Below are 48,652 nucleotides of genomic sequence, written 5' to 3'. Positions count from 1 at the left end.
GTCCGGGGGCCATGTTTGAGCGAAGCGAGTTTGGCCCCCGGCCCGCCGATCCTTCACGGACGCAGGCCGAGTCCCCGTTCAGGGGACGAGTCAGCCGACCNGGCCTGNCCGCCCCTCCTGCCCGACTGTGGCAAACGTCTCAAGAACTCCGTACGTTCCCTCTAGCNCCCCCCAACCCATGCACCAATTCAGGGACACAGCCCCCTCTAAGTTTATAAATATAAGTAATATAAACAACCTTCTATATAACCTATAATGCCCCAATCTATCCGGGGCCATTATGAACCTGCAACAATTCCGTTTCGTCCGCGAGACCATTCGCCGCGACTTCAACCTGACCGAAGCCGCCCGGATGCTATACACCTCCCAGCCGGGGGTATCAAAGGCCATCATCGAGTTCGAAGACGAACTCGGCATCAAGATCTTCGAACGCCACGGCAAGCGCATCAAAGGCCTGACCAAGCCGGGCTTGGCAGTGTCCCAGGTGATCGACCGCATCATGCGCGAAGTCGACAACCTGAAAAAAGTCAGCGACGAGTTTGCCCGCCGCGACGAAGGCGGCCTGGTCATTGCATGCACTCATACCCAGGCACGCTATCTGTTGCCGCGCGTCATCCCGGACTTTCGCAAGCAATTCCCCAAAGTGCACCTGTCCTTGGCCGAGGGCAGCCCCGCCCAATTGGCCGAAATGGTGTTGCACGAACAAGCCGACCTGGCACTGGCGACCGAATCGCTCGCGCTGACCCCAGGCTTGGCGACCTTGCCCGTCTACGCCTGGGAGCACACTGTCGTAGTCCGGCCGGATCATCCCCTGGCCGAACTGACCTCCAGCGCTGCAAAGAACCTGACCCTGGCGCAATTGGCCGAATATCCCATCGTGACCTACGATCGCGCCTTTACCGGCCGCAGCACGATCGACGAAGTGTTCGCCAGCCAAAGCATCCATCCCGATATCGTGCTCGAGGCCATCGATGCCGACGTGATCAAGACCTACGTCGACGTCGGCCTGGGCATAGGTATCATTGCCGGAGTGGCCTACGATCCCCGCCGCGACGGCAATCTGGTCGGCCTGCCGGTAGGGCATCTGTTTGGCACACACACCACGCGCGTGGGAGTCAAGGCGGGCGTGTTCCTGCGTGATTACGTCTACACGTTCCTGGAAATGATGGCGCCTGCGCTGACTCGTCAGGTCGTCACCGATGCAGTGCAGGGCAGGCGTGAATAATCGCGGATTTCCTGCTATTGCCGATATACCGGCCCGGCTTCATGCCGGGTTTTTTTATCGCATTTCCTGTCATTTCCGGCTTAGCTTATTACCGATTTATGTGACTTCTTATCGCGTTTGAGAGCCTTGCTATGCCAGATCAAAACCCGATAAATATATTAAATAAGAACCGATCTCATTTGTGTTGACTAAAAAATAGGAATCATTATCATTAACTCCACTTCCTCAACGATCTGGAGTACACATCATGACATCAGCGCTTAGCGCAGTGGTAGTAGGCGCCGACAGGCTGGGCAATATTCCAGACCTGCTGAAAGGGCACAACATATCGATCACGCATCACATCAGTGGGCGTGATCCGTCTCATCAGAAAAAAACCCTGCAATTGCCCTCGGGCACTCAGCTGGTCATTTTGCTGACGGATTTTTTGGGCCACAACGTGATGAAGACCTTCCGGAATGCGGCCCAGCGCGGTGGTATCCGGGTCGTGGCATGCCGCCGTTCGGTATGCAGCATGCAGCAGGCTTTGCAGCAATGCGGCCTGTGCGGCCTGCATTGATGGCGCGCCTGCTCGGGCCCGATGTCAGCTGTTGCTGATCGGGCCTGTTTTCGTTTAACGCCGCGTGTTGCTGGCCGATGCCAACAGATTGCCATCGAGACGCCGGGCGCCGTTATAGCGTTTGGCCCAGTACTTCATGGTGATTTTTTCGATACGAACCACACCGCCCGCACTGGGCGAATGCACGAAGCGATCGTCGCCCAGATAGATTCCGACGTGCGAATAACGCCGTCCCAGAGTATTGAAAAACACCAGATCACCAGGACGCAACTCGGGCTTGTCGATCGACGTGCCTACCAATGCGATGGCCGATGCATTGCGAGGTAGTTTCAGTCCCAAACCTTGTTCGGCACTGTAGGCCACCAGGCCACTGCAATCAAAGCCCGTGTCAGGCGACGATCCACCATAGCGATAGCGTATGCCGAGTTGATCGAGCGCTGCGTCGATTAATGGATTGGTAATGGCCTGCCGCCGTTCGGCGCTGATCGTACGGCGAGTGGCGGTGGTAGTGGCCAGTGCCCCGATGGGATCGCTGGACAATGAGGCGAGTTCGATGTCCTGTTCGTCCAGGACGCCTGCGTCGGCACTATGGCGATTGGTGCCTGCGCAGCCCGCCAGTACCACGCAGAGGGCGGCAATCAGTAAACCCGGAATACGATAAGTAAAGCGGTCGCTTTGCGTATGGTGCGCGCGCGTCATGAGTGCCGGTGGAGGCTGCCCCGCAGAGGGACGCCGTAAAAATGTGGGATGCGGGGATTCTAGCAAATGCTTGGTTGCAAATTGGGTAAATGCTTACACCAATCGCTTATTTATTTTTTATTTTCGCCCCATCTGCGCAAAACCAGCTCGATAACTACGGGAATACCCCAGGTTCAGCGGCAAGTCTGATGCAAGCTTTGCCCGCGACAATAGCGCAAACGAGACCACAGCGTCCGCATATCACCGGAGACAGGTATGCAAAGAACCCGCGATTTTCACCGCCGTTCGATTGACGACCGCGATGCTTTTTGGCGCGCCGAGGCTGAGCGTATCCATTGGGAAACGCCCTTCGAACAAGTGCTGGATTTTTCCCGTCCGCCTTTTGCCCGCTGGTTTGTCGGGGGGCAGACCAATCTTTGCTACAACGCCGTTGACCGCTGGGTGCCGCAGCAGGCCGACCAGCCTGCATTGATCTGGGTATCTACCGAAGTCGATCAAGAGATCACGTACACGCGCCGGCAACTGTATGACGAGGTCAATGCCGTGGCTGCCATGCTGCGCGAGCAGGGTGTGGGCCGCGGCGACCGCGTGCTGCTTTATATGCCGATGGTGCCCGAGGCCGTGTTTACGATGCTCGCCTGTGCGCGTCTGGGGGCGGTGCATTCGGTGGTGTTTGGCGGATTCGCTTCGGTGAATCTGGCGCAGCGCATCGATGATGCGACACCCAAGGTCATCGTCTCGACCGATGCCGGCTCGCGTGCAGGCAAGGTCGTGCCGTACAAGCCCTTGCTCGACAAGGCGCTCAGCCTCTGCACGCGTCCGCCGGGCGCTGTGATCGTGCTGGATCGCGGCCTGGCGCCGTGCGATCGCCAACCGGGTCGGGACCTGGACTATGCCGAGCTGCGCCAGCGTCACGACGGCAGTCAGGTACCTGTGCAGTGGCTGGAGTCTTCCGAACCCAGCTATATCCTGTACACCTCCGGCACGACCGGCAAGCCTAAAGGCGTGCAACGCGATGTGGGCGGTTATGCCGTGGCGCTGGCGTCGTCCATGGAGTATCTGTTCGACGGCAAGCCGGGCGACACCTATTTTTGCACCAGTGACATAGGCTGGGTCGTCGGCCATTCTTATATTGTCTATGGTCCCTTGATCGGTGGACAGGCGACGATCCTGTACGAAGGCACACCGGTACGCCCCGATGGGGCAATATTGTGGAAGCTGGTCGAACGCTTTGGCGTCAATACCTTGTTTTCGGCACCGACCGCCGTGCGCGTGCTCAAACGCCAGGCGCCGGAGCTGCTCTCGCGGCATGATCTGTCATCGCTGCGTGCAGTCTATCTGGCCGGCGAGCCGCTTGATGAACCCACGGCACAATGGATTTCGCAAGGGCTGGGCAAGCCTATCATCGACAATTATTGGCAGACGGAATCGGGGTGGCCGATTCTCTCGGCCCAGCCTGGGGTCGAGCGGGTACCGACGCGTTTTGGCAGCCCTTCATTCCCCGTGTACGGCTTTGATGCCCGCATTGTCAGCGAGCACACCGGCGAGGATCTCGGGCCTGGCGAAAAGGGCGTGGTCGCGATAGCGCCGCCTCTGCCGCCCGGCGCGATGTCGACGATCTGGGGCGACGACGAACGGTTCGTACAGACCTATTTCACGTCGATTCCTGGCCGGCAGTTGTATTCGACCTTCGATTGGGGGAGGGTCGATGAGGACGGCTATTGGTTCATCCTGGGCCGTACCGACGATGTGATCAACGTGGCGGGTCATCGCCTGGGGACGCGCGAAATCGAAGAGTCCGTCAACAGCCACGCGGGGATTGCCGAATGCGCAGTCGTAGGCGTGGCCGATTCCTTGAAAGGCCAGGTGGCGATGGCCTTTGCCGTGCTGAAAAATCCCGCGGCGGCGGAACGGCCCGACGATGCGCGCGCGCTGGAAGGCGATATCATGCGCGTAGTGGAGGATCAGTTGGGCGCGGTGGCGCGCCCAGCCCGTATTCGGTTCGTGTCCGCCTTGCCGAAAACGCGCTCAGGCAAAGTCCTGCGCCGCGCGATCGTCGCCGTGTGCGAGGGCAGGGACCCGGGGGATCTCACTACGATCGAAGACCCTACCTCACTTGAACAAATAAAGGATTCGTTGCAATGAAAAGCAAACCCGTATTGACCGCCGAAGACGTCAAGAAAATCCTGGCGGCCGCCGAAGCACACGCCGTCAAGAACGGCTGGGCCGTGACCATCTCTGTGGTGGACGACGGTGGGCATACATTGGGTCTGCTGCGTCTGGACGGGGCCGCACCGATTTCCAGCTACATCTCGCCGGCCAAGGGCAAAACCGCCGCATTGGGCCGCCGTGAGTCCGCCGGCTACGAGGACATCATCAACAATGGCCGTTATGCCTTTCTGTCGGTTCCGCAGCTCGAAGGCCTGTTGGAGGGCGGTGTGCCCGTGATCGTCGACGGCGAAGTCGTGGGGGCGGTAGGCGTGTCCGGGGTGAAATCCTCCGAAGACGTCGAAATTGCTCGTGCAGGCATCGCCGCGCTAGGGCTGTGACACAGCCTTTGCCGCCACCGGCTGGCGCAACCGAGAGCACGCCGGGCAACGTCTCGAGCGCGCTGAATCCTGGCGTGGCTCGGCGCGAGGTCTGGGCCTGGGCGATGTATGACTTCGCCAATTCGGGCTATACCACCGTGATATTGACCACGGTGTTCAGTACGTATTTCGTCAGCGTGGTGGGCCAGCGCGCCCATTGGGCCACGCTGGCGTGGACGGCCGCGTTGTCGCTGTCATATCTGTTGATCATGTTGACCATGCCGCGGCTGGGCGCACGTGCCGATGCACGGGCCGCCAAGCGGCGATTGCTCTATACCAGCACCATAGGCTGCGTCGTCGCCACACTGGTGCTGACACAGGCCGGGCCGGGCGATGTGTGGCTGGCACTCGCTGCGCTGGCCGTGTCCAACTACTGCTATTGCATCGGCGAGTCGGTCGTGGCGGCCTTCTTGCCCGAGCTGGCGCGACCCGATGCGCTGGGCCGCGTATCGGGCTGGGGCTGGAGCTTTGGCTATTGCGGCGGCATGCTTACGCTGGGCTTGTCTCTGGCTGCAGTCACCGTAGGCGAATCGCGCGGATTGACTGCGTCCGAGTATGTGCCGTGGGTCATCGTCATCACTGCTGCCGTCTTTGCCCTGGCTGCCTTGCCCTCGTTTTTCCTGTTGCGCGAGCGGGCCAGGCCGCAAGGCATGGCGCTCAATGCGTCGGGGATGCTGAGCCAACTGGCTGCCGTGTGGCGCGATACCGGCACCCACTATCCCGAATTTCGTCGATTGCTGATGTGTGGCGCCTGCTATCAGGCCGGCATTGCCGTCGTCGTCACCCTGGCTGCCGTGTATGCAGATCAGGTCATGGGCTTTACCATGCCGCAGATCATGCTGCTGGTGTTCACCGTCAACATCGGTGCGGCCGTTGGCGCATTCAGTTTTGGCTACGTACAAGACCGTATTGGCCATAAACGAGCCTTGGCCATCACCCTCGTTGGCTGGATCATCATGGTGTTGGTGGCCTATGCTGCCGTGACCGTGGCGGTATTCTGGGTCGCTGCCATCCTGGCAGGCCTGTGCATGGGCACAAGCCAGAGCGCCGGCCGCGCGATGGTGGGTGCGCTCGCGCCCGGCAAACGCCTGGCCGAATTCTTCGCCCTCTGGACCTTCGCCGTACAACTGGCCGCCGTCGTCGGGCCATTGACCTATGGCCTGGTCACCTGGTTGACGATGGGCAATCATCGCCTGGCCATCCTGGTCACGGGCATCTTCTTTGTCGGCGGCCTGTTGCTACTGACCCGCGTCGACGTACGCCGCGGCCTGGCACGCCGCGCCCAAGAGCCCGCGTAGATCGTCACGACCAAGTATCCGCGAACAACAGAAATCGCGAGCCAGCGGCCGCCGAGTAAAAGCTCCGTCGGCCCGTAGAGCGGCGATTCAGCCTCGCGCAGCGAGGCCGAGGCCCCTGCTCACGGGCCGAGTCGCCGCGATAGGNCCGGCGGGGCTTTTACACGNCGGCCGCTGGCGCCAAAAGAACTCTACAGGCCGCAGTCATGCAATGCCCAAACCGCCCCTGAGTCCAACCCACGCATCCTCGTCCCATGCTGCACCGCCATAAAACACCCCTTCCCAGACTGTTATCCTTACACCAACAGCCGTGACCCACGCCTCGCGCAGGCCCGAAAGCCCCAAGCGATCTGCACCATCGTAAGGTGCCCGTAAGAGCACGGCGATACGGTTAGGTATAGCCAGCATTGCCATACCTAAAACACCACGCATTCGGAGACAGAACCATGTCCAACACTATCGAGTCCGTCCTGGTCGAAACGCGCGTATTCCCGCCGCCTGAGCGGGCAACAAAAGGCGCCCGCATCGACAGCCTCGATGCCTATCGCGCCCTGTGCCAGGAGGTCGAACAGGATTTCGACGGTTTCTGGACCCGCCATGCGCGCGAGCATCTGACCTGGACCAAACCTTTTACCGAGGTCCTGGACGAGTCCAACGCACCGTTTTACCGCTGGTTCGGCGACGGCGAACTCAACGTGTCCGCCAACTGCCTCGACGTGCATCTGACCAATGGCAACGCTGACAAAACCGCCATCATTTTCGAGGCCGACGACGGCAAAGTCGCCAAAGTCACCTATCGCGAATTGCTGGCGCGAGTCAGCCGTTTTGCCAATGGCCTGAAATCCCTGGGATACAAAACAGGCGACCGCGCCATCATCTACATGCCCATGTCGATCGAGGCCGTCGTCGCCATGCAGGCCTGCGCACGCCTGGGCGTCACCCATTCCGTCGTGTTCGGTGGTTTCTCCGCCAAGAGCCTGCAAGAACGCATCGGCGATGTGGGCGCATCGGTCGTGATCACCGCCGACGAACAAGTGCGCGGCGGCAAGACTATCCCGCTCAAGCCTGCCGTCGATGATGCCATTGCCATGGGCGGCTGCGATGCCGTGACCAAGATCGTCGTCTATCGCCGCACCGGTGGCAACATTCCCTGGACCGAAGGGCGCGACCTGTGGATGCATGATGTCGAATCCGGCCAGTCCGATACCTGCGAGCCCGTGCCGGTCAACGCCGAGCACCCGCTCTTCATCCTGTATACCTCCGGTTCTACTGGCAAACCCAAGGGCGTGCAGCACTCGTCGGCCGGTTATCTGTTGTGGGCCTTGCTGACGGTCAAATGGACTTTCGACGCGCGTAAAGACGACGTCTATTGGTGCACCGCCGATGTGGGCTGGGTCACGGGCCACACCTACATTACCTATGGGCCGTTGGCCGCAGGCCTGACGCAAATCGTCTTCGAGGGCGTGCCTACCTATCCGGATGCGGGCCGTTTCTGGGACATGATTGCACGGCACAAGGTCACGACGTTCTACACGGCGCCGACGGCCATCCGTTCGCTGATCAAGGCCTCCGAGGCCACGCCGTCCACGCATCCGGGCAACTACGATTTGAACAGCCTGCGCATCATCGGAACAGTCGGCGAGCCCATCAATCCCGAGGCCTGGATGTGGTACCACAAGAACGTGGGCCAGGAACGTTGCCCCATCGTGGACACCTGGTGGCAGACCGAGACTGGCGGCCACATGATCAATCCCTTGCCGGGCGCCACGCCGACCAAGCCGGGCTCGTGCACCTTGCCTTTGCCGGGGATTGCGGCGGCGATCGTGGACGAAACGGGCAAGGACGTCGAGCCGGGCAATGGCGGGTTCCTGGCGATCAAACGCCCGTGGCCGTCGATGATCCGCACGATCTGGGGCGACCCGGAGCGCTTCAAGAAAAGCTATTTCCCGCCGGAACTCAACGGCTGCTATCTGGCCGGTGATGGCGCACAGCGCGATGCCGATGGCTATTTCTGGATCATGGGCCGTATCGATGACGTGCTCAACGTGTCCGGCCATCGTTTGGGAACGATGGAGGTCGAGTCCGCCCTGGTCGCGCATGAGTTGGTGGCCGAGGCCGCTGTCGTGGGCCGTCCCGACGACACGACCGGCGAGGCCGTGGTGGCCTTTGTGGTGCTCAAGGGGGCTCGCCCCGAGGGTGATCAGGCACAAGCGATTGCCAAGCAATTGCGCGACTGGGTCGGCAAGGAAATCGGCCCCATCGCCAAACCGAAAGACATCCGTTTCGGCGACAACCTGCCCAAGACCCGCTCGGGCAAGATCATGCGCCGTTTGTTGCGTGTCGTCGCCAAGGGCGAGGAAATCACGCAGGACGTGTCCACATTGGAGAACCCCGCCATTCTGGATCAACTGGCGAAATCGGTGTGACGCCGGCTCTGAACCAGGTGCTGTTCTATTCGATCCGTCAGGGGAATCCCCGGCTGACGAACGCGATGTGCCGGTCATGATCACCAGCGATGTCATATCGATGACGTCAGCATGATCTACCGTTCCGATTCCCGAACAGGGGCGGAGCGGGTCGGTCGGCGACAGGAGTATCATCGAGTGCGCTCGATCCGACTGATGTCGGATCGAGCGCTTTTTCTTTTCTTTGACGAGTTTTTCAGTGAGTAGCAGCAATTTCGATAGGACCGGCCTGATTTTGATGTTCACCACGATTGTGGTGTGGGCAGGAAGTTGGATATCGATGAAGCTGCTGGTCGCGTACATGGGGCCATTTCAAGTCGTGGCCGCACGATATTTGATTGGCGCAGCAGTGTTGTTCGCATTGCTGATCGTGTTGCGGCGGCCGCTGGCGATGACGCCTTGGAAATTGACCTTGCTCACGGGTTTGACGCAAACGGCTGGGTTTCAGACACTGGTTCAACTGGCCTTGCTCAGCGGCGGTGTAGGCAAGGTTTCGGTATTGGCGTACACCATGCCGTTCTGGGTAATCCCGTTTGCCTGGCTTATTCTGAAGGAGCGGCCGACGGCGCGTCATGGCGTTGCAATCGCTGTGGCCGCGGCGGGCTTGGTCTGTTTTCTGCAACCGTGGAGCGGGATGGGGGATTGGGCTTCGGCTGTTCTCGCGCTCGCCGGAGGCCTGAGCTGGGGATTGGGAACGGTGCTGTCCAAACGCATGTTCGATCTGCACGCGCCGGATTTGATGACCTTCACCACCTGGCAGATGTTGCTGGGCGGATTGTTGACGGTACCTGCCGCGATCTGGGTGCCCCATGCGCCCGTGGTGTGGGGATGGGAGGTCACTTTGGGGCTGCTTTATTCCGGCCTGATTGCCACGGCGGCGGGATGGCTGCTGTGGTTGTCAGTGGTGCGCCGTGTGCCTGCATCGATCGCGGGGTTGTCCAGTTTGGGTGTGCCCATCATGGCAACACTGCTGGCGTGGCNGCTGCNGGGCGAGCAGCCGGCGACTGTGGAAATAATGGGAATGGCGCTGGTCATGGTGGGATTGGTCGTAGTGAGCCGAGCGCCTCGTAGTAAAACCAAGTAAACGATCGGCGGCCTGATGGCCGCGCCTCTTTTTTCCCGGTGTCGATGATGCTGGGGTATATCGGGAGCTTTTGATGATTGATCTGCGTAGCGATACCGTCACTCGGCCGACTGCCGCCATGTTGCAGGCGATGGCCAATGCACCTGTGGGCGATGATGTGATGGGGGCGGATCCTACCGTTCAGCGGCTGCAGCAAACGCTGGCCGAGCGCGTAGGTAAAGAAGCGGGATTGTTTTTCCCATCCGGCACGCAAAGCAATCTGGCGGCGCTGATGGCGCATTGCGGGCGAGGCGACGAATATTTGGTGGGCCAGTTGGCGCACACCTATAAATACGAGGGCGGTGGGGCGGCGGTGCTGGGCAGTATCCAGCCGCAGCCGGTCGAACACGCCGACGATGGCAGCCTGCCGTTGGAAAAGTTGGCAGCAGCCGTCAAACCCAAAGGTGACCCGCACTACGCGCGTACGCGTCTGTTGGCGCTGGAAAACACCTTTCAAGGCAAAGTGATTCCAGCGGCCTATATCGATCAGGCCGCCCAGTTTGCGCGAGAGCATGGGCTGGGCTTGCACCTGGATGGCGCTCGTGTGTTCAATGCGGCGGTCGCGTCAGGCCGTACGGCACATGAGGTGTGTGCGCCTTTCGATAGCGTCTCAATCTGCTTTTCCAAGGGGCTGGGCGCGCCAGTGGGGTCTGTGCTGGTTGGCAGCAAAGCCCTGATTGACGAGGCACGCCGTTGGCGCAAAGTGTTGGGCGGCGGCATGCGGCAATCAGGTTTTCTGGCGGCGGCGTGTTTGCATGCCCTGGACCATCATGTCGAGCGTCTGGCACAAGACCACGAGAATGCCGCGTTGCTGGCAGAGGGGCTGCGTGGCATTGACGGTGTGCAGGTGCTGGCCCAGAACACCAACATGGTGTTTGCCGAATTCGCGCCTGAGCATACTGAAAAGCTGTCCCAAGCCTTGCAGGCACAGGACATCATCCTCCGTGCGGTCTATCGTGGCCCGACGCGTATGGTGACGCACTTGGATGTGTCGCAAGACGACATCCGCAAAGTGGTCGACGCTGTTCGGGCGTATTTCGGTTGACGCGATAGGTGTGTGCGTGTCGCAGAAAATGCCGCGCACCGCAACTAGCGCAATAGTGCGGCGTAGCCAGCGCGCGAATCAGGCCACGCTGGTGTCCAGCCGCTGGCTCGCAGCCGTGCATTGCTGAGTTTTTTACTGCCTACATTGGCGGGCGCGGGGCCTTCGCCAGGGGGCTGTGCGTGGATCAGCGCTGCCAGATATTCGTAAAGCGTGTGCAGTGGCAAAGGCGTATCGTCGCCGCCCAGATAGAGCGCATCCGGATGTGGCAATGCCAGCAGATGCACCGCCGCCGCCGCCGCATCGTCGATGTGAATTCGATTGGCCCAATGCGGCGGGTGCCGGGGAGCGCGCGCGGATCCGGCGCGGAGCCGTTCGATCAACTGCAGACGGCCAGGGCCATACAGCCCAGCCAGACGCAGGCTGATGGAGGATACGGACTGCGCGGCCAGCCAGCGTTCCGTGTCAAGCAAAATGCGGCCATTAAAGCCTGCTGGATCAGTAGGTGTCGACTCGTCGATCCACTCGCCATGGTGTTCTCCATACACGGCAGTCGATGATACGAACAAGACCCGTTGCAAGGCCGTGTGATCCAGCGCAGTCAACAGTGCGGGCAGCCCCTCTTGAAACACCGCGCGATAGACATCGGGATCGCGCGAATCCGGTGCGGGCAGATAGGCGACATGCGTGATGCCCGCCGGTAATGTGGCGAGTGTTTCCGGACGCGTCAAATCCCCTTGCAGCCAGCGTATGGCGGGCTCGCGCCCATCATCGCGCGGCGGCCGGCGGCGCAGCGCCCAGACTTCGGCGCCGCGTGCCGACAAGTGCTGTGCTACGCGCAAGCCCAGATCTCCGCAGCCTGCCAGCAACACGCGCTCTGTCATGGATTACATCCCGCTATAGACGGGGCCTTCGCCGCCCTGGGGCGCCACCCAGACGATGTTCTGCGTCGGATCTTTGATGTCGCAGGTCTTGCAATGCACGCAGTTTTGCGCATTGATCTGCAGACGATCGTCGCCATGGTCGTCTTTGACGAATTCGTACACCCCGGCCGGACAGTAGCGGGATTCCGGACCGCCGTATTTGGCCAGGTTGACCGACACCGGAATGGTCGGGTCTTTCAGCGTCAGGTGGACGGGTTCGTTTTCATCGTGATTGGTGTTCGAGATGAAAACCGAGCTGAGTTTGTCGAACGTCAGCTTGCCGTCCGGCTTCGGATAGTCGATGCGCGCACATTCCGAGGCAGGCTGCAGGCAGGCATGGTCGGGTTTGGTGCGGTGGATGGTCCAGGGAATATTGCCCTTGAGGACGAATTGCTCGATGCCCGTCATGATGGTGGCGATCGTGCGGCCCTTTTTGAACCATTGTTTGAAATTGCGCGCCTTGTTCAATTCGGTGTGCAGCCACGACGACTCGAACGCAGCCGGGTAGGCCGAGAGTTCGTCCTGTTTGCGGTCGGCGACGACGGCGTCAAAGGTGGCGTCGGCTGCCAGCATGCCGGTCTTGATCGCGGCGTGGCTTCCCTTGATGCGCGATGCGTTCAAGAAGCCCGCTTCGCAGCCGACCAGCACGCCGCCCGGGAACGTGAGTTTGGGCAAGGACAGCAACCCACCCGCCGTAATGGCCCGTGCGCCGTATGCGATGCGTTTGCCGCCTTCGAACGTCGGACGAATGGCGGGATGTGTCTTGTAGCGTTGGAACTCGTCAAAAGGCGAGAGCCAGGGGTTGGCGTAGTCCAGGCCCACGACCATGCCGACCGCGACCAGGTTGTTATCGAGGTGATAGAGGAACGAGCCGCCGTAGGTGTCGGCGTCCAGCGGCCAGCCAGCCGTGTGCACGACGAGGCCGGGCCGCGATTGCGCGGGGTCGATTTCCCACATTTCTTTCAACCCGATCCCGTAAGCCTGCGGGTCGCGGCCCTCGTCGAGCTTGTAGCGCTCGATCAACTGGCGTCCCAACTGGCCTCGCGCGCCTTCGGCAAAGATGGTGTAGCGCGCCAGGAGCTCCATGCCGGGCTGGTAGTGTTCGGTGTGCGAACCGTCGCGCGCCACGCCCATGTCGCCCGTGGCCACGCCACGCACCGCGCCGTTTTCGTCGTACAGGACTTCAGCAGCGGCAAAGCCGGGGAAAATATCGACGCCGGCGGCTTCCGCCTGCTCGCCCATCCATTTCACGACGTCGCCCAAACGGACGATGTAATTGCCGTGATTCTGAAAACAGGCTGGCAAGAGCCAATTAGGCGTGCTGCGCGCGCCCGTCTGGCTCAGGAACAGGAACCGGTCCTCGGTGACGGGCACATTCAGCGGTGCGCCCTTGTCTTTCCAGTCTGGAATCAACTCCGTCAGTGCCTGCGGGTCCATCACCGCGCCAGAGAGGATGTGAGCACCGAGCTCGGCGCCTTTCTCCAATACGCACACGCTCAGTTCGTGATTTTTCTGGGTGGCCAGCTGCTTTAGACGTAGCGCAGCAGCCAAGCCAGCCGGCCCGCCACCCACAATGACCACGTCATATTCCATCGACTCGCGTTCGGACATTACTCCAATCCCCTCTAATGGTGCCTTCTGATGTTGCAAGGAAGTATTATCATTGATTGTATTGCAATGCTGCGGTGCAGGAATTTTTGCCGCCGGGCCGCCCCAAGGCAAAAACGCCCCCTCGGGGGGCAGCAAGCCGTAGGCGCGGCGTGGGGGCGTTTTTAGGAGTTCTCCGTGAGTCAGGAGCTTTACGGCTCGCGCACCCTTCAGGTGGGCGATTGCCATCATGTCGATTTGCCCATGCGTTGGGGCGATGCCGACCCGCTCAATCATATGAACAACACCGTCTACTTTCGTATGATGGAAGAGGCGCGTATGCAGATGCTCTATGGCAGCGCCATGGTGCTGCCATCCGATCAAGGCTTTATCCTGGCGCACGCATCCTGTGATTTTGTCCGATCTTTCACGTACCCCTGCGATGTGCGTGTCACGCACAAAGTTACCCGCATCGGCCGCTCCAGCCTGGAAACAGACTTGATCCTGGGTAAGTCCGACGACGACACAGGACCCTATGCGCAGGGGCGCACGGTGATGGTCTGGATCGACTATGGCACCAATCGCTCTGCGCCGTTGCCGGATCAGGTGCTGCGGGCATTGGCTGCAGCGTGCGTGCCCGCGGCGCAAGCCTAGGACGATTCACGTCGCCAAGCCGCTACAATCAACGCAAACATCAAAAGCAGTCAATATTCGACCGGGCGTGCCACCCCTTGCAGCCGCGCCTATCCAATTTGGAATGTCATTAGGAGTTGGAGAGATGGACAAAGTGTATGCAAGCGCCGCCGAGGCGCTGGCAGGTGTCGTCAAAGACGACCAGATGATTGCCGTGGGCGGTTTCGGCCTGTGCGGCATTCCCGAGGCGTTGATCGCTGCGCTGCGTGATTCGGGTGTGAAAAACCTGACCTGCATCAGCAACAACGCCGGGGTGGATGGGTTTGGTTTGGGCCAGTTGCTCAACACCCGCCAGGTGCGCAAAATGATCGCCTCATATGTGGGCGAAAACAAGGAATTCGAACGCCAGTACCTGGCAGGCGAACTCGAGCTGGAATTCACGCCGCAGGGCACGCTGGCAGAAAAACTGCGTGCCGGCGGTGCCGGTATTCCGGCGTTTTTCACTCGCACGGGCGTGGGCACGATCGTGGCCGATGGCAAAGAGTTGCGCGAGTTTGACGGCCAGCAATACGTCATGGAGCGTTCCTTGGTGCCCGATGTGTCGCTGGTCAAGGCGCACATCGCCGACCGCAGCGGCAACCTGGTGTTCCGCAAGACCGCGCGCAATTTCAATCCCAACGTGGCGATGGCGGGCAAGATCACCGTGGTCGAAGTCGAGAAAATCGTCGACACCGGATCGCTCGACCCCGATCAGATCCATCTTCCGGGCATTTACGTGCATCGCATCGTGGTAAATGCGAATCCGGAAAAGCGCATCGAACAACGCACCACTCGCCCGGCCTAAGGAGAAGACGACATGGCATGGTCCCGCGATGAAATGGCGGCACGCGCCGCGCGCGAGCTGCAAGACGGCTTTTATGTGAACCTGGGCATTGGTCTGCCTACCCTGGTCGCCAACCACGTGCCCGCGGGCATCGAGGTATGGCTGCAATCCGAGAACGGTCTGTTGGGCATCGGCCCATTTCCGACTGACGATCAGGTCGATCCTGATCTGATCAATGCTGGCAAGCAAACGGTCACGACCTTGCCCGGCTCGTCGATTTTTTCCTCGGCTGATTCCTTTGCGATGATCCGCGGCGGCAAGATCAACCTGGCGATTCTGGGCGCGATGCAGGTCTCGGAAAAGGGCGATCTGGCCAACTGGATGATCCCCGGCAAAATGGTCAAGGGCATGGGCGGCGCCATGGATCTGGTTGCTGGCGTCGGCAAGGTTGTGGTCCTGATGGAGCACGTGGCCAAGAAAAAAGACGGCACCGAGGACATCAAGCTGTTGCCTGAGTGCAATTTGCCGTTGACCGGCGTCGGCGTGGTCAACCTGATCATCACCGATCTGGGCGTGATGGAAGTCACGGACAACGGTTTGAAACTGCTGGAGCTGGCTCCTGGCGTGACGGTGGATGAAATCCAGAGCAAGACCCAGGCCAAACTGGACGTCTCCGGCGTGTAAACCTAGTTATTGGTGACGGCAAAAAACCCTGCCTCGGCGGGGTTTTTTATTTCACCATGACTCCAGCTCATCATATGCCGGTGCTTTCTGAAACCTGACCCGGCATCCGCTGCTGGCCTATAAACGTATTCCTCTGGACCAACTGCTGCGGTTCCGCTGATGCCTTGCGACCCTCAGCTGTGCGAAGGCCACGCCCGTAGCGCAGTCGCAGGTAGAGATGCTGCGTGCACGTAGTGAACCCCCTACATCGTCTTGGCTGCAGATGCTATGGCTGATTCAGCCTCGGCACGAGCCTGTCGAATACTGCGTGCGGGCGGTTGGCCGAACAGACGGGCGTACTCGCGTGTAAATTGCGGAACGCTTTCATAGCCGACCGCATCTGAGGCATGTGTTATCGATACGCCTTCGTGCAGCATTCGGCGACGGGCTTCAATCAGGCGCAGTTGCTTTTGGAACTGCAAAGGGGTGAGCGAGGTGATGCTACGAAAGTGAGTGTGAAATGCCGATATGCTCATACTTGCCGCATGGGCTAACGTTTCGATCCGTATCGGCTGGGCATACTTTTCGCGCAGGATCGCCACGGCACGTGCAATTCGTTGGGCGTGACTGTCAGCGACGCCCAGCGCACGCATGGCGCCGCCATGGCGTCCTGAGAGTAGCCAAAAATGCAGCTCACGTACCAAGGAACGTTCCAGCACAGCCAAATGGTGCGGTTGGTCTAGCAGTCGCAGTAGTCGCAAGACTGTGTCGGCGAATTCGACCTCGGTCGGTGCCACCCGCAGTGGTTCTTGTACCGCTAATGGCATGGCACCAATCTCGCTGATCAGATCAGCAATCACTGTGGTATCCAACTCCATCACCAGCGAGTAATACGGCACTGCTTGACTGGCCTGAATAATCTGGCTGACGGTGGGCACATGGTTGCTGATGAGCAATGATTCCCCCGCCCCGAAATCCAGGCTGTGCTCGCCCATGCTGACCCGTTTGCTCCCTTGGAGCACCATTGCCACCAGCGGCTTTGAAATAGCGTATTGCAGTGGGCCCGGCGCTGTTTCGCGCAAAATCACGATGCCGGACACGGGCGTGGCCGCGACGCCATAGGCATTATCAACGTGCAGATCCGCATATCGTCGAACATGCTCAAGCAGGGTTTTAGGAGGCGTCATGTTCAATTGGAAAAGCAGGGGGCTATCACCTACGCGACAAAAATAATCAGGCAATTCTATGTTGATGTATTTCACTATACATCTCTGCGCTAATTCAATACTTCGTGATGAGTATTAAATTTTTAGGCAAAAATTTCACAGGATTGCGCAACCCATAGGGATACTGCCAACCTACCATGACGACTCCTTCAATCTATGCGGAGTTCCTTCGTCATGAGCACTATTTCTCTTGTCACTGGCGCCAGCCGTGGCCTTGGCCGTAATACGGCCCTCAGCATCGCCCGTCACGGCGGCGACGTGATCGTCACCTACCGTAGTGGCAAGGATGCTGCCGAGGCGGTCGTCGCGGAAATCCAGGCGTTGGGTCGCAAGGCCGTGGCCCTGCAACTGGATGCTGCCGAGATTGCCAGTTTCTCTACTTTCGTGAACGCAGTGCGCACCACACTACGCCAGAACTGGCAGCGCGACACGCTTGACCATCTGATCAACAACGCTGGTCACGGCGAAATGGCAGACTTTGCCGCTACCACTGAAGCGCAGTTCGACGCACTATTCAACGTGCACGTTAAAGGCGTTTTCTTTCTGACCCAGGCGCTGTTGCCGGTACTGGCAGATGGTGGGCGCATCGTCAATTTTTCCTCGGGCCTGACCCGTGCGTCCTTTCCTGGCTTCTCGGCCTACTCAGCCGCCAAGGGCGCCGTCGAAACATTGACCATCTACATGGCCAAAGAGCTAGGCAGCCGTGGCATCACCGTGAATGCGGTAGCCCCCGGTGCGATCGAAACTGACTTTCTTGGTGGCGCGGTGCGTGACATTCCCGATTACAACAAGGCGTTTGCCGACATGACTGCTCTTGGGCGAGTAGGTGTACCCGACGACATCGGTCCGATGATCGCCAGCCTGTTGGGCCCAGACAACCGCTGGATCAATGGTCAGCGCATCGAAGTTTCCGGTGGTCAGTCACTTTGAGTCAGATTGTGGGATTGTTTTGACCGTGCGGGCGGTGCAGGCAGCGGTCGGTCCGACAAGGTAGCTCACAGCAGCATTGGCGTGTTCGGGTTTGAGGGCCGCAGTACGTGCCTGAGCTGGTGCAATGGCCGCAGTGTTTCGCTACTATTTCTCAAGGTCTGTTGGCGTTTGATTGTTTGTCCCAGTATGTTCGATTGGGCAGTTTTTCTGGATAATCCATCCAGCTGCGACGGATTTATCGACGTTGCCTTCGTGTATATGCTGAAACTCCTTTCCATCCGATCAGGAGTTTTTCCATGGCAGACCATTCCATCAAAGGTAAAGTCGCGTTGATCGCGGGCGGCGCAAAGAACCTGGGCGGCTTGATCGCGCGTGATCTGGCTGAACAGGGCGCCAAGGCCGTGGCCATTCACTACAACAGCGCAGCGAGCAAAGCCGATGCCGACGCCACGGTGGCCGCAATTCAGGCCGCGGGGGCCAAGGCGGTCGCGATCCAGGCAGATTTGACAACGGCCGGTGCTGTCGAAAAGCTCTTTGCCGATGCGATCGCTGCGGTGGGCAAGCCCGATATCGCGATCAATACGGTGGGCAAGGTTCTGAAAAAGCCATTCACCGAGATCACTGAGGCCGAATACGACGACATGACGGCGGTGAATGCCAAGTCCGCCTTCTTCTTTTTGAAAGAAGCGGGAAAACACGTCAACGACAATGGCAAGGTCGTGACGCTGGTGACGTCGCTCTTGGGTGCGTTCACGCCGTTCTATGCTGCGTATGCCGGTACCAAGGCGCCGGTTGAACACTTTACGCGAGCCGCGGCAAAGGAATTCGGTGCCCGAGGCATCTCTGTCACGGCCGTCGGGCCGGGCCCGATGGACACGCCATTCTTTTATCCTGCCGAAGGCGCTGATGCCGTGGCTTACCACAAGACAGCCGCCGCGCTGTCGCCGTTGTCGAAAACGGGCTTGACGGATATCGAGGATGTCGTACCCTTTATCCGTCATTTGGTCAGTGACGGCTGGTGGATCACAGGGCAGACGATCTTGATCAACGGTGGCTATACCACCAAGTGAGGACACTATGCGTACGGTGATTTTTATCGTGGTGGGGCTGGTCGTGGCGGCAGCGCTGCTGCGTTGGGTCCCCGTACCATATCGGACCTGGGCTGCGGGCGTGTTTACCGCGGGCTGGTTTGGTGTGTCGGCCTGGAATTTGCGCACAGGCTTGTCACACGGATACACCTTGGCCGAAGAATTGCCCATTCACGTGGCGCTCTTTGGTATTCCTGTTGCAATGGCCTGGGGGGTATGGTGGTGGTTACGACGTTAAATACAGGACGGGCCGATGCGCACGATCTGCCTGACGAGGCGGTGGCGGTAGTGCGATTTTGGCGCGACGCCGGTGCTGATCGCTGGTTCAACAAATCAGCGGCGTTTGACGATGAGTTCCGCGGGCGCTTTCTGTCTCTGCATGAGGCGGCCGCACGTGGCGAGCTTGATGGCTGGGCACAGACGGCCGAGGGGGCATTGGCGCTGCTGATATTGCTGGATCAGTTCCCGCGCAATGCCTTCAGGGGGACGGCTCGCATGTACGAGACCGACGCGCGAGCCAGAATGATCGCGCACCAGGCCGTCGACAATGGTCTGGATGACCAGGTAGAAAAGGCGCTACGCGTTTTCTTTTATCTGCCATTTTCCCATTCCGAAAATATCCAGGATCAACGTCGCGGGGTCGAGCGGAATCAGCGCTTGGGACAGCCGTGGTTAACACATGCGTTGGGACATGCCGACATCATTGAACGCTTTGGCCGTTTTCCTCATCGCAATCCTCTGCTGGGGCGCAGTACGACAGCGCAGGAACAGGCTTTTCTCGATGCGGGCGGCTTCACTGGCTGACCTCCTTGATTTTTTACCGCTGGGTCGTACCAAGGTAAAAAGCCCCCTCGGGGGGCAGCAAGCCGAAGGCGCGGCGTGGGGGGATTTTCTAACGCCCATAGGCGAGCTACGTGGATAAATTCGATCAATATCGTGTGTTTGTCCAGGTCGCGGAAATGGGCAGCTTTATCAAGGCGGCCCACGCGCTTGATTTACCGAGAGCCTCCGTCTCTGCGGCCGTTCAACAGCTGGAGACGCGAATGGGGGCCCGCCTGCTGCACCGGACGACGCGGCATGTGCGGTTGACGGCCGACGGCGAGCAGTTGCTCGAACGCGTGCGGCCCTTGCTGAGTGAAATCGAAAGCATCGATCAGTTGTTCGAGCTCAGCGAACGTCAGGTGTCGGGCCGCCTGAATATCGACGTGCCGAGCCGCATCGCCAGGCGGTTGATAGCCCCGGCGCTACCCACCTTGTTGCGCCGCCACCCTCGCTTGCAATTGGCGCTGGGGTCTTCGGACCGTGTAATTGACTTGATTCAGGAAGGGGTCGATTGTGCCGTACGTATCGGCACGCTGCACGATAGCAGCCTCGTGGTGCGGCCTTTGGGGCGCATCGCATTGATTAATTGCGCCAGCCCCGCGTATCTGCGAGAGCAGGGTGAGCCTGCCCATCCGGATGATCTGGCTGCTGGCCATTGGGCGGTAGGCTATGCGTCCGCGACCACGGGGCGCGAAATGCCATGGGAGTATGTCGGCCCGGACGGGGAGGAGCATGCGCTGGTATTGCCCAGCCGGGTGATCGTAAACAATGCCGAGAGCTACATCGCCTGCTGCCTGGCAGGGATGGGATTGATACAAATTCCCCGTTTCGACGTGCAGCACTTGCTGGACACGGGCGCGTTGTGCGAGGTTCTGCCCGGCTATCGCGCCGCAGCCATGCCCGTGGCCTTGCTTTATCCCCATCGCCGCCAGCGCTCCCGGCGGCTGGCTGTGTTTCTGGAGTGGTTCGAGCACCTGATGCGGCCGTATTTGGGGTAATCCCTCGGTATGAAAATTAATTTTCTTGAATACAATTACAATGTAAATTAATTTACACACGCCGGCTCGTCGCCGTATTCCCTACGTAGCACCTCCCGATTCATGACTCAGGCGCCTTTGTCTGTTGCCGCGCGGATAGCCCGTGCGCAGCCCTCGTTCAGCCGCATCCAGCATCAGATGGCGGAATACGTGCTCGCGCATCAGTTTCGTGTGGCGACCATGACGATCGACGAGTTTGCGGCAGCGGCCGGGGTGTCGGTGGCTTCGGCCAACCGTTTCGCCCGCGCTCTGGATTTACCGGGCTATCCGCAATTCCGCGCTGAGTTGGCGCGCGGGTTCGAGTCCGCTCTCGAGCCGGTAGAGAAAATGCGCGTTGAGCTGGCTCATTCCGCCACGGCGGCGCAAGTCATGGCCTCCGCGCTGGAAGAAGACATTCGCAATGCGCAGCGCACCCTGCAGGAATTGGATCCGCAGGCCTGTGAGCGCGCGGTGGATATGGTGTTGGCTGCCGAGCGCGTGTTCATTATTGGTTTTGGGTCCAGCGGCTTTTTGGCGGGGCTTCTGCAACGCGGCCTGTATATGCATTTGCATGCCTGTGAGTCGCTGGCCGGTCCTGGCGGCGTGTCGCATGCCGCCCGCCAGATGGTTCGTATGACATCGCGTGACCTGGTCATCGCGATTGGCTTTCCGCGTTATCTGGCCGATACCGTGACCCTGAGCCAGGCGGCGCAGCAGGCCGGTGTGCCGGTGCTGGTGTTGACGGACAAGGCAACCTCGCCGTTGGCGCCGTTGGCAACCGTGGCGTTATACGCCCATACCGCGCGCCAGTTGTCGTCCAATTCGGAGACGGCTGCATTGGGGCTGATAGAGGGTCTGTCCGCCGCGGTAGCCCATCGTTCCAAGAATTCAATTCAGGCCGCTGCAGGCGTGACGCAGTCCGTCATGCCGTGGCTATTTCATGGTGCAGGAGCAGGAAAAAGATGATTCAGCCGGTGATCGCCATTCACGGCGGGGCAGGGGCCATGTCGCGGGCCGCTATGTCGCCCGAGAAAGAGCAAGAGTATCTGCAGGCGTTGCGCAGCATCGTTCAGGCTGGCCAGGCTGTGTTGGCACAGGGCGGCAGCGCGTTGGATGCCGTGACTGAGGCAGTGCGTTTGCTCGAGGACTGTCCCTTGTTCAATGCGGGCCACGGCGCGGTGTTCACCAGTACCGGTACGCACGAGCTGGACGCCTCGATCATGGATGGCGCGACGTTGCGCTCCGGCGCGATCGCCAATGTCAATTGTGTGCGCAACCCTGTGTTGGCCGCACGCAAGGTCATGGAAAACAGCAAGCACGTATTTTTTGTCGGTGACGGCGCCGTCGATTTCGCTCGCAGCGAAGGCCTGGAAATCGTCGATCCGTCGTATTTCTCGACCGAAGCGCGTCGCGAACAATTGTTGCGCGTGCAGCGCGAGAACCCCGAGGCTGCCGTGTTGGATCACGATGGTCAGGCGCTGGTGGCGCGTGGCCAGCCGGCCCCGGCAGACCCGCTGGATGCCGACAAGAAATTCGGTACGGTGGGCGCCGTCGCCGTCGATGCGCAGGGCAATGTCGCTGCCGCAACGTCGACCGGCGGTATCACCAACAAGCAGGTTGGCCGCGTAGGCGATGCACCGATGATTGGAGCAGGCTGCTACGCGAATAACCGCACCTGCGCAGTGTCCACGACCGGCACGGGCGAGATGTTCATCCGCATGGTCGCGGCCTATGACGTGTCGGCGTTGATGGAATATCAGGGCGCTTCGCTCGAGGCAGCGGCCAGTCGCGTGGTGCATGAAAAATTGCCCACCATCGAGGGCAAGGGCGGTTTGATTGCCGTGGACGGGCAGGGCAATGTGACCCTGCCGTTCAATACCGAAGGTATGTATCGAGGCTACGGCCGAGTGGGCGAAGACGCTGTCGTCGCCATTTATCGATGACACTGGCGTCATCAAGCATTTAGTTAGGAACGGAATTCAATATGGTTGATCGCGCTCAGACGCTGGCGATGCCGGAAAACCGCGTGGTCCAGGTCGATGACCTGACGGTGCGTTTTGTGACCTCTGAACGAACGGTGGAGGCGGTGCGCAATCTGTCGTTCCATGTCGATCGTGGCGAGACCTTGGCTATCGTCGGCGAGTCGGGCTCGGGTAAATCCGTGACGTCGCTGTCGTTGATGCGCCTGGTCGAGCATGGCGGTGGGCGCATCGCTCAGGGCCGCATGGCGCTGCGCCGTCGCAATAACGAGATCGTGAATCTGGCCGGCGCCTCGCAGCGCATGATGCGCAGTGTGCGCGGCGCCGACATGGCGATGATTTTCCAAGAGCCGATGACGTCGTTGAATCCGGTGTTCACGGCGGGCGATCAGATCGCGGAAACGATCCGTCTGCACCAGGGCATGGACGCTGCTGCGGCTCGTGCCGAAGCCTTGCGCATGCTGGAACAGGTCCGTATCCCCGAAGCCAAATCGGTACTCGACCGTCACCCGCATCAACTGTCCGGCGGCATGCGTCAGCGCGTGATGATCGCGATGGCGTTGGCCTGCAAGCCTGCATTGTTGATTGCGGACGAGCCGACCACGGCGCTGGACGTGACCATCCAGGCCCAGATCCTGCAACTCATCCGTCAGTTGCAAGACGAGATGCAGATGGGCGTGGTCTTCATCACACACGACATGGGTGTCGTGGCCGAGGTAGCCGATCGCGTGTTGGTCATGTTCCGCGGCGACAAAGTCGAAGAAGGTTCGGCCGATCAGGTGTTTGCGGCGCCTCAGCACCAATACACCAAGGCCTTGCTCTCTGCGGTACCGCGATTGGGTGCGATGCAAGGCACGGATCTGCCGGCGCGTTTTCCGCTGTTGCAAGTCGATGGCCAGGCAAAACCTGTGGCAAAGGACGGCGACGCCAGCACGCAGGAAGTGCCGCGCGCAAAGCAAGACCCCGTCCTCAGCGTGCGCGATCTCGTGACGCGTTTCGATCTGCGCGGTGGCATATTCAGCCGCGTGCAACGTCGTGTACATGCCGTTGAGAAAGTGAGTTTTGATCTGTACCCCGGCGAGACGCTGTCGCTGGTGGGCGAGTCCGGTTGCGGGAAATCTACGACGGGCCGTTCGCTGTTGCGCCTGGTCCAGAGCCAGAGTGGCGAGATTCTGTTTGGTGGCCGCGATATCGTCAAACTGAAAAATACCGAACTGCAGGCATTGCGCCGCGATATTCAGTTCGTATTCCAGGATCCGTTCGCCTCGCTGGACCCGCGTGTGACGGTCGGCTTTTCCATCATGGAGCCGCTGTTGGTGCACGGCGTGGCCTCGGGCCGCGAGGCCGAAGCGCGTGTGGCCGAGTTGCTTGAGCGTGTCGGTTTGCCCGCCGAGGTGGCTCAACGCTATCCGCATGAATTCTCCGGCGGCCAACGTCAACGCGTGTGTATCGCACGGGCGCTGGCATTGAACCCCAAGGTCGTGATCGCCGACGAATCCGTGTCGGCCTTGGACGTGTCCATCCAGGCGCAAATCGTCAACCTGCTGATCGATTTGCAGCGCGACCTGGGCGTGTCGTTCCTGTTTATTTCGCACGATATGGCCGTGGTCGAACGCATCAGCCATCGTGTCGCGGTGATGTACCTGGGACAGATCGTCGAGATCGGTCCGCGCCGCGCCATTTTCGAGAACCCCCAACATCCCTACACCAAGAAGCTGATGTCGGCCGTGCCGATCGCCGATCCGGCGCGCCGCCATCTCAAACGCACCTTGTTGTCCGATGAAATCCCGAGCCCGATCCGCAAGGTCGGCGACGAGCCCGTCGTCGAGTCGCTGGTGCAGGTCGGCCCGGGGCATTTTGTTGCGCGTCATGCAGTGGGTGGCGCGTATTGATGTTGCCGGCGGCGGCATGCCGCCGGTCTGTTTTGTTCACTAAACCGTCTCTCCTTTTTGATTTCAGGAGCTGCAATGATGAAAGTACTGCGCCCCACTAAGCTGATGGCCGCCGCCGCGCTGGCCTTTGGCGTGCTCGCTTCGCCGCTGGCTCATGCCAGCAAGGACGTTACCTTCGCGGTATCGATCGCGCTGGAAACGCTCGATCCGTACAACACGAACAGCACCCTGAACCAGGCTGTCGGCAAGGCCTATTACGAGGGTCTGTTTGAGTTCGACAAAGACCTGAAGATCCAGAAAGTCCTGGCCACTGACTACACTGTCAGCGAAGACGGCCTGGTCTATACGTTCAAGCTGCGTCCCGGTGTGAAATTCCAGGACGGTACCGATTTCAACGCCGAGGCCGTCAAGATCAACTTTGACCGTCCTGCCAATCCGGACAACCGCCTGTCGCGCTACATCCAGTTCAGCGTGATCGATCACATCGATGTGGTGGATCCTTTGACGGTCAAGATCACGTTGAAGAAGCCGTTCTCGGCTTTCTTGAACGCATTGGCTCACCCGGCTGCCATGATGATTTCGCCTGCCGCGTTGAAAAAATACGGCAAGGAAATCGGCTTTCATCCCGTGGGCACCGGCCCGTTCGAATTCGTCGAGTGGAAACCCGCCGAATACCTGAAGGTCAAGAAATTCGACGGCTATTGGAACCAGGGCAAGCCGAAAGTTGATTCGATCACTTTCCGCACCGTGACCGACAACAACACGCGTGCTGCCGTGGTGCAGACGGGCGAAGCCCACTTCGCGTTCCCCGTGCCGTTCGAGCAAGCCGCCATCCTGGCCAAGAACGAAAAGCTGGACGTGGTCGATCACCAGAACTCGATCATGGCGCGCTACCTGTCGATGAACACGCAGGTCAAGCCGTTCAATGATCCCAAGGTTCGCCAAGCCATCAACTACGCCATCAACAAACAAGCGTTGGCAAAAGTGGCGTTCAATGGTTATGCCACCATCGTCGATGGCGTTGTGCCCACAGGTGTGGACTACGCCCACAAGACCGGTCCGTGGCCCTACGATCCCGCCAAGGCACGTCAACTGCTGAAGGAAGCAGGCTACGAAAAGGGCTTCGAGACGCAGTTGTGGTCGGCGTATAACGACGGCACGTCGGTCAAGGTGGTCCAGTTCCTGCAGCAACAGCTTGCTCAGGTCGGCATCAAGACTTCGGTAGAGGTATTGGAGTCGGGCCAACGCGTGCAACGCGTACAGCAAGTGCAAAAACCCGAAGACGCCAAGGTTCGCCTCTACTACGCGGGCTGGTCGTCCTCGACCGGCGAAGCCGACTGGGGCCTGCGTCCCTTGCTGAGCACCGGTGCGTTCCCGCCCGTGCTGAACAACGTGTCGTACTACTCCAACAAGTCTGTGGACGATGGCATTCAAGAAGCCCTCGCCACGACGGATCGTGCGAAAAAGACCGAGATCTACAACAAAGTTCAGGAAACCATCTGGAATGACGCCCCCTGGGCCTTCCTGGTGACCCAGAACAATGTGTACGTGAAATCGAAGAACCTGAGCGGTGTGTATGTCGAACCCGACACCTCGTTCTGGTTCGGTGACATCGATCTCAAGCAGTAATCGCAAGCAAGGCTCGGCGGATGCATGGGGCATCCNCCNACGTCTCAGGAATTTCAATGCTGACCTATATCGTCAAACGTTTATTGGGCATGATCCCGACCCTGTTGTTGGTCTCGGTGGTCGTGTTCTTGTTTGTGCACATGCTCCCGGGCGATCCGGCGCGCTTGGCCGCGGGCCAGGATGCCGACCAGGCCACGGTCGAGCTCGTGCGCCAGGAGCTCGGCCTGGATCTGCCCTTGCCGCAGCAATTCGTGCGCTACTTCAGCCATATGCTGCAAGGTGATCTGGGGAACTCGCTGCGTACCAAGCGGCCGGTGTCCACTGAAATCGCCGAGCGCTTTATGCCCACAATGTGGTTGACGATCGCCAGTATGATCTGGTCAGTCGGGTTCGGGATGGTCTTCGGGATTGTCTCTGCCGTCTGGCGCAATCGCTGGCCTGACCGTGTCCTCATGACGCTGGCCGTGTCGGGGATTTCGTTCCCGGCCTTTGCGTTGGGCATGATGCTGATGCAAGTCTTCTCGGTGAATCTGGGATGGCTGCCTACCGTGGGCGCCTCGAGCTGGAAACACTATATTCTGCCGTCCATCACGCTGGGCGCCGCCGTGGCGGCAGTGATGGCGCGATTCACGCGGGCATCGTTCGTTGAGGTCATTCAAGAGGACTTCGTGCGTACGGCGCGGGCCAAGGGCCTGGCGGAAACCCGCGTGGTCATCAAGCACACGCTGCGTAACGCGCTGATTCCCGTGGTCACCATGATGGGCCTGCAGTTCGGCTTTCTGCTGGGCGGCTCGATCGTGGTCGAGACGGTGTTCAACTGGCCGGGCCTGGGCCGGCTGCTGGTTGACGCAGTGACGCAGCGCGACTATCCCGTGATTCAGGGCCTGGTGTTGCTGTTCTCGCTGGAATTCATTTTGATCAACTTGATTGTCGACGTGCTGTATGGCGTCATCAATCCCAGTATCCGTTATAAGTGAGGCGGGCATGAGCAATACGACTACCGCCACTACCGTGCAGGCTGCCAAACAGAACGCGGTGCGCACGCCGCTGACCGAGTTCTGGCGCAAATTCAAAAAGCAGAAACTCGCCGTAGGCGCAGGGATTTTCGTCCTGCTGCTGGTCCTGGTGGCGATTTTTGCGCGCTGGATTGTTCCTTTCGATCCGGAAAATTTCTTTGACTATGACGCGCTGAATGCGGGGCCCTCTGCGACCCATTGGCTAGGCGTGGACTCACTGGGCCGGGATATTTTCAGCCGCATCATTGCGGGTGCGCAGATCTCGTTGGCCGCAGGCTTCCTGTCGGTCGCCATGGGTGCCGTGGTTGGCACCTTGATGGGCCTGATGGCAGGGTACTACGAGGGCTGGTGGGAACGCATCACCATGCGTATTTCCGACGTGCTGTTGGCATTTCCCGGCATGCTGCTGGCGATTGGCGTGGTAGCCATTCTGGGCTCGAGCATGGTCAACGTGATTGTCGCCGTGGCCGTGTTCAGCGTGCCGGCATTTGCGCGACTGGTGCGCGGCAATACGCTCGCCATCAAACAGATGACGTACGTCGAGGCCGTGCGCAGTATCGGTGCATCGGACTGGACCATCATCATGCGCCATATCTTGCCTGGCACGATCTCTCCGATCGTGGTCTATGGCACGATGCGTATCGGCACGTCGATCATCACGGCCGCCAGCCTGTCGTTCCTGGGCATGGGGGCGCAACCGCCCACGCCGGAATGGGGCGCCATGCTGAACGAGGCCCGTGCCGATATGGTGCTGGCCCCGCACGTGGCGATTTTCCCGGCGCTGGCGATTTTCCTGACCGTGTTGGCGTTCAACCTGTTGGGTGATGGCTTGCGCGATGCGTTGGACCCCAAGATCGATCGCCGTTGAACCGCGCGTGTGATCGGCAGTGAATCGAAAAAAAGGGTGCGGCGCAGGCTGCGCCCTTTTTTCCTGGGGTTGACGCTCCGTTCGGGCTGCTGTGTTTTTTTACGTTGCCCAAGCAACACCAGGCATGAATAAGGAGGCCGCCCCTGAGCGGTGATGCCATGACAACAATTGATCCTGCTTTCCCCATGCCGCGCGTCGGCCGATTGCCTAGCGGCGCGCGTGACGCGATCAGCGATGTCGCCGGGGTGACCGTGGGCCATGTGACATTGGCCGATGGCGATTGCCAGACCGGCGTGACGGTGGTGCGCCCGCATGCGGGTAACGTCTATACCGACAAAGTACCGGCAGCCGCCAGCGTCATCAATGGCTTTGGCAAAAGCATAGGCCTGGTGCAAGTCAGCGAATTGGGTGTGTTGGAAACGCCGATCGCGTTGACCAATACGTTTGGCGTGGGTACCGTGGCCAATGCGCAGATACACCAGGCGATTGCGGCCAATCCTCAGATCGGCCGCGACTGGGCAACGGTGAACTCGTTGGTATTCGAGTGCAATGACGGCTATTTGAACGACATCCAGACACTGGCGGTGTCAGAGGCCGACTACCTGGCGGCGTATGAGGCAGCGGATGTCGAGTTCGCGCAAGGGGCGGTCGGCGCCGGGCGCGGCATGTCCAGTTTTTCTTTCAAAGGCGGCATCGGTTCTGCATCGCGCATCGCCGAGATTCAGCCCGGCCAGCGTTATACCGTCGGCGCGCTGGTGCTGTCGAACTTCGGTCGTCTGCCACTGCTGACGATTGCAGGGCGGCCCTTTGGCAAGCGTTTTGCCGAACAACAGGCGGGTGAAACGGGGCCTGAAAAGGGTTCGATCATTTTATTGCTGGCCACGGATGCACCATTGGATGCGCGCCAACTCGGCCGGCTGTCATTGCGTGCCGCGGCAGGATTGGCGCGCACCGGCTCGGTATACGGTCACGGCAGCGGGGATATCTCGATGGCGTTTTCCACGGCCTATACCGTGCCGCATCAAGCCGAGCGCGCGATGCCGGCGCAAGCCGTGCTGCATGAGGCCCGCATCGACAAGCTGTTTGAGGCTGCCGCCGAAGCCTGCGAGCAAGCCATTGTGGCCGCGCTGTGGCGCGCCGAAACCGTGCAGGGCCGAGATGGCCATGTGCGCCAGGCGATTACCGAAGCTATTCCCGATTGGCGGCAATGGCTGACAGACGCTGATCATTGAGCGTATTGCGTGAGGCAGTGTTTGACCGCTGCGGTGAGCCGTAATGCGTGACTGGCGATTGGTTGTGCTTGATGTGCTGTGCCGTGTGATTCGATACGTCGTTAGAGACCGGCAGGCGAGTTTCCAGCTAAATGTTTTTGTTTGAGCATTCTATGAAGATCTTGATTTCCACCGACATTGAAGGCATTGCCGGCGTCTTTCATCCTGAACAGGTTCGTGCCGGCAATGGCGAGTACGAGCGGGCGCGTGCCTGGATGACCAAAGAAGCCAACGCCGCGGTGATAGGCGCGTTTGCGGGTGGTGCGACGGAAGTGCTGGTCAATGATTCGCACGGCGGTTTTCGTAATCTGCTGCCCGATCTGCTGGACCCGCGTGCGCGTCTGGTGTTGGGCAAACCCCGCTATCTGGGCATGATGGGTGGTCTCGAGGAACCCTGCGATGCCGTGATCATGATCGGCTATCACTCGCGTGCACAGGGGCGTGGGATCCTCGCACACACGATCAACAGTTTCGCGTTTGCCCGCGTGCTGATCAACGGATTGGAGCTGGGCGAGGCCGGTTTGTACGGCGCGCTCGCGGGCGAGCTGGGCGTGCCGGTCATCATGGCCAGCGGCGATGATGTTTTCATCGAAGAAACGCGGCCGCTGTATCCGAATGCCCAATGGGTGCAAACCAAAGTCGCGCACGGGCAGGGCAGTGGAGTGACCTTGTCGCCCGAGGCCGCCCGCCAGGCAATTGCGGCCGCGGCGGAAACGGCAGTGCGCGCCGTCGTGGACCACACGGGCGGTACCGCTCCCCTGCAGATCGCGGCGCCTATAGAATGCCGGTTGCAGACCCAGACTACGGCGTTGGCCGATCTGTTCTGCATGTGGCCCACGCTCGAGCGCGTGGACGGTGTGACGGTGCGGTTTACGGCCGATAGCATGCAAGCAGCGGTACGCACGCTCAATAGCTTGTCGGCCATGTCGTCCATGCTCCGTTAAGGGGCCTTGGCCGTCCAGGCTGACTGCAGATCGTTCGTCCCCACGAAGTACTTTCGAGATTGAATCGCCTATGTATTCCGTCAATAAACGATGGCTTCAACCCCTTTGGTGTGCATGCCTGGCCGCAATCATGAGTCCCGCGGCGGCTGGCGCAGCGGTGCCCGAATCTCCTGTCAATATCAGTCAGGCGGCCGAGCAAGTCATGCGAGAGTACAACGTGCCGGGCATGGCGATTTCCGTGACCGACCATGGGAAGCAAACGTTTTATAACTTCGGGGTCGCGTCAAAGACGACGCGCCAGCCAGTCACCAGCGATACGCTGTTCGAGATCGGTTCTGTCAGCAAGACGTTCACTGCGACACTGGCAACCTACGCTCAGACGCTCGGACGCCTTTCTTTAGATGATAGTCCTGCCCGGCATCTGCCTTATCTGCGCGGCAGCAGTCTGGACAACGTCAGCCTCGCTCATCTCGGCACTCACACTGCCGGAGGCTTTCCGCTACAGGTGCCGGACGCCATTACCAACGAAAAACAGTTGATGCGTTATTTCGTAGCGTGGACGCCGCAGTACGCGGCAGGCACCGCGCGGACCTATGCCAATCCAAGTATCGGTTTGCTGGGCGTCGTTGCCGCCAAGGCGTCAGGTCTGCCGTTCAAGACGGCTATGGAACGACAGCTCTTTCCGCTGTTGGGGCTGCATGACACCTATATCGACGTGCCACCGGCAAAACTGGAAAACTATGCCCAGGGTTACAACAAAGCCGACGCGCCAGTGCGCGTGAACCCGGGCATCCTCGCGGACGAGGCTTACGGCGTCAAAACCACCGCCAGAGATCTGATCCGCTTCGTGCAGTTGAATATCGATTCGTCCCGAGGCGGGAGCGATCTCGACAAGGCGCTGCGCAACACCCGTGTCGGGTATTTCACGCTTGGCGCCATGACACAGGACCTCGTCTGGGAGCAGTACGAGGAATCCGTCGAGCTCAAGGACTTGCTCGACGGAAACTCCGCCAGGATTGCGTATGAAACCCATCCCGTCCAGGCCATCGCGCCGCCTCGTCCGCCCCTGCAAGCGGCTTGGGTCAACAAGACCGGATCGACCAACGGGTTTGGGGCTTATGTCGCGTTTTTGCCTGCTCAGCGCAAGGGTATCGTCATCCTGGCAAACAAGAATTTTCCGATTGAGGCCCGTGTCCGGCTCGCCTATCTCATCTTGATGCGTTGACGCATATTGAAACAAGCGTAGTATCGGTTGCCTTTGATGACTCCGGCGATACGGTCGCCGTCGCATCACCGGCTCGATAAAATGCCGGCAGACAAACATTCACGTTGCGTTAAGGAATTTCATGTCTTTCACTGATACCCGCATTGCCCAGTTGCGGCAGGCCATGCGCCGCCTAGGTCTGGATGCTTGCATCGTACCGTCTGCCGATCCCCATCTGTCGGAATACCTGCCTGCGCGTTGGCAAGGCCGTCAATGGCTCAGTGGTTTTACGGGCTCGGTGGCGACGCTCGTGGTGACCGCAGATTTCGCAGGGCTGTGGGTCGATAGCCGCTATTGGGTGCAGGCAGAAGCCCAATTGGCTGGTACGTGTGTACAGCTGATGAAAATTGCGACGGCATCGACGCCGAGTCATATCGACTGGTTGGCCAGCAATCTGACGGCGGGGCAATGCGTCGGTGTAGATGGCCACGTACTAGGCCTGGCGTCGTTCCGGGCCTTGTCCGCCGCCTTGTCGCCGGTGGGCGTGCATCTGGACATCCAGGCCGACCCGCTTGCCGAGATCTGGCAGGATCGTCCCGGCTTGCCGGATGCGCCGGTCTATGAACACACGGCGCCGCAGGCATGTGTCACGCGCGCCGACAAACTGGCCCAGGTCCGCAGCGTCATGCAAGCCAAAGGGGCCGACGTGCATCTGTTATGTACGCTGGACGATATCGCCTGGCTGTTTAATCTGCGTGGCGCGGATGTATCGTATAACCCCGTGTTCCTGGCGCACGCATTGATCGGGGCAGACTATGCCACGCTGTTCGTGGCCGATGGCAAAATCGACGAGTCCCTGCGCGCCGTATTGGCCGCCGACGGCGTGGACGTTGCGCCCTACGACCAAGCGGCAGAGGCATTGGGATCCATCGCGCTCGATCAAACCCTGCTGATCGATCCTGCACGCGTGACCTGCGGCGTGTTTCATGCCATGGACCCTGCGGTGCCACGCGTCGAGGCGATCAATCCGTCGACTTTGTTCAAGTCGCGCAAGACCGAGGCCGAGCTCGCCCAGGTCCGTCAGGCCATGGAGCAGGACGGCGCGGCGCTGTGCGAGTTTTTTGCGTGGTTCGAGCAGACGGTCAACGGCAGTCGTGATGCTGTGCGCACAGACGACAATGCAGATCGCGCGGATGACGCCAGCCAGTCTGCCGCCACGACGCGTGGTGGGACAGCGCTCGCACCGGTCACCGAGTTGACCATCGATGAACAAATCACCGCGGCCCGCGCTCGCCGGCCGGGATACGTCTGCCCCAGTTTTGGCACGATTGCGGGCTTCAACGCCAACGGCGCCATGCCGCACTACCGCGCCACGCCCGAGTCACACGCCGTCATCGAAGGCGACGGCCTGTTGTTGATCGATTCGGGCGGCCAGTACCTCGGCGGCACCACCGATATCACCCGCGTGGTGGCGGTGGGCACGCCGAGCGCCGACCAGAAAGTCGATTTCACGCTGGTACTCAAGGGCATGATCGCGCTCTCTCGCGCGGCATTCCCGCGCGGCACGCCGTCGCCGATGCTGGATGCCATTGCCCGCGCACCCATCTGGCAAGGCGGTGTGGAATATGGCCACGGCACCGGCCACGGTGTGGGATATTTCCTGAACGTGCACGAGGGGCCGCAGGTCATTTCCTATCGGGCTGCTCCGGGGCCGCATACGGCCATGGAGCCTGGGATGATTACCTCCAATGAGCCCGGACTTTACCGAGCAGGCCGTTGGGGCGTACGCATCGAAAACCTGGTCGCCAACCGCAGTTGGCTGGAGGGCGAGTTCGGCGAGTTCTTGTGCTTCGAGACCTTGACGCTGTGTCCCATCGATACCCGTTGCATCGAGGTCTCGCTGCTGCGCGACGACGAAATCGCCTGGCTGGACGATTATCATCGCACCGTCCGTGAACGCCTGGCTCCGCTAGTCGAGGGCGCCGCCCTGGACTGGTTGCAGTCCAGCACGCAGCCGCTGTCAGCTGCGTGAGCGAAACCCCTGCTGGCCGAAGCGTCCTTGCTGCCCCATGCGGCGGGCCGCTTCGATCAGCGCCGTGCTGTCGGGAGTGCTTTCGCCGGCAAAGGCATAGAATCGCGCCTCAGGCAGTTCCGGCAGCCCGTCTTCGACGCCCAGCACGCGCAAGCTTGCGCTGCGCTGGCTATCGGCGACCACGGTCACGGCAAAGCCCGAGCGCGCCGCTGACAAGCACCCAGCCATACTGCTGCTTTCAAAAACGATACGCCACGTGCGATCCGTGCTGCCCAACGCGGTGACGGCTGCCTCTCGATAGACGCATGGTTCCGGAAAGACGGCCAGCGGCAGCGGGCCGGCCGTCGACAAGGGCTGATCCGTCGCAAAAACCCAGACTAGCGGCTCTTCCCATAACAAGGTGCCGTGGTCCTCGACACGGCTGCACTGCTTGCCAAAGACGAGGTCCAGGCGGCCGCGCTCCTGCTGGCGCAACAGATCAGCGGTGATGCCGACTTTCAGTTCGATCGTTGCGTCGGGGTGCCATTGGCGAAAACGCTGCAGTACGTGGGGCAACCAGGCTCCGGCGAAGTCCTCGGAGGCGCCGACACGCAGCCGTCCACGCAGCGGTACGCCTCGCAGTTTGGCGCGCGCCTCGCGTTCCAGATCGAGAATATTGCGGCCGTAGGCATACAAGGTGTTGCCCGCCTGGGTCAGTTCCATGCGGCGCGTCGTGCGGGCCAGGAGGCTCGCGCCCGCGATCTGTTCCAGTCGGCGCATATGTCCGCTGACGGCCGACGGTGTCAACGCCAGACGTTCGGCTGCCGCGGCGAAGCTGCCGCTGTCCACTACTTCCAGAAACGTGCGCAGTAACACTGTGTCCAGCGGCGGTCCGTCGGCCAGGAGAGGATAGTTCATTCTGATTAAGCGCAAAAAATCATTAATTAATGGCGATTATTTGTTAATCGAGTTGAATAGTCCAGCTACGCTGATTCCTCTTCCCTGATGCGAGACCATTCCATGAGTTCATATCTGTACGCCTCCACCGAACGACTCGACATTGCCTATCTCGAGTGGAACCCGTCAGGCAGTCCAACGGCCATCCTGCTGCATGGATGGCCGGACAGCCCCGAGTGCTGGAAGGACGTTGCCCCCGTCCTGGCCAATGCCGGCTACCGTGTACTGGCGCCGGCGTTACGTGGTTTTGCGCCTACGCGATTCCGTGATGCATCCACGCCGCGCAGCGGCCAGTTGTCGGCGCTGGGCCGTGATCTGCTGGACTTTATCCAGATCCTTGGGCTGGCGCGTCCGGTACTGATCGGTCATGATTGGGGCGCCCGTGCCGCGGCCAACGCGTGCGGCCTGCACGATGACGTGGCCTCACACCTGGTCCTGCTATCGGTCGGCTACGGCACCAATGACCCGAACCAGTCATTGGCACTGCCGCAGGCGCGCAACTACTGGTATCACTGGTATATGGCGACTCCGCGCGGCGCCCATGTGGTCCGAGAGGAACGTGAGGCGTTCGCCCGCATGATGTGGGACACCTGGGCACCGCCTGGCTGGTACGAGCCCGCGGATTTCAGCGAGGCAGCGCGCGCGTTCCAGGGGGACGATTGGCCCGAGGTCGTGCTGCACTCGTATCGTCACCGCTGGGGCTTCGCCGACGGTGATCCGGCCTACGCGCAAGACGAGGCGCGCCTGCACCCGGCCCCTGTGCTATCAGTGCCTACCCTGGTCCTGCACGGAGGGGCTGATACGTGCAACCATCCCGACAGCTCGAAGGGGCGGGAGGCATTCTTCCGCGGAGCTTACGAACGGCAGGTACTGGATGGTGTGGGGCATTTCCCGCAAAGGGAGGCGGCGCAGGAGGTTGCCCAGCGCATCTTGCGGTTTTGTCGGCCGGCGTAGGGCTGCTCTTCGAGCGCAGATCGCAATGCCATGCGGTGACGGCAGTGCCGGGCAAGGTGTTTTTTCGAGTTGTTACGTGACAACGGTCAGGGAAAACCCCTGATCTGGTCCGCGCCCGGCTATAATCCAAATTTCCCGCATGCGCCCCTTCGCCCGGGCGCCTATTACGATGACCAAATACGTATTTGTCACCGGCGGTGTGGTGTCATCCCTGGGCAAAGGGATCGCCGCCGCGTCCCTCGCCGCGATCCTGGAATCGCGCGGCCTGCAAGTCACTCTGCTCAAGCTTGACCCCTACATCAACGTCGACCCCGGCACGATGAGCCCGTTCCAGCACGGCGAGGTGTTCGTCACGGAAGACGGTGCCGAAACCGACCTGGATCTGGGCCACTACGAGCGCTTCATCTCGGCCAAGATGCACAAGGTGAACAACTTCACCACCGGCCAGATTTACGAATCCGTGCTGCGCAAAGAGCGCCGCGGAGACTATCTGGGCAAGACCGTGCAGGTGATCCCGCACATCACCAACGAGATCCAGGACTTCGTCGCCCGTGGCGCCGATGCCGCCTGGAAAGGCGCCACCGATGTGGCGATCGTCGAGATCGGCGGTACGGTCGGTGATATCGAATCGCTGCCGTTTCTCGAGGCCGCCCGCCAGATGAGCCTGCGCCTGGGCCGCAATAACGCCGCCTTTGTGCACCTGACGCTGGTGCCGTTCATCGCCTCGGCCGGCGAACTCAAGACCAAGCCCACCCAGCACTCGGTGCAGAAACTGCGCGAGATCGGGATTTATCCCAACGTGCTGCTGTGCCGCGCCGATCGCCGCATTCCCGACGACGAGCGCGCCAAGATCTCCATGTTCTCGAATGTGCCGCTGGACGCGGTCATTTCGGTGTGGGATGCCGACTCGATTTACAAAATCCCTGCCATGCTGCACGCGCAGGGCGTGGATAACATCGTGTGCGAGGCCCTGGGGCTGACCCCGCCGCCCGCCGACCTGTCCATGTGGGACAACCTGGTCGACGCGCTGGAACACCCGCAGCACGAAATCACTGTCGGCATGGTCGGCAAATATGTCGATCTGACCGAGTCGTACAAGTCGCTGTCCGAGGCGCTGGTCCACGCCGGCATTCACACGCGTTCGAAGATCAAAATCGAATACATCGATTCCGAGGATCTGGAAACGCGCGGCACCGATCAGCTAAAACATCTGGACGCCATTCTGGTGCCGGGCGGTTTTGGCAAGCGCGGCACCGAAGGCAAGATCGCCGCGATCCGCTACGCTCGCGAGAACGGCGTTCCGTACCTGGGGATCTGTCTCGGCATGCAATTGGCCGTCATTGAGTTCGCGCGCCATGTCGCGGGCCTGGGCGGCGCCAACAGCACCGAATTCGATCCCTCGGCGCCGCATCCCGTCGTGGCGCTGATCACCGAGTGGATGGACCGCGAAGGCAAGGTCGAAAAACGCGACAACAGTTCTGATCTGGGCGGCACCATGCGCAAGGGCGCGCAGCGTTGCCCCATCAAGCCGGGCACGCGTGCCCAGGCCATCTACGGCGACGACGTCAACGAACGCCACCGTCACCGTTACGAGGTCAACAACGTCTACGTGCCTCGCCTCGAAGAAGCCGGTATGGTGATCAGTGCGCGTACGCCCACCGAAAATCTGCCGGAAATCATGGAGTTGCCGAATCATCCGTGGTTCGTCGGCGTACAGTTCCACCCGGAGTTCACCTCCACGCCGCGTGATGGCCATCCGCTGTTCTCGAGCTTCATCGAGGCAGCCATCGCTCACCACGGCGCACGCAAGGAAGTCTGATGAAAGCCTGCGGTTTCGATATTGGTCTGGATCACCCGTTTTTTCTCATTGCGGGCCCGTGCGTCATCGAGTCGCGCGAACTGGCCTTCGACACCGCGGGGCGATTGAAAGAAATCACCTCGGCGCTGGGTATCCCGTTCATTTATAAAAGCTCGTTCGACAAGGCCAATCGCAGTTCCGGCAAGTCGTTTCGTGGCCTGGGGATGGACGAGGGGCTCAAGATCCTGGCGGATGTGCGGGATCAGGTGGGCGTGCCCATCCTGACTGACGTCCACGAGACCGAGCAGGTCGAGCCAGTGGCCGCGGTGGTCGATATGTTGCAAACGCCGGCCTTTCTGTGCCGGCAAACGGATTTCATCCGCGCTTGCGCGGCCTCGCTCAAGCCTGTCAATATCAAAAAGGGCCAGTTCCTGGCGCCACACGATATGGTGCAGGTGGCACAAAAGGCGCGCGACGCCGCCATCGAGGCCGGTGGCGACGGCAGCAACATCCTGGTCTGTGAACGCGGTGCTTCTTTCGGATACAACAACTTAGTGTCCGACATGCGTTCGCTGGCTATCATGCGAGAAACCGGTTGTCCCGTCGTTTTCGATGCCACCCATTCGGTACAGTTGCCGGGCGGGCAGGGCACGTCTTCGGGCGGGCAACGCGAGTTCGTGCCTGTGCTGGCGCGTGCAGCAGTATCTGTCGGGATATCGGGCCTCTTTATGGAGACCCACCCCAACCCGGCTTGCGCATTGTCCGATGGCCCGAATGCGGTGCCGCTGGATTTGATGTCTGCGCTGCTCACGTCGCTGGTCGAGCTCGATCGCGTGACCAAACGCAACGGCTTCATCGAAAATCAGTTCGTATGAACTGGGCCGATGCAGCCGGCATGAATTTGTTTATCGTTCAGGGAATCAAAAAATCATGAGTGCAATCGTCGATATCATCGGTCGCGAAATTCTCGATTCGCGTGGTAACCCCACTGTCGAATGCGACGTGTTACTGGAATCCGGCGCCATGGGCCGCGCTGCCGTTCCGTCGGGCGCGTCCACCGGCCAACGCGAAGCCATCGAGCTGCGCGACGGTGACAAGTCCCGCTATCTGGGCAAAGGCGTGCTGCGCGCCGTGGAAAACCTCAATACCGAGATTTCCGAGGCCCTGATGGGCTTGGACGCCCAAGAGCAGACCTTTGTCGATCGCACTCTGATCGAGCTGGACGGCACCGACAGCAAAGAGCGCCTGGGCGCCAATGCCTTGTTGGCGGCCAGTATGGCAGTGGCTCGTGCCGCAGCCGACGAGTCCGGCCTGTCGCTGTATCGTTATTTCGGTGGCAGCGGTCCGATGAGCATGCCCGTGCCGATGATGAACGTCATCAACGGCGGCGCGCACGCCAACAACACGCTCGATCTGCAAGAGCTGATGATCCTGCCGGTGGGCGCGACGAGTTTCCGCGAGGCCCTGCGCTGGGGCGCCGAGGTGTTCCACAGCCTGAAGAAAATCATTCACGGCCAAGGCATGTCCACCGCCGTGGGCGATGAGGGCGGTTTTGCCCCCAACGTGCCTAATCACGAGGCTGCCATTCAGTTGATCCTCAAGGCCATCACCGAAGCCGGCTACGAGCCGGGCTCGCAGATCGCGCTGGGCCTGGATTGCGCCAGCTCGGAATTCTTCCGTGACGGCAAGTACACCTTGCAAGGCGAAGGCGGCCTGTCGCTGTCCTCGCAAGAGTTTGCCAACCTGCTGGCCACTTGGTGCGACAAGTACCCGATCATCAGCATCGAGGACGGCATGGCCGAAAACGACTGGGACGGCTGGAAGCTGCTGACCGAGCAATTGGGCAAGAAAGTGCAATTGGTGGGCGATGACCTGTTCGTCACCAACACCCGCATCCTGCGCGAAGGCATCCAGAAGGGCATCGCCAACTCGATCCTGATCAAGATCAACCAGATCGGTACGTTGACCGAGACCTTTGCCGCCATCGAGATGGCCAAGCGCGCCGGCTACACCGCCGTCGTGTCGCACCGCTCGGGCGAAACCGAAGACTCCACCATCGCCGACATCGCGGTGGCTACCAACGCCATGCAAATCAAGACCGGCTCGCTGTCGCGCTCGGATCGCATGGCCAAGTACAACCAGTTGCTGCGTATCGAAGAAGAACTCGCCGAGGTCGCTTCGTATCCTGGCCTGGATGCGTTCTACAACCTGCGTTGATTGATGTAGGCCGGACATCGCTAGTTGGGGTGTCTGGCCCTTTTGTTGAGTTGACCTTCGTCACGGTATTCCCATAAGGGTTTTTGCATATGCGCCTGTTGTTCCTGGTGCTGCTGGTTCTACTGGCCTTGATCCAGTATCCGCTCTGGCTGGGCAAGGGCGGCTGGTTCACTGTCTGGGACTCGCAGAAACAGATCGCCGCGCAACACGAAACCAATGAGGGCCTGCGCGCGCGCAATGCGGCGTTGGAAGCCGAGGTGCGTGACCTGGAAACAGGCTCGGGCGCGATCGAAGAGCGCGCCCGCAACGAACTGGGCATGATGCGTGAGGGCGAGGTCTTTGTGCAGATCGTGCCGCCGGGTAGCCCGGCCGTCAATAATCCTCCGCCAAGCGGTACCACCGCGACTACGCCTGCTGGCGCCACGGCAAATCGTCCTGCGTCGAATCCTGCGCGAGCCAATACTCCGCGTCAATGATCGGCTTGCGGTGGCTTTTCACGCATCGTCTCGATGTAATCGCTGACGAGGATATTCCGAGCGTTGTGCCGATAGATCGCTAACCACCGCAATTCCATGCGCCGTAGACGACTCTGTCGTGGCGCGCGGGCGGTGTGGTTCCCCATTGCATCGGATGCGAGTGCATTTCAATGTGCAGATCCAATCGGATTGCCAGGAATCCATAGGCTAAAGCGGCGCGGGCAGCACAATCGCCTGCGACAGGCGCGACGCGGCGCAATAGCGGCCGTATCAACGGCGTCAACGGCTCGTGCAGATAGGTCAGCCGCGCATGCAGCGTAGGCGTAGGACCGGGCGGCAATATTTCGATCCGCCACGCCGGCAGACCGGTCATTTGCTGTACGCGATGCCAGGTGCGCTGCTGCGCTGTGCGTGCATTGCTGCCGGCATAAACGAACCGCGGCAAAAATGATTGCGTAAACGCCTGCTCAATCACGTCCCGGCGGCCATGCTGAGTCGCGCCTGCCCGGGCGCTATCCAGCAACGCTACATACGCCAGTTGCCGCGTGATTTGCCAATGGGCCGCTTCGATAGTCAGCAGGCTCAATGACAGTAACGAGATGGCAACAAGGCCGAATTCAACCATTGCCGCCCCGCGTTGGCGCCACGGTGAGGCTCGGCGTGCTGCATACCTGCCTGATGTCGAGCAGGTGTTGGCAGGCGGCTCGGTGTGCGGGGAAAAATAAGAACAGTGGGGCATGGCCAGGCAGTGTGCCTGGCTCATGCTGCAACGTCGATTGTGGGAACTACGACTGCGGCAACTACGACGATCCACGCGAGGCGAGGAGGGCAGGCCCTATTCAACCAGTCATTGGCTGATGCCGGGTTCCGATCAATGCACCGTAGGCGGATCCTGCTCTGGCATTGGTTTGGCCGCGGCAAATAGCCCCGAGCAATCCACAGCATCGAACGTATAAGGTTTGCCGCAGAAATCACAAGTGACTTCGACTTGGCCACGTTCTGCCAGAACGTCGTTTAGCTCGGTTTCACCGAGCGACCGCAGCATATTTGCCACGCGTTCGCGCGTGCAGGGGCAATGCCAGCGTACCGTCGACGGGTCGAACGCAATCAGCGTTTCTTCCCAATACAGGCGATGAATCACGGTATCGATCTCTGCGGCCAGCAGCTCGCCGGGCTCCAGCGTTTCGGCCAGCACAACTGCGCGCGCCAGGGAATCTGAAGTATCGGATTCATGCGTCTTGCCGCCCTCGCCAGGCAGGCTCTGCACCAGCAATCCGGCAGCATATTGCCCATCGGCCTGCAGCCACAATCGGGTATCCAGTTGCTCCGAGGCTTTCATATAGTGCTGCAAAGCCTCGGCCACTGTGTCGCCTTCCAGCGGCACAATGCCTTGATACGTCTGCTGGCCCGGCACCTTGCGCCGCGGATCCAGCACCACGATGAATCGCCCCTCGTCATTCGTATTGAGCAGGCTTTGCATGGTGCCGTCCTCTGGAACCTCGTGGCCGTCGCGAATCTTGACCGTGGCGCGCAGGCTCAAGTCCGACTGACATTCCACCACCAGCAGCGCAATGGGCCCGGCTCCCTGGATCTGCAGCACCAGCGATCCTTCGAACTTGATATTCGCCGCTAGCAATGCCGCGGCCGCCATCAATTCTCCCAGCAGCCGTTGTACGGCGGGGGGGTACTGATGGTGTTCCTGGGCATGCAGCCACGTATCGTGTAACCGCACGGCCTGGATGCGCACCGAGCGGTCTTCGAAGAGGTATTTCTTGAGTTGATCAGTCATGCATGAATGTTAGCCGATCAACCCGATTCAGAGCTATTTCCCCGGCCGTGTGCCGGGGTAAAACCGGTCAGCCGATCCGCTTGAGCGCCTGCTTGTAATGCTGGGCTCGAGTCTGATAGTGGACGTTGTTCTTGTGCATGGTGGCAATTTCTTCCTCGGACAGCTCTCGCACGACCTTGCCCACGCCGATCACGAGGGAGTTGTCGGGAATGATTTTGCCCTCGGGGATGATCGCGCCCGCGCCGATCAGGCAATTGCGTCCTACCACGGCGTTATTCAGCACAATGGCCTGCATGCCGATCAGGGCGCCCTCGCGGATCGTACAGCCGTGCAGCATGGCCTGGTGGCCTACCGTCACGCCAGGGCCTATGGTCATCGGGCAGCCCTCGTCGACATGCAGGACGGAGGATTCCTGGATATTGCTGCCGGTCTCGATCACGATGGGGGCGTTGTCGCCGCGGATCGAGACGTGCGACCAGATACTGACACCGGCTTGCAGCGTGACGTTGCCGATGATATCGGCGCTATCAGCCACATAAACACTAGGATCAATGGTCGGGGTCAGGTCATCGAGTTGGTAAATAGGCATACAGCAGTTGTCTCTGGCAGTGTCAGGCAGGATTTGCGGCGCGGGTTTCCTCGCGCAGGCGCAGCACGCGGCGTTGAATCTTGCCTGTTGTCGTCATAGGGAGTTCATCAATGAACTCGATTTCTTTCGGGTATTCGTAGGGCGCCAAACGGTCCCGTACATGTTCTTGCAGCGCCTGAATCAGCTCGGCGGGATCGCGCTCGGCATATTCTGGCGTCAGGACCACATAGGCTTTCACCAGCGCCCCTCGCTCGGCATCGGGCTTGGGAACGACGGCGGCGTTAGCCACGGCATCGTGACCCAGCAGGCAGTTTTCGATTTCGCCCGGACCGATACGGTAACCGGCGGACTTGAACACATCGTCGGCCCGGCCGGCATACCAGAGGTAGCCGTCCTCATCGATGCGCGCCAGATCCCCGGTGCGGCACCAGTCGCCGGTGAATTTTGCCTGGGTGGCCGCCTCGTTGCGCCAGTAGCCCAAAAACAGAATAGGGTCGGGAAAACCGCTGATATCGTAACGATTCAACGCGATCTCGCCGGTTTCGCCAGCGGCCACGGGTTGACCATCATCATCGATCACCGCGACTTGGTGGCCCGGGTAGGGGCGTCCCATGCTGCCGGGCTTCGCGGGCCAGCGCAGATGGCTATTGCCCACCACGTAATTCAGTTCAGTCTGACCGAACATTTCATTGGGCGTAATTCCCAATGCGGTCTGGCACCACTCGAATACCGTTTCGCCCACGCTTTCCCCGGCGCTCATGATGGCGCGCAACGCCAGCCGGTATTGGCTGGCTGGCTCGGGCACCGTCTTCATCATCATTTTGAGCGCGGTGGGGAACAGGAAGGTATTCGTGACCTGATAGCGCTCCATCAGCTCAAAGGCCCGTTCGGGCGAGAAACGTCCGCGCGTGCCGACGATAGGGTGGCCGAAATACAGCGTGGGCAACAGGGCGTCCATCATGCCGCCCGTCCAGGCCCAGTCCGCAGGCGACCAGAACACGTCATTTGCTTTGGGGAACCAGTTTTGCGAGGCGACAAAACCGGGCAGATTGCCGATCAGGACGCTATGCGGCAGCAAGGCGCCCTTTGGGGCACCGGTGGTCCCCGAGGTGTACAGCAAAATGGCGGGGTCCGCGGCGCGCGTCATCACCTGCTTGAATTCACCGGGCTGACGTGCCAGCAGGCTGCGCCAAGGCAGCACGCGCTCATCGACAAAACCGATCCCGATGATTTGATTCAGATTCGGGCAGTTGTCGCTAATAGCCAGCAAGTTAGCGCTGGAAGCGTAGTCGACCACAGCGACCCGGGCATCGGAGTCGCGCAGCCGGGTTTCCAGCGCCTCCGGACCAAACAGTGGCGACAGCGGTACGACGATCGCGCCGACACTGTAGATGGCCATATGGGCCACCACCGTTTCCGGCCGTTGTCCTAAAACCACACCGACCCGGTCGCCGCGCTCGACGCCCATCTTGATCAGGCCATTTGCCAATTGATTGGCGGCCTCGCCCAGTCGTGCGTACGTCCAGACTTCGCGATTGCCCGCCTCGTCTTCGTAGTAAATGGCAATACGCCGGGCGTCCGACGAACTTGCCGCCCAGCGGTGGCAGCAGGCTTCCGCAATATTGAATTGGGTCGGAACCAGCCAGCGGAATGATTGGTAGAGCGACTGATATTGGTCGTTCATGGCCCTATTTTGTAAGCGCGCTGGCGATCACCCCGCAGGGTGCCGCCCGGGGGCCGGAATGCCCCCAACAGGTGCAAGCATGACCTAGAGGGCCGCGAACTGCAATATCCCTGTGCCGGTAAAGGGGACGTATACGGGTTATTACGGATGCTTACTTTGCCGGCGCAGGGCCGAGGGCAGGGCGGGCAAAGACAGGGGGCGACGGGGGCGCGTCGAGGGAGATCCCGCCTCACGCTGCGCGTATTGTTCTGCCCAGTTCAACAGGACCAGTTTTCCATCGTGGTTTTCTGCCAACGCCGAGAGACTCTCTACCCAGTCGCCGTCATTGCAGTACAAGATGCCGCCGACCTCGCGCATTTCCGGTTTATGGATGTGGCCGCACACCACGCCGTCCAGGCCCCGGCGCCGGGCTTCACCTGCCAGGGTTTCCTCGAAATCGGTAATGAACGACACCGCGTTCTTCACCTTGTGCTTCAGGTATTGCGACAGGGACCAGTAATGCAGGCCCAGGCGATGGCGCAGGCGGTTGAAATGGTGATTCAGCCAGAGGGCGCTCTGGTACAGCGTATCGCCCAGGCGAGCCAGCCATTTGCTGTGTTGAATGACGCCGTCGAATCGGTCGCCATGCAGCACCAGCAGCCGCTGTCCGGTGGCCGTGACGTGGACGTCTTCGTCCAGGACTTCGATATCCCCAAAGGCATAGCCCACGAATTCCCGCGCAAATTCGTCATGATTGCCGGGAACAAACACCACCCGCGTGCCGTTGCGGGCCTTGCGCAGGATGCGTTGAATCACATCATTGTGAGCGCGAGGCCAATGCCAATGTTTGCGCAATTGCCAGCCGTCAACAATGTCACCCACCAAATACAGCGTATCGGATTCGTTTTGATCGAGGAAATCCAATAGGAAATCCGCCTTGCACCCGGCCGTACCTAGGTGAAGATCGGAAATCCAAAGCGTGCGCCAATGCGTCGGTCGGGTCTCGTTCACGGGAGCATCCCTCTGGCTGTGAAGATGCCCAGAATGTAACCATGACCCCGTGACGCCTACGTGACCAAAACATGACGCAGTTGTGACGGTGAGGGCAGCAAGCCGGAGGCACAGCGTGAGGCCCTTTCCCCTCTATCGCCGCTTGTTGCGCGGCGGCGCGTTGCGTAAACGTGTCCCCAGCAGCCGGTCGTGCAGGAACTGCCCATCCGGATCGAACCACGACCAGATGAAAATCGCGAATGGTGCTACGACGATGAACATATCCACGGATTTCCAACCCGTGGCTGACGACGCAGCAGCGACCAGGCCCGCAGCGGCCAATACGAGCGGCCAGACAAGGATATAGCGCAAGACCAGCCTCGGGACCGAGGGCGGCAGACCATCGCGATCCACCAGCCGGATATTCCAGGTCTTCATGGGCAGCGTCTGCCCATTGCGGCGCCAGCACAACACAAAATAAATGCCGATGACGACAAATAGCCACGCCTGACGCGCATGCCTGAGCATCAACGCATGTTTACTCTGCGTCAGTGTGTCAAACAAATAGCCCGCCAGAAATACGACGCCGAACAATAGAACGGCTTCGTACATCATGCAGGCAAACCGGCGTAGCCGGCTGGGCGTCAGCGAGAGCGCATCGGTCATCAGAGCTCCGGGAAACCTACGGGTACGCAACGCCATAGGCTGCACAAAGAGGGAAGCCACATACATCTGGAATGTGGCATGGCCAAGGGGCGCTATTATCCCGGGCATCCTGGTCCTTGGCTATAGCAATGTCCCCAATTCGGATTCAAGCCGAACCGCCAACATGGTGTCCTGGATGCCGATGACGGGCTGCCCGGCCAGGAAGGTAAATTCCCCCGCTGCATTGATGGCAGTACCGGCAGGCCCGGCGACCAGGCAAAAAAAACCCACCGGGTTAACGGTGGGTCTTAAAAGGGGCTGTAGCAGCCCCCAAGGGGAAAATCGTTACTTTGCCTGTCGTTTACTTCAGGCGGCCGAGTGAGCGGTTTTTGTCTCAGCTTGGCGGGTAATCAGTGTCTTGATGCCTTTGCCCAGTTTGCCCAGGCTACGAGCCAGAGCACGAAATGGACGGGGGCGGAACTGCTCTTCAATCGCTTGCAACATCAGCTGGCGTTCGAGTTCGTCGGTCAGCCGGGTATACGGGTTAATGTGGGGCACGATAAATCCAGAACTTGCGTGTATTCGTATGCAGTCATTGCATCCCGGCTACCTGGTGTCATCATCACGGTGAGGTGAGTGTCTACCTAGCAACCTGGGGATAACCCGTATTTTAGGGTTAACCCTGAATTTACGCAAGCGTCTAGTGCATCATGCGTGCTCCTGGTGCTGATAATGCGCCAGTTTTGAGCCTTGTGATCCTATTGCCACAATAATGGCGCATTGTTGCGGTGTTTTTACAACAACTATTACTTGGGATTCCGATACCCGGCTGCCACCAGTTCAAACCCGAACAGGCGGCAATCCAGCGAGCCATTGTGTAAGGGAATCCGGCGCAGAGGTTTGAGCCGCAGACGTTGAGGCAGATCCAGGTCGCTGGAGATCACATGCAGTTGCCAGCCCGAATAGGCACGCTTCAGGTTGGCCGACCAGGCTCGCCAGAGCTCGATGTCGTCCGTGGGCAGGCGTTCGCCGTAGGGAGGGTTCGTGACAATCCAGCCCTGTTCGGCGGGAGGAGGCACCTCGCGGGCATCACCCACCTCGAATCGAATTGTGTCGGCCGTCAGCCAGGCGCGTTCTGCGTTATTGCGGGCATATTCCACGACCTGGGGATCCAGGTCGTAGCCGACCAGCGGCGCGTCCAGCTTGGGCAAGATACGAGCGCGCGCGTCTTCTTTCAGATCGCGCCAGCGTCGCGGATCGTGACCGCGCAGCCGCTCAAATCCCAGAGGCCGCGAAATCCCCGCCGGCACGCCCAACGCAATCCAGGCTGCTTCGATCAAAATCGTGCCGCTCCCGCAGAACGGATCCAGCAGTGGTGCGGCAGGGTCCCAGCCAGCCAGGGCCAACATCCCGGCAGCGAGGTTCTCGCGCAGCGGCGCATCTCCTTTGTCCAGGCGCCAACCGCGCTTGAACAGCGATTCGCCCGAAGTGTCCAGATACAGCGTCGCGGTATGTCCCGTCAGGAACAGATGCACGCGGGCGTCCGGTCGCACCGTGTCGATGCTGGGACGCGCGCCCTCGCGATCGCGCAGGCGGTCACAGATCCCGTCTTTCGCTCGCAGGTTGCAGTATTGCAGGCTTTGCACCGGGCTTTTGATCGCCGAGGTGTCCACGCGCAACGTGTGTTCTGCACCAAACCAGCGTTCCCAGGGCACGCTGTAGGCCAGATCGAGGATATCGTCCTCGTGCGAGATTTCCTCGTGCGCGACCTGCACCAGAATGCGCGTGGCCAGACGGGAATACAAGTTGGCGCGCTGTATGCCCGGCCAATCGGCGCTGAAATGGCAGCCTGCACGTCCCACCTGAGCATCCTCGAACCCCAGCGCCTGCATTTCTGCGGTCAGGGCTTCTTCCAATCCTTGGGGGCAGGGCGCAAAGATCTCGAACGTCTCTGCGTCGCGCAGTGCACGCGGTGCGTAGTGGCGAACTTCGGGTTCTGCCGCCCATTCGATATCTGAGGGGAAGGCATCATGATCGTCAGCAGCGGCCGGCGTTGAATCGGCCCAAGTATCCTCATCGCGCGCGGAATTGGCCGAGGCTGAATCAGACCATCTGTCCTCATCACGAGCGCGCGGTGTACGCGGCCGCCGTGGAGCATCAAACGTGTCCGATTCACTCGCACCACGGCGAGCATACGCAGGCGCACGCGAGGTACCAGGCGAACGGCGCGGGGACTCCCCACGGTCGCCCGTTGCCGATCCGCGTCGCGGGCCAGAGTTTGTCCGCGACGATTCAGGTCTGGGGGCGTCGAATCCGCCGGATGCACGTGAACGCGACGCGGGTTTGCCGCGCTCGGTCGATGCGTCGCCGCGTGGCGCGGCGGGCGTGTCTTCGGTGTCTCGCCGTAGACGTTGTGCTTGATCTTTCGATCGTTCAATCAGGGCAGCCGTGCGTGCACGCGCGCCGCTGCGCTTGCGTTTGGTATCGCCAGCGGCGGCATGGGCGTCACGCGCCGTTTTTTTGACCGTCAGTGTTTTACGGCGGTCTTGATCATCAGAGGACATTCGAATCCTGGCCTAAGGCCGGGCAGTGTGGTCAGAAGGGTTTGAGCACCACCAGCAGTACCACCGCCACGAGCAGTAAGACGGGAACTTCGTTGAACCAGCGGTAGAACTTGTGCGAGCGGGTGTTGCGGCCTTGTTCGAACTTGCGCAACATGACGCTACAGGCGTGATGGTAGCCGATGATGAGCAGGACAAAGAACAATTTGGCGTGCATCCAGCCGTTGCCGGGGCCCATGCCGATACCGAAGCCGATGTAGAGCCATAGGCCGAGTGCGATGGCGATGATGGCCAGGATGGTGGTGAATCTGAATAGCCGGCGCGCCATGCCGATCAGACAGGCTTGTACCGAGGGGTCGGAGGTCTGGGCCAGGTTCACGTAGATCCTGGGCAGGTAAAAGAGACCTGCGAACCAGGAGGCGATGAATACGATGTGGAAGGCTTTGACCCAGAGGTACAGCATGGCGGGGGCTTTGGGGAAATGTAGGGGGA

44 protein-coding genes and 3 pseudogenes are annotated in these 48,652 nt (G+C 60.4%); 33 read left to right on the top strand and 14 right to left on the bottom strand.

The window, feature by feature from the left end; translation table 11 throughout:
• The first annotated feature begins 280 nt into the window (after positions 1-280).
• Both ACNA0I_RS24305 and ACNA0I_RS24300 read left to right on the top strand, forming a co-directional pair.
• Positions 281-1,225 (top strand): CysB family HTH-type transcriptional regulator, encoded by a 945-nt coding sequence (locus ACNA0I_RS24305; protein WP_415808595.1) that lies wholly within the window; start codon positions 281-283, stop codon positions 1,223-1,225.
• A gap of 247 nt (positions 1,226-1,472) precedes the next feature.
• Positions 1,473-1,784 carry a DUF2325 domain-containing protein gene (locus ACNA0I_RS24300; protein WP_415808594.1) on the top strand — a complete coding sequence of 104 codons (312 nt, stop codon included), beginning with the start codon at positions 1,473-1,475 and terminating at the stop codon, positions 1,782-1,784.
• Positions 1,785-1,838: 54 nt separating this feature from the next.
• Here the strand turns inward: ACNA0I_RS24300 and ACNA0I_RS24295 are convergent, their stop codons facing one another.
• Positions 1,839-2,483, bottom strand: coding sequence for a C40 family peptidase (locus ACNA0I_RS24295; protein ID WP_415808593.1), 645 nt, complete (start codon positions 2,481-2,483; stop codon positions 1,839-1,841).
• 255 nt (positions 2,484-2,738) lie between these two features.
• On the opposite strand from ACNA0I_RS24295, the gene ACNA0I_RS24290 reads away from it, so the two are divergent.
• The 7 genes and pseudogenes from ACNA0I_RS24290 to ltaE all read left to right on the top strand — a co-directional run bounded on the left by ACNA0I_RS24290 (position 2,739) and on the right by ltaE (position 10,999).
• The gene (locus ACNA0I_RS24290; protein ID WP_415808592.1) at positions 2,739-4,628 is read left to right on the top strand and encodes a propionate--CoA ligase; all 1,890 of its coding nucleotides are present in this window, start codon (positions 2,739-2,741) and stop codon (positions 4,626-4,628) included.
• Positions 4,625-5,032 carry a heme-binding protein gene (locus tag ACNA0I_RS24285; RefSeq protein ID WP_094820258.1) on the top strand — a complete coding sequence of 136 codons (408 nt, stop codon included), beginning with the start codon at positions 4,625-4,627 and terminating at the stop codon, positions 5,030-5,032. Before ACNA0I_RS24290 ends, ACNA0I_RS24285 begins: the two co-directional genes overlap by 4 nt.
• Positions 5,029-6,369 (top strand): MFS transporter, encoded by a 1,341-nt coding sequence (locus ACNA0I_RS24280; RefSeq protein WP_415808591.1) that lies wholly within the window; start codon positions 5,029-5,031, stop codon positions 6,367-6,369. The genes ACNA0I_RS24285 and ACNA0I_RS24280 overlap by 4 nt, the downstream gene beginning before the upstream one ends.
• A gap of 443 nt (positions 6,370-6,812) precedes the next feature.
• Positions 6,813-8,792: an acetate--CoA ligase gene (gene acs, locus ACNA0I_RS24275; RefSeq protein WP_415808590.1), complete on the top strand. Its 1,980-nt coding sequence runs from the start codon at positions 6,813-6,815 to the stop codon at positions 8,790-8,792.
• A gap of 238 nt (positions 8,793-9,030) precedes the next feature.
• A pseudogene (locus ACNA0I_RS24270) lies at positions 9,031-9,811 on the top strand (DMT family transporter); the annotation flags it as partial.
• 7 nt (positions 9,812-9,818) lie between these two features.
• Positions 9,819-9,915: pseudogene (locus ACNA0I_RS24265) on the top strand (EamA family transporter); the annotation flags it as partial.
• A 73-nt stretch (positions 9,916-9,988) separates the two neighbouring features.
• Entirely contained in the window at positions 9,989-10,999 is a 1,011-nt protein-coding gene (gene ltaE, locus ACNA0I_RS24260; RefSeq protein WP_415808589.1) for a low-specificity L-threonine aldolase, read from the top strand.
• A gap of 44 nt (positions 11,000-11,043) precedes the next feature.
• Here ltaE and ACNA0I_RS24255 read toward each other — a convergent pair whose 3' ends face one another.
• Together ACNA0I_RS24255 and ACNA0I_RS24250 are read right to left on the bottom strand one after the other, a co-directional pair.
• The gene (locus ACNA0I_RS24255) at positions 11,044-11,880 is read right to left on the bottom strand and encodes an NAD-dependent epimerase/dehydratase family protein (RefSeq protein ID WP_415808588.1); all 837 of its coding nucleotides are present in this window, start codon (positions 11,878-11,880) and stop codon (positions 11,044-11,046) included.
• A gap of 3 nt (positions 11,881-11,883) precedes the next feature.
• Complete coding sequence (locus ACNA0I_RS24250; RefSeq protein ID WP_415808587.1) at positions 11,884-13,530, bottom strand: electron transfer flavoprotein-ubiquinone oxidoreductase; 1,647 nt, start codon at positions 13,528-13,530, stop codon at positions 11,884-11,886.
• A 174-nt stretch (positions 13,531-13,704) separates the two neighbouring features.
• Here ACNA0I_RS24250 and ACNA0I_RS24245 point away from each other — a divergent pair, with 174 nt between their 5' ends.
• From ACNA0I_RS24245 to ACNA0I_RS24230, 4 genes and pseudogenes are all read left to right on the top strand, one after another.
• Positions 13,705-14,160: an acyl-CoA thioesterase gene (locus ACNA0I_RS24245; RefSeq protein WP_415808585.1), complete on the top strand. Its 456-nt coding sequence runs from the start codon at positions 13,705-13,707 to the stop codon at positions 14,158-14,160.
• A 124-nt stretch (positions 14,161-14,284) separates the two neighbouring features.
• Complete coding sequence (locus tag ACNA0I_RS24240) at positions 14,285-14,983, top strand: CoA transferase subunit A (protein WP_415808584.1); 699 nt, start codon at positions 14,285-14,287, stop codon at positions 14,981-14,983.
• Positions 14,984-14,995: 12 nt separating this feature from the next.
• A complete protein-coding gene (locus ACNA0I_RS24235) occupies positions 14,996-15,646 on the top strand; it encodes a CoA transferase subunit B (protein ID WP_094837561.1) in 651 nt (216 codons plus the stop codon).
• A 100-nt stretch (positions 15,647-15,746) separates the two neighbouring features.
• A pseudogene (locus tag ACNA0I_RS24230) lies at positions 15,747-15,844 on the top strand (LysR family transcriptional regulator); the annotation flags it as partial.
• A gap of 44 nt (positions 15,845-15,888) precedes the next feature.
• Here ACNA0I_RS24230 and ACNA0I_RS24225 read toward each other — a convergent pair.
• A complete protein-coding gene (locus tag ACNA0I_RS24225; RefSeq protein WP_415808583.1) occupies positions 15,889-16,887 on the bottom strand; it encodes an AraC family transcriptional regulator in 999 nt (332 codons plus the stop codon).
• A gap of 138 nt (positions 16,888-17,025) precedes the next feature.
• Between ACNA0I_RS24225 and ACNA0I_RS24220 the strand changes: the two genes are divergently transcribed.
• The 15 genes from ACNA0I_RS24220 to ACNA0I_RS24150 all read left to right on the top strand — a co-directional run bounded on the left by ACNA0I_RS24220 (position 17,026) and on the right by ACNA0I_RS24150 (position 33,542).
• Complete coding sequence (locus tag ACNA0I_RS24220) at positions 17,026-17,781, top strand: SDR family NAD(P)-dependent oxidoreductase (RefSeq protein ID WP_415808582.1); 756 nt, start codon at positions 17,026-17,028, stop codon at positions 17,779-17,781.
• A gap of 296 nt (positions 17,782-18,077) precedes the next feature.
• A complete protein-coding gene (locus tag ACNA0I_RS24215; protein WP_415808581.1) occupies positions 18,078-18,851 on the top strand; it encodes an SDR family oxidoreductase in 774 nt (257 codons plus the stop codon).
• A 7-nt stretch (positions 18,852-18,858) separates the two neighbouring features.
• Complete coding sequence (locus tag ACNA0I_RS24210) at positions 18,859-19,107, top strand: hypothetical protein (RefSeq protein ID WP_415808580.1); 249 nt, start codon at positions 18,859-18,861, stop codon at positions 19,105-19,107.
• A complete protein-coding gene (locus ACNA0I_RS24205; RefSeq protein WP_415808579.1) occupies positions 19,086-19,673 on the top strand; it encodes a DUF924 family protein in 588 nt (195 codons plus the stop codon). The genes ACNA0I_RS24210 and ACNA0I_RS24205 overlap by 22 nt, the downstream gene beginning before the upstream one ends.
• A gap of 110 nt (positions 19,674-19,783) precedes the next feature.
• On the top strand, positions 19,784-20,689 hold the full coding sequence (locus ACNA0I_RS24200) for a LysR family transcriptional regulator (protein WP_415808578.1): 906 nt from the start codon (positions 19,784-19,786) through the stop codon (positions 20,687-20,689).
• Positions 20,690-20,791: 102 nt separating this feature from the next.
• On the top strand, positions 20,792-21,673 hold the full coding sequence (locus ACNA0I_RS24195; RefSeq protein ID WP_415808577.1) for a MurR/RpiR family transcriptional regulator: 882 nt from the start codon (positions 20,792-20,794) through the stop codon (positions 21,671-21,673).
• Positions 21,670-22,650 (top strand): isoaspartyl peptidase/L-asparaginase family protein, encoded by a 981-nt coding sequence (locus tag ACNA0I_RS24190; RefSeq protein ID WP_415808576.1) that lies wholly within the window; start codon positions 21,670-21,672, stop codon positions 22,648-22,650. Before ACNA0I_RS24195 ends, ACNA0I_RS24190 begins: the two co-directional genes overlap by 4 nt.
• 41 nt (positions 22,651-22,691) lie before the next feature.
• Positions 22,692-24,578, top strand: a complete 1,887-nt coding sequence (locus tag ACNA0I_RS24185) for a dipeptide ABC transporter ATP-binding protein (RefSeq protein WP_415808574.1) — start codon at positions 22,692-22,694, stop codon at positions 24,576-24,578.
• Positions 24,579-24,653: 75 nt separating this feature from the next.
• Positions 24,654-26,207 carry a glutathione ABC transporter substrate-binding protein GsiB gene (gene gsiB, locus ACNA0I_RS24180; RefSeq protein ID WP_415808572.1) on the top strand — a complete coding sequence of 518 codons (1,554 nt, stop codon included), beginning with the start codon at positions 24,654-24,656 and terminating at the stop codon, positions 26,205-26,207.
• A gap of 56 nt (positions 26,208-26,263) precedes the next feature.
• Positions 26,264-27,184 (top strand): glutathione ABC transporter permease GsiC, encoded by a 921-nt coding sequence (gsiC, locus tag ACNA0I_RS24175; RefSeq protein WP_415808597.1) that lies wholly within the window; start codon positions 26,264-26,266, stop codon positions 27,182-27,184.
• A gap of 7 nt (positions 27,185-27,191) precedes the next feature.
• Complete coding sequence (gene gsiD, locus ACNA0I_RS24170) at positions 27,192-28,091, top strand: glutathione ABC transporter permease GsiD (RefSeq protein ID WP_415808571.1); 900 nt, start codon at positions 27,192-27,194, stop codon at positions 28,089-28,091.
• Between the two features lie 158 nt (positions 28,092-28,249).
• Positions 28,250-29,323, top strand: a complete 1,074-nt coding sequence (locus ACNA0I_RS24165; RefSeq protein ID WP_415808570.1) for a DmpA family aminopeptidase — start codon at positions 28,250-28,252, stop codon at positions 29,321-29,323.
• 152 nt (positions 29,324-29,475) lie between these two features.
• Positions 29,476-30,306, top strand: coding sequence for a M55 family metallopeptidase (locus ACNA0I_RS24160; RefSeq protein ID WP_415808569.1), 831 nt, complete (start codon positions 29,476-29,478; stop codon positions 30,304-30,306).
• A 70-nt stretch (positions 30,307-30,376) separates the two neighbouring features.
• The gene (gene ampC, locus ACNA0I_RS24155; protein WP_415808568.1) at positions 30,377-31,531 is read left to right on the top strand and encodes a class C beta-lactamase; all 1,155 of its coding nucleotides are present in this window, start codon (positions 30,377-30,379) and stop codon (positions 31,529-31,531) included.
• A gap of 121 nt (positions 31,532-31,652) precedes the next feature.
• Positions 31,653-33,542, top strand: a complete 1,890-nt coding sequence (locus tag ACNA0I_RS24150; protein ID WP_415808567.1) for an aminopeptidase P family protein — start codon at positions 31,653-31,655, stop codon at positions 33,540-33,542.
• Here ACNA0I_RS24150 and ACNA0I_RS24145 read toward each other — a convergent pair.
• The gene (locus ACNA0I_RS24145; RefSeq protein ID WP_415808566.1) at positions 33,531-34,439 is read right to left on the bottom strand and encodes a LysR substrate-binding domain-containing protein; all 909 of its coding nucleotides are present in this window, start codon (positions 34,437-34,439) and stop codon (positions 33,531-33,533) included. The two genes, ACNA0I_RS24150 and ACNA0I_RS24145, sit on opposite strands and share 12 nt — an antisense overlap.
• Before the next feature lie 102 nt (positions 34,440-34,541).
• On the opposite strand from ACNA0I_RS24145, the gene ACNA0I_RS24140 reads away from it, so the two are divergent.
• The 5 genes from ACNA0I_RS24140 (at position 34,542) to ftsB (ending at position 39,923) form a co-directional block, all read left to right on the top strand.
• Positions 34,542-35,432, top strand: a complete 891-nt coding sequence (locus tag ACNA0I_RS24140) for an alpha/beta fold hydrolase (protein ID WP_415808565.1) — start codon at positions 34,542-34,544, stop codon at positions 35,430-35,432.
• A gap of 169 nt (positions 35,433-35,601) precedes the next feature.
• Positions 35,602-37,251 carry a CTP synthase gene (locus ACNA0I_RS24135; RefSeq protein ID WP_415808564.1) on the top strand — a complete coding sequence of 550 codons (1,650 nt, stop codon included), beginning with the start codon at positions 35,602-35,604 and terminating at the stop codon, positions 37,249-37,251.
• Positions 37,248-38,105: a 3-deoxy-8-phosphooctulonate synthase gene (gene kdsA, locus ACNA0I_RS24130; RefSeq protein ID WP_094820283.1), complete on the top strand. Its 858-nt coding sequence runs from the start codon at positions 37,248-37,250 to the stop codon at positions 38,103-38,105. Before ACNA0I_RS24135 ends, kdsA begins: the two co-directional genes overlap by 4 nt.
• Positions 38,106-38,160: 55 nt before the next feature.
• Entirely contained in the window at positions 38,161-39,447 is a 1,287-nt protein-coding gene (gene eno, locus ACNA0I_RS24125) for a phosphopyruvate hydratase (protein WP_094820284.1), read from the top strand.
• An 89-nt stretch (positions 39,448-39,536) separates the two neighbouring features.
• Positions 39,537-39,923, top strand: coding sequence for a cell division protein FtsB (ftsB, locus tag ACNA0I_RS24120; protein ID WP_415808563.1), 387 nt, complete (start codon positions 39,537-39,539; stop codon positions 39,921-39,923).
• Positions 39,924-40,002: 79 nt separating this feature from the next.
• Here the strand turns inward: ftsB and ACNA0I_RS24115 are convergent, their stop codons facing one another.
• The 9 genes from ACNA0I_RS24115 to ACNA0I_RS24075 all read right to left on the bottom strand — a co-directional run bounded on the left by ACNA0I_RS24115 (position 40,003) and on the right by ACNA0I_RS24075 (position 48,623).
• Complete coding sequence (locus ACNA0I_RS24115; protein ID WP_415808562.1) at positions 40,003-40,548, bottom strand: pilus assembly protein; 546 nt, start codon at positions 40,546-40,548, stop codon at positions 40,003-40,005.
• 246 nt (positions 40,549-40,794) lie between these two features.
• Positions 40,795-41,712 (bottom strand): Hsp33 family molecular chaperone HslO, encoded by a 918-nt coding sequence (hslO, locus tag ACNA0I_RS24110; protein ID WP_415808561.1) that lies wholly within the window; start codon positions 41,710-41,712, stop codon positions 40,795-40,797.
• A 67-nt stretch (positions 41,713-41,779) separates the two neighbouring features.
• Complete coding sequence (locus tag ACNA0I_RS24105) at positions 41,780-42,301, bottom strand: gamma carbonic anhydrase family protein (protein ID WP_415808560.1); 522 nt, start codon at positions 42,299-42,301, stop codon at positions 41,780-41,782.
• Positions 42,302-42,323: 22 nt separating this feature from the next.
• A complete protein-coding gene (locus ACNA0I_RS24100; protein WP_415808559.1) occupies positions 42,324-43,985 on the bottom strand; it encodes an acyl-CoA synthetase in 1,662 nt (553 codons plus the stop codon).
• Between the two features lie 141 nt (positions 43,986-44,126).
• Entirely contained in the window at positions 44,127-44,975 is an 849-nt protein-coding gene (locus tag ACNA0I_RS24095) for a UDP-2,3-diacylglucosamine diphosphatase (protein ID WP_415808557.1), read from the bottom strand.
• A 132-nt stretch (positions 44,976-45,107) separates the two neighbouring features.
• Positions 45,108-45,620: an RDD family protein gene (locus tag ACNA0I_RS24090; protein ID WP_415808556.1), complete on the bottom strand. Its 513-nt coding sequence runs from the start codon at positions 45,618-45,620 to the stop codon at positions 45,108-45,110.
• A gap of 345 nt (positions 45,621-45,965) precedes the next feature.
• Positions 45,966-46,157, bottom strand: a complete 192-nt coding sequence (locus tag ACNA0I_RS24085) for a hypothetical protein (protein WP_415808598.1) — start codon at positions 46,155-46,157, stop codon at positions 45,966-45,968.
• A 248-nt stretch (positions 46,158-46,405) separates the two neighbouring features.
• The gene (locus ACNA0I_RS24080) at positions 46,406-48,163 is read right to left on the bottom strand and encodes a THUMP domain-containing protein (protein WP_415808555.1); all 1,758 of its coding nucleotides are present in this window, start codon (positions 48,161-48,163) and stop codon (positions 46,406-46,408) included.
• Between the two features lie 31 nt (positions 48,164-48,194).
• Positions 48,195-48,623: a CopD family protein gene (locus tag ACNA0I_RS24075; RefSeq protein WP_415808596.1), complete on the bottom strand. Its 429-nt coding sequence runs from the start codon at positions 48,621-48,623 to the stop codon at positions 48,195-48,197.
• Between the last annotated feature and the right edge of the window lie 29 nt (positions 48,624-48,652).

The sequence above is a fragment of the Bordetella muralis genome (assembly GCF_965139205.1).
Lineage (GTDB): Bacteria > Pseudomonadota > Gammaproteobacteria > Burkholderiales > Burkholderiaceae_B > Bordetella_A > Bordetella_A muralis.
Note: the sequence above shows the minus strand (reverse complement) of the source record. Positions and strands in the feature narration are given on the sequence as shown.

What these genes read in the sequence shown, in the direction of transcription:
- gsiC (WP_415808597.1), top strand. Translation starts at nt 26,264, where the DNA reads ATGCTGACCTATATCGTCAAACGTTTATTGGGCATGATCCCGACCCTG.
- ACNA0I_RS24255 (WP_415808588.1), bottom strand. Translation starts at nt 11,880, where the DNA reads ATGACAGAGCGCGTGTTGCTGGCAGGCTGCGGAGATCTGGGCTTGCGC.
- ACNA0I_RS24135 (WP_415808564.1), top strand. Translation starts at nt 35,602, where the DNA reads ATGACCAAATACGTATTTGTCACCGGCGGTGTGGTGTCATCCCTGGGC.
- ACNA0I_RS24290 (WP_415808592.1), top strand. Translation starts at nt 2,739, where the DNA reads ATGCAAAGAACCCGCGATTTTCACCGCCGTTCGATTGACGACCGCGAT.
- ampC (WP_415808568.1), top strand. Translation starts at nt 30,377, where the DNA reads ATGTATTCCGTCAATAAACGATGGCTTCAACCCCTTTGGTGTGCATGC.
- ACNA0I_RS24105 (WP_415808560.1), bottom strand. Translation starts at nt 42,301, where the DNA reads ATGCCTATTTACCAACTCGATGACCTGACCCCGACCATTGATCCTAGT.
- ACNA0I_RS24190 (WP_415808576.1), top strand. Translation starts at nt 21,670, where the DNA reads ATGATTCAGCCGGTGATCGCCATTCACGGCGGGGCAGGGGCCATGTCG.
- ACNA0I_RS24115 (WP_415808562.1), bottom strand. Translation starts at nt 40,548, where the DNA reads ATGGTTGAATTCGGCCTTGTTGCCATCTCGTTACTGTCATTGAGCCTG.
- ACNA0I_RS24160 (WP_415808569.1), top strand. Translation starts at nt 29,476, where the DNA reads ATGAAGATCTTGATTTCCACCGACATTGAAGGCATTGCCGGCGTCTTT.
- ACNA0I_RS24220 (WP_415808582.1), top strand. Translation starts at nt 17,026, where the DNA reads ATGAGCACTATTTCTCTTGTCACTGGCGCCAGCCGTGGCCTTGGCCGT.
- ACNA0I_RS24075 (WP_415808596.1), bottom strand. Translation starts at nt 48,623, where the DNA reads ATGCTGTACCTCTGGGTCAAAGCCTTCCACATCGTATTCATCGCCTCC.
- ACNA0I_RS24080 (WP_415808555.1), bottom strand. Translation starts at nt 48,163, where the DNA reads ATGTCCTCTGATGATCAAGACCGCCGTAAAACACTGACGGTCAAAAAA.
- ltaE (WP_415808589.1), top strand. Translation starts at nt 9,989, where the DNA reads ATGATTGATCTGCGTAGCGATACCGTCACTCGGCCGACTGCCGCCATG.
- ACNA0I_RS24305 (WP_415808595.1), top strand. Translation starts at nt 281, where the DNA reads ATGAACCTGCAACAATTCCGTTTCGTCCGCGAGACCATTCGCCGCGAC.
- ftsB (WP_415808563.1), top strand. Translation starts at nt 39,537, where the DNA reads ATGCGCCTGTTGTTCCTGGTGCTGCTGGTTCTACTGGCCTTGATCCAG.
- ACNA0I_RS24300 (WP_415808594.1), top strand. Translation starts at nt 1,473, where the DNA reads ATGACATCAGCGCTTAGCGCAGTGGTAGTAGGCGCCGACAGGCTGGGC.
- ACNA0I_RS24185 (WP_415808574.1), top strand. Translation starts at nt 22,692, where the DNA reads ATGGTTGATCGCGCTCAGACGCTGGCGATGCCGGAAAACCGCGTGGTC.
- ACNA0I_RS24150 (WP_415808567.1), top strand. Translation starts at nt 31,653, where the DNA reads ATGTCTTTCACTGATACCCGCATTGCCCAGTTGCGGCAGGCCATGCGC.
- ACNA0I_RS24250 (WP_415808587.1), bottom strand. Translation starts at nt 13,530, where the DNA reads ATGTCCGAACGCGAGTCGATGGAATATGACGTGGTCATTGTGGGTGGC.
- ACNA0I_RS24090 (WP_415808556.1), bottom strand. Translation starts at nt 45,620, where the DNA reads ATGACCGATGCGCTCTCGCTGACGCCCAGCCGGCTACGCCGGTTTGCC.
- acs (WP_415808590.1), top strand. Translation starts at nt 6,813, where the DNA reads ATGTCCAACACTATCGAGTCCGTCCTGGTCGAAACGCGCGTATTCCCG.
- ACNA0I_RS24195 (WP_415808577.1), top strand. Translation starts at nt 20,792, where the DNA reads ATGACTCAGGCGCCTTTGTCTGTTGCCGCGCGGATAGCCCGTGCGCAG.
- hslO (WP_415808561.1), bottom strand. Translation starts at nt 41,712, where the DNA reads ATGACTGATCAACTCAAGAAATACCTCTTCGAAGACCGCTCGGTGCGC.
- ACNA0I_RS24210 (WP_415808580.1), top strand. Translation starts at nt 18,859, where the DNA reads ATGCGTACGGTGATTTTTATCGTGGTGGGGCTGGTCGTGGCGGCAGCG.
- ACNA0I_RS24285 (WP_094820258.1), top strand. Translation starts at nt 4,625, where the DNA reads ATGAAAAGCAAACCCGTATTGACCGCCGAAGACGTCAAGAAAATCCTG.
- ACNA0I_RS24295 (WP_415808593.1), bottom strand. Translation starts at nt 2,483, where the DNA reads ATGACGCGCGCGCACCATACGCAAAGCGACCGCTTTACTTATCGTATT.
- ACNA0I_RS24215 (WP_415808581.1), top strand. Translation starts at nt 18,078, where the DNA reads ATGGCAGACCATTCCATCAAAGGTAAAGTCGCGTTGATCGCGGGCGGC.
- ACNA0I_RS24145 (WP_415808566.1), bottom strand. Translation starts at nt 34,439, where the DNA reads ATGAACTATCCTCTCCTGGCCGACGGACCGCCGCTGGACACAGTGTTA.
- gsiB (WP_415808572.1), top strand. Translation starts at nt 24,654, where the DNA reads ATGATGAAAGTACTGCGCCCCACTAAGCTGATGGCCGCCGCCGCGCTG.
- eno (WP_094820284.1), top strand. Translation starts at nt 38,161, where the DNA reads ATGAGTGCAATCGTCGATATCATCGGTCGCGAAATTCTCGATTCGCGT.
- ACNA0I_RS24205 (WP_415808579.1), top strand. Translation starts at nt 19,086, where the DNA reads ATGGTGGTGGTTACGACGTTAAATACAGGACGGGCCGATGCGCACGAT.
- ACNA0I_RS24240 (WP_415808584.1), top strand. Translation starts at nt 14,285, where the DNA reads ATGGACAAAGTGTATGCAAGCGCCGCCGAGGCGCTGGCAGGTGTCGTC.
- ACNA0I_RS24140 (WP_415808565.1), top strand. Translation starts at nt 34,542, where the DNA reads ATGAGTTCATATCTGTACGCCTCCACCGAACGACTCGACATTGCCTAT.
- ACNA0I_RS24165 (WP_415808570.1), top strand. Translation starts at nt 28,250, where the DNA reads ATGACAACAATTGATCCTGCTTTCCCCATGCCGCGCGTCGGCCGATTG.
- gsiD (WP_415808571.1), top strand. Translation starts at nt 27,192, where the DNA reads ATGAGCAATACGACTACCGCCACTACCGTGCAGGCTGCCAAACAGAAC.
- ACNA0I_RS24100 (WP_415808559.1), bottom strand. Translation starts at nt 43,985, where the DNA reads ATGAACGACCAATATCAGTCGCTCTACCAATCATTCCGCTGGCTGGTT.
- ACNA0I_RS24235 (WP_094837561.1), top strand. Translation starts at nt 14,996, where the DNA reads ATGGCATGGTCCCGCGATGAAATGGCGGCACGCGCCGCGCGCGAGCTG.